The organism is Ruegeria sp. CH11 (assembly GCF_056537105.1).
Genome location: NZ_JBQFQX010000002.1, coordinates 55,722 through 109,712 on the forward strand (window position 1 = coordinate 55,722; position 53,991 = coordinate 109,712).

Here is a 53,991-nt window from a genome sequence, read left to right on the forward strand (position 1 = left end):
GCCCTTGCCTACCTCCCGATGTCGCCCCGTGCTGCCAGCAGTCTGCGCACGGCGCTAAAGACCGCTTCGGTCGCAGTGCTGGCCGCCGTCGCTGCGCTTGGCGGCGGCCCCACCTTGCTGGTTCTGGCCTTGTCGCTTTGCGCTCTTGGGGATGCCTTGCTGTCTCGTGAGACCGACCAGACTTTCATGGCGGGAATTGGAGCATTCGCCGCTGGCCATATCGCCTATATCGCCCTGTTTCTGTCCCACCCAACAAGCAATGTAGAACTCATCCTCGATCGCCCAGGCTATTTCTGGTCACTCATCCTGCTGGGCATAATCACCGCGACAGTGCTGGTGCCGCGCGTTGGCGACCTCAAGGGACCAGTGCTGGCCTATATCCCCATCATCTTGGGCATGGGAATTGCGGTACTTTCGCTTCCCGAGGCTGGTGCCTTGCGGTGGGCGTTACCCGCGGCAGCCGCATTCATTGCTTCGGACCTGATCCTGGCGACCGAGAAGTTTTTGCTGCCACCCAACCATCCGGCCCTGAAATTGACACCCTTTCTGGTCTGGATTCTCTACTGGGCTGCGCAGGCCGGATTGCTGATCGCATTCACGGGACCCTTTGCAACCGCCGCAATTCCGCATTAGGTGAAGACAACACCTGCGGAGACCAAAGATGGCTTTTTTATCCAAGCTGAAGGATCGGCTGTTCAAATCCTCGTCCCGACTCGAACAGGGGCTTGATGCCATCGTCGAAGACGGGGGCGAGGAAAGCACACCGGACCCGATCATCCCCGACCCGGAACCCGAACCTCAGCCGGTTGCAGAAACACCCCAACCAGACGTGCCGCGCCCGTCCGAACAGGCAGAGCCCGCGACAACATCGCCCGAACAGCGCAAAGGCGTTCTCGGGCGGATTTTTGGCCGCAGCGAGAACCGCACAGTTGTCCGTCGGGTGTTGGACGACGATATGCTGGAGCAGCTCGAAGAACTGCTGATCGCCTCGGACATGGGGGTTGATACCGCCCTGCGTGTTACTGCCAACATGGCCGAGGGGCGCTTTGGGCGGAAGCTTTCAACCGACGAGATCAAACAGTTGCTGGCCCAGGAAGTGGCCCGCGTGATGGAGCCGGTTGCCAAGCCCCTGCCGATCTATTCCAAACGTCCTCAGGTGGTTCTGGTTGTCGGCGTCAACGGTTCGGGCAAGACGACAACGATCGGCAAACTGGCCAGCCAGTTCAAAGAGGCCGGAAAGAAAGTCGTCATCGCCGCCGGTGACACCTTCCGCGCCGCCGCCGTCGAACAGCTGCAAGTCTGGGGCGACCGCGCAGGAGTACCCGTACTCACAGCGCCCGAGGGATCGGACCCCGCCAGCCTCGCCTTTGACGCGCTGACCAAAGCGCAGGAGGAAGGTGCCGACCTTCTGATGATCGACACAGCCGGACGCCTGCAGAACCGCGCAGACCTGATGGAAGAGCTTGCCAAGATCGTCCGCGTGATCCGCAAGAAGGACGAAACCGCGCCCCACAACACGCTGCTGGTCCTCGACGCCACGACGGGACAAAACGCACTCAGCCAGGTCGAAACCTTCCGCAATCTCGCAGATGTGTCCGGGCTGGTGATGACCAAGCTCGATGGGACAGCCAAAGGCGGCGTTCTGGTGGCGCTGGCGGACAAGTTCGGCTTGCCGATCCACGCCATCGGCGTGGGCGAGCAGATCGACGACCTCGCCCCATTCGACCCCGAAGAATTCGCCGCCGCCCTTACCGGCGTGACCCAGACCTGATCCGCCACTTCATCTGGCTTTGAAATCCTCGTGGAGGCCGGGGCTGACAGCCCCTTGACCTCTCCTACGGCGAAAGAACCGACACTTGAGCGACTGGCTGATCTCTCTTGAAGGCACCGACGCGGGTCACAGGCTGGCGCTTGCGCTCGCGTTGTCCGCCGCTTTTCTGCATGCGGTATTCGGCGCGCTGCAAAAGGGTCGCCATGATCCCTGGCTGTCACGCGGTGCCATCGATGCAAGCTATTGCCTGATGGCCGCACCTTTCGCGTTTTTCGTAGTTCCCTGGCCCGAGCCCTATATGTGGCCCATCTTCGGGATGGTCTGGTTGATCCACATTGCCTACAAAACGCTTCAGGCAATGGCCTATACCAAAGGGTCCTATACTGTAGTCTACCCGGTTGTTCGCGGGACCGGCCCATTATTCACCGTCATCGGCGCCTACCTGTTGTTCGGCGAGACGTTTTCAGGTACGCAATGGCTGGGCGTCGCTGTCCTGCTTGCCGGCATCTTCGGTCTCGCAGCCTATAATCTGCGCTATCTGGAAACAAACCGTGAAACACTTGGAATAGCGTTGGTTCTGGCGGTCATCACCGGACTGTTCGTGGCGCTTTACACCACCTACGACGCCTACGGCATTCGCGCCACCGCCGACCCGTTCACCTTTCTGGCCTGGTTCTTCATGATCGACGGTGCCGCGATGCCGGTCTATGCTTTTCTCAGATGGCGCGCCATGATCGACCGTCCGACCATCGGGCCGCTGATGCTGCGTGGATTGGCCGGGGGCATCATCGCCCCCCTCTCGTTTGGATCGATTATGCTGGCGACACGGTTGGACAAAGTGGGCGAGGCCGCCGTTCTGCGCGAAACATCCACCGTCTTTGCCGCCCTCATCGGCTGGCTGGTTCTGAAAGAAACCGTCGGACCAAGGCGAATTGCGCTGATGGCATTGATTGCACTCGGCGCGATAATAGTTGAAATGGGCGGGTAAGCAGCAGGACGCGCGAAATGACAGGCAAGAAAGATATCAATCCGTTTCTGAAACAGGTGCTGGAATTGGGCCCGCCTCTGGCGTTCTTCTTCATCTACCTGCGTCTGCGGGATGACAGTTTCCAATTCGGCGGCACGGAATACTCGGGCTTTATCGTTGCCACGATCATCTTCGTCCCCCTTATGCTGGCCGCCATGGGCATCCTGTGGTTTCTGACGGGGAAACTCAGCCGGATGCAGATTTTCACCGCTTTCATGGTGATCTTCTTCGGCGGTCTGACCGCCTGGTTCAATGACGAGCGGTTCTTCAAGATGAAGACCACGCTGGTCTATGGCTTCTTTTCGGCCATCCTCGGGATCGGGCTGTTGCAGGGAAAATCCTATCTGGCCTACGTGTTGGACGAGATGCTGCCGATGCGTGACGAAGGCTGGATGATTCTGACCCGACGCCTTTGTGCCTGTTTCGCCATTCTTGCCGTAGCAAACGAATTGGTCTGGCGCACCCTGTCCACCGACCTGTGGGTCAAGATCGAAACCTTCGGGTTTCCGATCGCCCTGATGGTGTTCCTGATGCTGCAAATCAGCATGTTGCAAAGCTATATGGACGACCCGGACAAGCAATAAACGGGTGTCAACCTGGTCGCGGTTTCTACGGTTATGTCTAAAAAACCTTGGCATACCGATGAAGCTGTGAAAAATTAAGGCACCACCCGTCCCACTCAGCAGAGAAGTACGCACCACATGACGGCATTTCCCAATAGCGGATTCCTTTCCGAAGCCTCGGAACGGCTTCGGGCAATGCTTGCCGCGCAGGCAACCGAAGTCTCTTTGGATCGGGGCGAGGTTCTGTTTGAACAAGGTGACGAAGGCGATGCGCTGTTTGCCATTCTCGATGGCTTGCTCGAGGTCTCGTTTCTGGCGATGAGCGGGCGCAAGCTGGCGCTCAATCTGTTGCGCCCGGGCGAGGTTTTTGGCGAGATTGCCCTGTTCGACGATGGCCCGCGTACGGCTACCGTGACCGCGGCCGAACCCTCGCGCGTGCTGAAAGTGCGACAAAGGGATGTAATGGGACAAATCCGTCAACACCCGGACCTTGCGGTCGATATGATCCGGCTGGCTGGTCTGCGGATGCGGATGATGGGCGTTCAGTTGAACGAGCAGGTCTTTTTGCCCATGCCCATTCGCTTGGCGCGCAAATTGCTGCATCTGGCGAACGAGCAGGACGACCCGTCGCAGCGCATCACGCTGTCGCAAAGCGAGCTGGCCGAATTTGTTGGTGCCACGCGCGAAGCGGTGTCAAAAACAATCTCGATCTGGAAGCGTAGCAACGTGGTCGAAGCGTCGCGCGGCGGCCTGCAAATCCACGATCTCGACGCGCTACAGCAATTGGCTGAATCCGATCTGATCTGAACCAAACACTGGCAGCCCTATTGTGACCGGGATCACATACGTTGAAACCGGATCGGTCTAAGGTGATTCCTGTTACCGTAGGAGGTCAGCTTATCATCCCCGATATCTGTCCACTGACCTCTCCCTGTACACGAGCCATATGCCTTGCCCGGCATATGGCTCATTTCTTTTCTGGGGCTGCTTTGCGAAAATGGAGCCAAGGCAATCGCTAACAGCGCTCGAGCAGAAGTGTCATTCAAACGCTCGCAACTATGCGATTGAAAGATCGTCAATGATCGGTTCGAGCCCAATGAGCGTGATGCTGCAAGCAGCGGCAATATCGGCTACGGCGCAAAATTCCCGTCAGATGATCGAAACCTCGGCATCGCTCGGCTCGCGCTCGGTTCCATTCGTGTCAGCCAAATCCTGAGGGCACGCAGACAAGCATATGATTAGATCGGCCAACGCCGTAAGCTCAATAAAATCGCCGGGTCGGCTCAGGGGCGGATGGATTGCGGTGTCTCCGTCAAGGAGCGGCGCGTTTTCAAACAGGTTCAGTGGGCAGGGCACATGATCAATTGGGTATCCAAGTCCTGCCATCGCCTGTCTGAGATTGTCGCTGCAATTCCTGTGCGCCCCTTGGAACCCCAGCATTTCATAGCGGGCCTGATCGCAAGCGGCGAAGAACCAATCATGGACACCAGGTGACGTGTCTTCGTTAAATTCCAGCATGGGACATCGACGATTAGATCGAAAAATCGTTCCCTTCACCGGCGTCGGAGTGTCGCAATGAACGCGGGTATGTTCCATCGACATGAACTCGGCGATGTCATCCGCCATGAACGCCCACGCGTCGATTACCTGAGACCCGAACGTATTGGTAACTCGCAATTGTGCGCCTTGCACAAGACGAAACGCGCGGCCCGTGCGGGCCTTCAGCACAAAGGTTTCTGCCATCAGAACAGCAAAGCGCCGGTTGTTGGCAAGAGGACCGCATATACGCTTGTGGAGGCGGTGATGAACAGGCGATTGCGTTTCGGCCCGCCAAAGCAAACATTCGAGACCTCTTCTGGGACGAAAATCTTGCCCAGCAGCGTGCCATCCGGGTGGTAACAATGAACGCCGTCCTTTGCGCTCGTCCAGATACGGCCTTGGGTATCGAGCCGAAATCCGTCAAAGACGCCTTCTTCGCATTCAACAAAGACATCCCCGCCTGAGAGCTTGCCGTCTGCACCAACAGAGAACGCGCGGATATGATGCTCTCCGCTTGCGTAACGCGTGCCACCACTGTCAGCTATATACAGCGTTTGCTCGTCCAGCGAAAACGCAAGTCCATTCGGACAGGCGAAGTCAGTAGTCACTTGTGTAACATCGCCAGTGGCCGGATCGAGACGATAGACATGTTCACCGTCAAGCTCTGGGTCTGCCTGAAACCCTTCGTAGTCAGACTCGATTCCGTAGGCTGGGTCACTGAACCAGATCGTGTCATCTGATCGCACCACAACATCGTTGGGGCTGTTGAACGGCTTTCCCTCGAAGTGACTGGCCAGAGTCGTAACCGACCCATCATGCTCAATCCGGGTGACACTGCGCGTCCCATGCTCGCAAGCCACGATCCGCCCTTGCCGGTCGAGCGTTGAGCCATTCGTATAGCATCCGAGGCCTGAGCGGATGTCTCCGACTGCTCCGGTCAGTTCGTCCCAGCGGAGCCGTCGATCATTGGGAATGTCGCTCCAGATCAGGCATCTGAACGTCGGAGAATACACCGGTCCTTCCGTCCATTTACCACCTGTCCAGATTTGGTCGATCGGCTCATCCAGTTTGATGCTGCGTCTGAACCGATCATCGCGGACTTCGTAAGTATCAGTCTTGGTCATTGGCAATACTGGCTCGGGTTGCTATAAATTACATAGCAATATAGGACGCTACAGAAAGTATAGCAAGTGACTAAGATACCGATACCAGGTCAGCCTGTCCGTGGTTCAAAAAGCGGCGCGCCAATAATGGCTCTGTTCGACCTGCTTGGACGGCACTGGGCTATGGGAGTCCTTTGGACGCTGAGCGAGACTGGCCCATGCACATTCCGAAAGCTGCAAGAAGAATGCGAAACAATCTCACCTGCGGCACTCAACACCCGACTGAAAGAGCTTCAAGCCGCGGGATTTGTTCATCGCGTTGCCGAAGGATATGCGTCGACTGATCTGGGACAACACCTCTATGATCATCTCTGCCCACTCGGCGACTTCAGTAAGGAATGGGCGAAACACTTACACGCTCAGGAATAGGAGAGCTGCCGCTTAGAAATACGCACCCCCGCTGACAATGCGAGGGCACTCGTGTTGATTGGGCGGGTTGCGCTAAGCGTTGTGTTGCTGCGGCACCTCTCATCGAGAGACGCGCGCAGCGCACTGCCCCTAGCCATTTTTCGTTGGGAACCCCCTACTCTTCCAAGCTAAGCGCTACGAACCGCGGTTCTCCGCCGCGACGGACCAGAAGCAACAGGGATTTGCGGCCAGCCTCACGGGCTTCTTCCATGCGCGCCTGAAGATCTTCGATCGTGGTGACCTTTTGTTGCCCGGCTTCCGTGATCAGATCCCCCGCGCGCAGGCCCTTGGCAAACGCCTCGGACGCCTCGTCGACGTTGGACACCACCAGACCTTCGGCATCTTCGTCCAAACCCATCTCTCCACGCATCGCGTCAGTCAGCGGTGAGATGGTCAGGCCCAGGATATCGGTGTTTTCGGCTTCCTGATCTTCGTCAGTGGGCTCTTCCTCGCCGGCTTCGGCGCGCTCTGCATCTTCGCGGCGCCCCAGCGTCACCAGAACGGTCTGGGTTCCACCGTCACGGTGGACGACAACGCGCACCGATTTGCCAACCGTGGTTTCGCCAACCTGACGCACCAGGCCACGCGTATCCTCGACCTCGACCCCGTCAAAGCTGAGGATCACATCACCGGCCAGCAGCCCGGCATCCTTGGCTGGGCCATCCGGTACATCGCTGATCAGCGCGCCGCCGGGCTTGTCCAGGCCCATCGCCTCTGCCATGTCCTCGGTCACATCCTGAATGCGTACACCCAGCCAGCCGCGGCGGGTTTCACCAAATTCACGCAGTTGATCGACCACCTTGGTGACCACGTTCGAGGCCATCGAAAATCCAATCCCGATCGAGCCGCCATTGGGGGACAGAATCGCGGTGTTCACCCCGATCACCTCGCCATTCATATTGAACAGCGGGCCGCCCGAGTTTCCACGGTTAATGGCGGCATCTGTCTGGATGTAGTCGTCGTAAGACCCGCTCAGCGCCCGGTTCCGCGCGGACACGATCCCGGCCGAAACCGAAAAGCCCTGCCCCAGCGGGTTGCCCATCGCGATGACCCAGTCACCCACCCGCGCGGTGTCGCTGTCGCCGAACTGGACGTATTTCAGCGGCCCTGTTGCTTCGACTTTGAGCAGAGCGATGTCGGTTTTTTCATCCGTGCCAATCACCTTGGCGGGCAATTCCTCGGCGGGTTGGCCGTCGCCCGGAAAAAACTCGACCAGAATTTCATCCGCCTCGGCAATCACGTGGTTGTTGGTGACGATATAGCCATCCTCGGAGATCACAAAACCCGAGCCCAGCGCATTGCTGCGGCGGGGTGGCCTGTTGTCGTCACCGTTACGGTCCTGAAACTCGCGAAAGAAATCCTCAAACGGCGAACCTTCGGGTACAATCCCCTGCGGACCGGTCTGGCCTTCGACCAAGGTCGACGTGGTGATGTTGACAACTGCGGGGCTGATCTGCTCGGCCAGCGGTGCAAGGCTTTCACTGCGCGCCTGCGCTGCCACGCTTTGCGCCAGCACCAGCAGCATTCCGACAAAGGCCAGCCACATCAATCGAACCATGACACTTACATCGTCCCGCCGGACGGAAATACTGCGCGCTTTTGCCTGCACCTGGGCTCTCCTTGTCGACATCTCTTTTGGCGGCGGCCCTCGGGCAGCCGGTCTTAGAAACCAATGTAGTCAGTTTGGCCAAGCTAGCAACTCAGGATCGCGGGGAAATCACCCGCGCGTGAAGCCCTTGCGGTCAAAATCCGAACTGATAGGCCAGCCAGACAAGGATCAGACCGCTGACCACACATAGCAACCCCGCAAGCTGTCTTGCCTGCACCGGCAACGACCGCAGCGCCTCGAGCATACGTTCGATAAGCGAAGGGGCCAGCGCATAGGCCAGCCCCTCGACGATCAAAACCAGCCCGATGGCCAGAAGGATCAGGCCCATTACTGACGGGCCTGTCCGGTTGGTGACTTGAGATAGTTGAAGAACTCGGAATCCGGGGTCAGAACCAGCGAGCTGTTTCCACCCTGCAAGGCGTTCTCATAGGCCGAAAGCGAGCGGTAGAATTCAAAGAATTCAGGATCGGCACCATAGGCTTCGGCAAAGATCGCGTTGCGTTCGGCGTCGGCCTCACCACGGATGATTTCTGCTTCGCGGTTGGCGTCGGAGACGAGTTCAACCACAGTACGGTCGGCTTGCGCACGGACACGCTGCGCAGCCTCGTTACCACGAGCACGCTCATCGGTTGCCTCACGTTCCCGCTCGGCCTTCATCCGGTCAAAGGTCGCTTCGAGGTTTGCCTGCGGTAGATCTGTCGCCTTTAGACGCACGTCGATGACGTTGACACCCAACGCGCGCGCCTCGGCAATCGCGCTGTTACGAATGCGTAGCATCAGTGCCGCCCGGTCAGAACTCAGGATGTCGCGGGACGATACCGAACCCAAGACTTCGCGGGTTTCGGCACGCAGAATGCGATCAAGACGATCTTCGGCCACAGGGATGCCGCCAACACCAACGGCCTGACGGAACTGCTCAAGATCGGAAATCCGATAACGGGCAAAGGCATCAACCACCAGACGGCGATCATCCAGAGGCGTCACCTCCAACGGCTGAACGTCGATCGACAAGATACGGTCGTCATAGCGGACAACTTCTTGAATCAGCGGAATTTTGAACGCCAGTCCCGGTTCTTCCTTAACCGCCACGACGCGGCCAAATTGCAGAACCAGAGCACGCTCACGCTCATCCACGATGAAGATCGAGGACAGAAGGCCGACTATCGCGACAAAAATGATCGGCAGGATAATTGTCGTTTTACGCATTAGTTGCCCTCCTGACCGGAATTGCGGCGCAGCTCGTTCAGCGGCAGATACGGCACAACACCCTGCCCCGATCCTGTCGAGTTCTCGTCCAGGATGATCTTGTCGACGTCACCCAGAACCTGCTCCATCCGTTCCAGATACAGACGCTTGCGGGTCACATCCGGCGCCTTGGAATACTCTTCCAGAACCGCGCTGAAACGGCTGGCTTCACCTTGTGCGCTGTTGATCTGCTGCGCGCGGTAAGCTTCGGCTTCTTCCAGAACCTGCGCTGCCTCACCTCGCGCTTCCGCCAATACGCGGTTGGCATAGGCATCGGCCACGTTTTGCAGGCGGTCACGTTCCTGCGCGGCAGCCTGAACGTCGCGGAACGCGGCAATCACGTCCTGCGGCGGGTCGGCCTTGTCAAAGTTAACGCGAACGATGTTCACGCCCGAATCGTAGCTGTCCATAGTCGCCTGAATCAGCTCCTGTAAGCGTTCGGCAATGATGCCGCGGTCTCGGTTCAGGATCGGTGCCAACTCACTCTGCGCGATAATCTCACGCATCGCTGATTCTGATACCGCTTGAATGGTCTGGCGCGGATCACGCAGGTTGAACAGAAATTTTGCTGGGTCGTTGATGTTCCAGACCACCTGATAGTCGATGTCGACGACGTTTTCGTCGCCGGTCAGCATCAGGCCGTCATCGCTGCCGCGCGCGCCGCCCATGTCCTCGTTCTGTTCGCGCGTGACCGGAATGACTTCGGCCGTCACGAATGGCCAAGGCGCAAAGTTCAGACCGGGATTTCCAACCGCCGAAAATTCACCCAGAAACAGCTCAACCGACTGCTCTTCGGGCTTTACGGTGTAAAAGCTTGCCAGCCCCCACAGCACCGCAGCCGCTGCCAGGCCAATCGCGATCGTCCCCTTGGTGAATGCCGGACCATTTCCGCCGCCCTTGCCATTGGTCCCACGGCCACCGCCGCCGCGACCGCCCATCAGGACGCGCAGCTGCTCCTGGCCCTTTTTCATCAGCTCGTCGATCTCGGGGATCTGCGGGCCGTCGCCTTCGGGGGGCTTGCGCCCGTCCCCGTTGTTACCCCGATTTCCTCCGCCTCCGGATGAGCCTCCGCCCCCCCAGGGGCCACCGCTGTTGCCCGCCATATTTTTCGATTCCTTCGTTTAGGCCCGTGTGATCACGGGGTCCCTTGTAACTTGTGTGCGCGCGGTTGCAAATCAAGCCGTGCGAACAGGTTGCCGCATTGTCACCAGTTCCTCGGCCATTACCGGGTGAACTGCAACCGTGCGGTCGAAATCCTCTTTGGTTGCGCCCATCTTGACGGCGATTCCGGCCAGCTGAATCATCTCGCCCGCGCCGGGGGCCACGATGTGGCAGCCCAGAACCTTGCGCGTCGCCTGGCTGACGATCAGTTTCATCAGCACCCGCTGGGTCCCGCCTGCAAACGCCTTTTGCATCGGTTTGAACGAGGTCGCGTACACTTCGACCGGTTCTTGCGCGGCAGCCTCCTCTTCGCTGAGGCCCACTGTGCCGAATTCCGGCTGGGTGAAGATCGCCGTTGGAATTAGCTCGTGATCCACCGGCGTTGGGTTGCCTTTGAAGACGGTTTCGACAAAGGCCATGCCTTCGCGGATCGCAACCGGCGTCAGGTTCACCCGATCCGTCACATCGCCGATCGCGTAGATCGAGGGCACCCCGGTCTGGCTGTATTCATCCACGACGATCTCGCCCTTGCGACCCCGCTCAACACCGACAGCCTCCAGTCCCAGATCATCTGCGTTTGGCGCGCGCCCGGTGGCATACATCACCACATCAAAGCAATCTTCGGTGCCGTCCGTGGCCTTGACGCGAATTTGGTCGCCATCTTTGGTCATCTCAAGGACATTTGTACCCAGCCGCACGTCGATACCGTTCTGGCGCATCTCTTCGCAGATCAGACCCCGCGCTTCTTCGTCAAAGCCGCGTAGGATCTGCGCGCCACGATAGAACTGAGTCGTCTTGACCCCCATCCCGTTCATGATCCCGGCAAACTCACTGGCGATATAGCCGCCACCCACGATCAGGATATTTTCAGGAAGTTTCTCCAGGTGGAAAATCTCGTTCGACGTGATCGCCAGATCCGAGCCCGGAAACTCGGGCACAACTGGGCGACCACCGGTGGCAATCAGGATATGCTTGGCGGTCTTGCGGGTGCCATCGGCCAACTCGACCGTATGCGGATCGACCACGCGTGCGCGCTGATCAAAGCTTTCGACGCCATTGTTCTTCAGGATATTGCGGTAGATGCCTTCCAGCCGGTCCAGTTCCGCCACCAGCTTGCCGTGGAAGGTACTCCAGTTCAACGCACCGGGCTGAATATCCCAGCCATATTGCTGCGCATCGCCGACCATCCCGGAAAACTCGCTGGCGAAGACCATCAGCTTTTTGGGAACACAGCCACGTATGACACAGGTCCCGCCGTAGCGATCCTCTTCCGCAAGCGCCACTTTGGCACCAGTTTCTCCTGCCGCCACGCGCGCGGCCCGAACCCCGCCCGAGCCGCCACCAATGACGAACAGATCATAGTCAAAGCTCATGCCGGTTTCCTTCGTTCAACCTGAAATTGCCCTGCATATCTACGTAAGAAAACCTGCCTGCCAACCCCCCGGGCTGGGAAAAAGCGTATTTCCTCTGCCCTTAGCAGCCGCGATTGGATCAGAACTTAATCGGCCAAGTCCGAGAATAGGTTTTCACCACTGCTGGCTTCACCCATTTCGACCGTGCCTTCGTTCAGGTCGCGCAGCTCTACGCGACCGTCGCCATGGCCGATGACCACCTTGTCGCAAATGTCGATAAACAGCCCGTTTTCAACGACGCCGGGGATCTGGTTCAGCACCAGCGCCAGCTGCCGCGCGTTGCCGATGCGTTTGAGATGCAGGTCCAGGATGTGATTGCCTTCGTCGGTCACCTTGGGCGCTTGACCATTCATGCGCAGCGTCACCGAAGTGCCCAGCACGTCCATGGTGTCCAGCGCCTCTTCGATCAGGGTGCGGGTGGTCTGCCAGCCAAAGGGAATGACCTCGACCGGAAGGGGAAATGCACCCAGCGTTTCCACCTCTTTCCCGGCGTCGGCGATGACGACCATCTGATCGCTGGCGGTGGCTACGATCTTTTCCTGCAACAAGGCGGCGCCGCCGCCCTTGATCAGGCTGAACTCTCGGTCGAACTCATCCGCGCCGTCGATGGTCAGGTCAAGCCACCCCGCTTGATCCAGCGAAACGACCTCGATCCCCATTTCGCGTGCCAGTTGCGCAGTTGCGGTCGAGGTTGGCACGCCTTTAATCTTCAGCCCTTCTTCCTGCACCCGCTCGCCCAGTCGGCGCACCAGCCACGCGGCGGTCGATCCCGTACCCAGCCCGACACGCATTCCGTCCTGCACCAATTCGGCGGCACGGTTGGCGGCAACGTATTTTGCCTTTTCTATCGGTGACATTTCCCCGGTCATGGCAGCATCCCCTTGGTCATTTGTCGGATATATACGGAAAGCAAGTCGCAACTGCGAGGCCCAATCGCGTCTCCACATGTGTTAACATGTCGCTGAAATACGCGTTTCCGATGGGAATCGTCGCAATCGAGTATTCGCCCAGCGTCCGGACCGCCTAGATAGATCGCATGGAAACGCCGTATCGCCTGCACTATGCCCCCGACAATGCCTCGCTGGTCATCCGACTGGTGCTGGAAGAGATGGGACTGCCGTATCAGACCGTTCTGGTCGACCGCAGCCGCAATGAGCAGGACAGCGCAGCGTATCGCGCGTTGAACCCAAACGGATTGATCCCGGTGCTGGAAACAGAACAGGGTCCGATTTTCGAAACCGCCGCGATACTGTTGTGGCTCGCCGATCGGCACGGCCAAATGGCACCGGCTGCAGACAGTCCGGACAGGGCGGCGTTTCTGAAATGGCTGTTCTTTGCATCCAACACCTTGCACGCTGATCTGCGCATCAATTTCTACGCCGAGAAGTACATTGAGGCCGCGCAGGCGGGAACGCTGCGCCTGGGCATCCAGCCGCGGTTGCGGCAACACTTGCAGAACCTGGATGCCGTCGCGCGTGCAAAGCCCGCTTGGCTTGACGCCGATCAGCCCTCGGTTCTGGGCTATTATATCGCGTGCATGATGCGCTGGATGGCGCTTTACCCTGCGCGCACGGATCGCAGCTGGTATCAGCTGGCTGATACACCTTATTTGCAGGACCTTTTGATGCAGCTTGAAATGCGACCTGCCACCCGCACCGCCACCGCCGCCGAGGGGCTGGGGGTTACGCCCTTTACCTCTCCGACTTATGCCAATCCTCCAGAAGGGTCAGCGATCTGACATGTTTCTTTCAGTCTTCGATATGTTCAAAGTGGGCATCGGCCCGTCCTCGTCTCACACCATGGGCCCAATGGTGGCCGCCGCGCGATTTCTGGACCTGATGCGCGCTTCGCCGTTCGAGTTTTCGGGATTGCGCGGGTCGCTGCACGGGTCGCTGGCGTTCACCGGCGTTGGTCACGCGACGGACCGGGCAACCATTCTGGGACTGGCAGGGTTTGTGCCTGACACATATGACAATGAAAGGGCCGAGGCCGCATTGGCCACAATAGCGGAGACACACACTGTCTCGCCGGAAGGGTTGCCGACGCTTGGCTTTGATCCCAAGACCGATCTGATCTTTGATTTTGACAACAACCTGCCCGGTCACGCCAACGGGATGATCCTGATGGCCACCGATGCGCAGGGCGATGTGATCTTGCGGCAGGTCTATTATTCGATCGGCGGCGGCTTTGTCCTGACCGAAGAAGAACTGGCCGAGGGCAAGGCGACCGACGAAGGCGCGCCAGTCCCGTTCCCGTTCAAATCCGCAGTCGAGATGCTTGATATGGCCCGCGCCAGCGGCAAGAATATCGCCCAGATGAAGCGCGAGAACGAGATCGCGCGGGGTTGCGCCGACAGTTTCGCCAAAGGAACGGCGCGCCTGTGGCAGGTGATGAATGATTGTATCGAACGCGGTCTGACGACCGACGGAATACTGCCCGGCGGCCTGCATGTGCGCCGCCGCGCCAAGGGCATCCACGACGCCCTGCAGGCCGAGCGCGGCATGAACCTGAACGCCCCGCACACGATCAACGACTGGATGAGCGTCTATGCGATGGCGGTGAACGAGGAAAACGCTGCCGGCGGTCAGGTCGTCACTGCCCCGACCAATGGGGCGGCAGGTGTGTTGCCGGCGGTATTGCGCTATTACCTCGATCACGTTCCAGGCGCTTCGGAAAGCCGGATCGAAGACTTCCTGCTGACTGCTGCCGCCATCGGTGGGCTGGTCAAGTATAACGCCTCGATCTCAGGCGCCGAAGCGGGATGTCAGGCCGAGGTCGGCAGCGCCTCGGCCATGGCGGCTGCGGGTCTGTGCGCAGTAATGGGCGGCACGCCCGAGCAGGTCGAAAACGCCGCCGAAATCGCGCTGGAGCATCATCTTGGCATGACCTGCGATCCGGTTGCGGGACTGGTGCAGGTTCCCTGCATCGAACGCAACGGTCTGGGGGCGATCAAGGCGGTCTCGGCCGCGTCGCTAGCCCTGCGCGGCGACGGACAGCATTTCGTGCCGCTGGACGCTGTGATCGAAACCATGCGCCAGACCGGGCATGATATGCATGAAAAGTACAAGGAAACCTCTTTGGGCGGATTGGCGGTGAACATTCCCAACTGCTGACCCGACCAAAGGTGAGCTGCGCGAAAGGAACGACATGCAGGGACATTGCCTATGCGGCGCCATCCGATACGAGGTGGACCCGCCCGTTCTGTCCTGCGTCAATTGCCACTGCGACAGTTGCCGCCGTCAATGCGCGGCCCCGATGACGACCTATTTCGGTGTCCGGGACGGCCAATGGCGATGGACCGGGGAAGAGCCAAAGCGGTTCAAGTCCTCGCCCGGGGTCGAGCGCAGCTTCTGCCCGCATTGCGGGACGCCAATCTCGTTCCGCTCGACCGCGATGTCGGATGTGCTGCACCTTTACGTGGCGACGCTGGAAAACCCCGAAGCGCTGGAGCCAACGCTGAATGTGGCGCATGAGGAAAAGCTGCGCTGGCTGAATCTGGATGACGGGCTGCCCCATTGCATCGGACCGGATTATACCAAGGTCCAACCCATCGATTGATTTTGGGACACAGACGGCTTTCCAGTGCCGTCGCGACCCGTTAGCGTCGCGATCATGACCCATGACCGTCCCGTTCTAGGTATCTCGCTGATGCTTGGCTTTTGTCTGCTCGCCCCGCTAGGCGATGCGATGGCCAAGCTGTTGGGCGAGACCACGCCGCTGGGGATGCTGGTGTTTGTGCGGTTTGGTATCCAGTCCGTAATCTTGATTCCGCTGATCGCCGCTACGGGCCGACCCTGGCGCTTGCGGGGACGGGTTCTGCGATTAACCATCATTCGCACCGCCTTGCATATCGTCGGTATCGCCGCGATGTTCAGCGCGCTGCAATATCTTCCGCTGGCCGATGCCGTTGCAATTGCATTTGTCATGCCGTTCATCATGCTGCTTTTGGGGCGCTATGTGCTTGGCGAAGTCGTTGGCGTGCGCAGGCTGATGGCTTGTATCGTCGGGTTCATCGGTACGCTTTTGGTGATCCAGCCCAGTTTCGCGACAGTTGGTGCCCCGGCGCTGCTGCCGTTGATCGTCGCGGTGGTCTTTGCACTGTTCATGTTGGTGACACGACAGATCGCAAAGGAGACCGACCCGATTGCGTTGCAGGCCGTATCCGGTGCGATGGCAACGGCCTTTCTGTTTCCGCTTTTGCTGCTGGGAACGTATTTCTCGATTTGGGAGGTCTCTCTGATTGTCCCTCCGCAGCAGTCCCATTGGCTGCTGTTGGCGATCGGTGTCTTGGGAACGGTCGCACATCTGTTCATGACTTGGTCACTACGTTACGCGCCATCGGCCACACTTGCCCCGATGCAGTATCTCGAAATCCCCGTGGCCACCGTGGTCGGATGGTTGATCTTTCACGACCTGCCCAACGGGTTGGCGGCGGTTGGGATCCTCATCACCATTGCCGCTGGCCTCTATGTCATTCTGCGCGAGCGGGCCACTGCCCGGTCTGGCCCGACAGAAACGCCTGCATGACCTGATCCAATGCGTCGCGTGGCAGCATCACCACAAGACCGGGGCCGTCCAGCTTCAGCTCGATCGCGCCTAGCGCTCGGTTCGACGTCCCCACCTGACCACCGGGTTCCAGAACCAGCCCATCGATTGGCCATTCCAGGCCCCGGCTGCGCCCGCACACGCGCCGAAACGGGAACAGCGACACGGTCTGGCCCGATTCCATGAGCAGGGCGATCTGCGGTGGTGCATGGAAGATCACCTCACGCTCTCCCAGCAGAAGGCAGGGCCGGTCCTGCATCCGGACCAGCGTATTGAGAACGGCCAATTGATGGTCGACCCGACCGCCAAGGAACCCGACCCCCAGGACCAGCGGAGCCTGAATATGGCGCAGCGCCTTGTCGAAATCGGTGCTGTCCTGTTCGCGAATCCGAAATTGCCGGTCGTCGGGTATGCGGTCGCGGTAAATCTGCCCAAGTGAGTCGAAATCACCGATTACGGCGTCGGGAAGGTGCCCCGAATCGACCAGAATCGCCGCACCTCCGTCTGCCGCGACAATGCCATTGACGCGGTTTAGCGCCAGATTCAGGTCGTCAGAACCGATTTGACCGCCCCCAAACAGCGCAATTGGCCCTTCTGAACGTACAATTGGCTCATTTTTCACAAGATTGACCATATTTCCCGGTTTTGGACATAATGAGACCACAAAATGATAGACTCATGGACAAAGTTCAGAGTCGATTGTGGGTGGGCTGCGCCCGCAATGTGACTTGGTAGTTTGTAGAGGACGTGTGTCTGATGGTACAGAACAACAAGGTATTGACCGTTTCCTACGGTACATTCTCCTGCACATTGGAAGGTTTTGACGACTCCTTCGAGACGATGAAGGCGATCGCCGAATATTTTCGTGATCTTGCAGCGGATGACCGGTATTTCGGGTCGGAACCCCCCCAGCCAGACGCAGAAATGTTGACCCGTATTGCACAGCGCGATCAGGCGCAGCGGGTCGAAGCCAGCCGAAATGACAGCGGCTTGCTGCTGCGCGCAACGGATGAGGTACCGACCCCCGCCTCGCCCGCTGCGCCTGCAGTGCCAGCGGACGCGCCCATGGCCGCTCCGACGGACAGCGCGGCAGAGTTCTTTGCCAAATCCGAAACCGCCGAGCCCGCAGCCGCGGACAGCATCGCAGCCAAATTGCAGCGCATTCGCGCGGTGGTGTCACACTCGGACGAAGCTCCCGCGCGCTATAGCGAGGATGAGGACGAAAGCGGTGGATTCGTCGCCCCTGCTCAGCCCAAAGTCGATGCCATCTCGGCCGCGTTCGAAGCCGGTGCGCTGAAACCTGAAGATCTGCAGCCGCAAGCAGATGAGGCTGAGGAAGAGGAACAGCCGACCGCTGAGTTGCCGACGCCCATCCCGGCGGTTCAGGCCGAATCTGCCGAAGAACTGGCCGAAGTGGAAGAAACCGAAGAGGTATCTTCGGAAGTTGAAGAAGCATCGGTCGAACCCGAAGACGTAACGACCGAAGAAGACGTAACGACCGAAGTGGAAGAGGCTGAAGTCTCGACCGACGACGTCCTGTTTACCGATATCGAGGACGAAGCCGAAGCCGACGCCGAACCTGATGAGATCGTCAATATCCTAAACGATCAGACGGAAGAGACCGAAACAGCGGAAGAAGCCGAAGAAGACCTTCAGATTCTCAGCGCTGCCGACGAAGCAAAGCTGCTGGATGAAATTACCTTGGTGGAATCCGAGCTGGCCAAACGGACCTCGCAACACCTGCCTGAGACGAATGACCTCGAAGAAGACGTCTCGCGCCTGATGGAATCGGCGGGTGAACGTATGGACGACCCGGAAACCTCGGGCCAGCGTGAAACCTACTCGCATCTGCGCACTGCCGTGGCAGCCGCCGAAGCAGAGCGGTCCGAATCGCGGGACGAAGCAAAATCACGCGATCAGGACTATCGTGGCGATCTGCAATCCGTTGTCAGCCCGCGCCGCCCCGAAGTCCAGGTCACCAGCGCCCGTCCCGGAGCGGAAACTGCACCGCTGAAACTGGTGGCGGAACAGCGTATCGACACCGACGACTCAGACGTCGGTCCTGTTACACCTCGCCGTGTGACTGCGGATCAGGATGATGCAGAAGACGAAGAAGGTGGCTTTGCCCGCTTTGCGCAGGAACAGGGCGCACAGTCGCTGCCGGATCTGCTTGAGGCCGCCGCCGCCTATTTGGCCTTCATCGAAGGTCAGGAGCAATTTTCGCGCCCGCAACTGATGAACAAGGTTCGCTCGCTCAAGCAGGATGCGTTCAACCGCGAGGAAAGCCTGCGCACCTTCGGGCAACTGTTGCGCGACGGCAAGATCGAGAAGGCCGGAGGCGGTCGTTTTGCTGCCTCGAACCAGATCGGTTTCCGCCCCGACGACAAGCGCGCCGCCGGATAATCAACACCAAAAAGAACATTTCCCCCTCACACCTTGGGCCAGAGCTGTCTCTGGCCCTTTTTTCGTTGTGAGTCACGCGTATTCGCATGCCGCGAAGCACAGAATGCCCGGCGGCGGCGGCTCGCTAATGCAAGTGCCGCTTAGCGATGGGAATACTGACAGCCCCCAAAAGGGCAAAACGGCGTTTGGATCAGTCTGCGTTCTGATCCGGGTCTTCTTTGCCGACCCCACGGAATACGAACTTGAATGGCAGCGCCCACACGATGCCGAGACCGACATAGATCAGCAACTCGACCCAAATTGGCGGGCGGTTCAACAGGTTCACCACGGTCACGACCGCCACGATATACAGCGGCAGGCCGATCACGAGAATGATCAGAGACCAGCGCCGCCGCGCCTTGTAGCTGAGTCCGGGCTTGCGCTCCTCAGTCATCAGTCGGCAAACGGGTCGGTCACCAGGATGGTGTCGTCCCGCTCCGGGCTGGTGGACAGCAGGGCCACCGGGCATTCGATCAACTCCTCCACCCGGCGCACATATTTGATCGCATTCGCCGGAAGGTCCGCCCAGCTGCGCGCACCTTCGGTGGATTCGCTCCAACCAGGCATTTCTTCATAGATCGGAGTGCAACGTGCCTGTTGATCGGCCGCCGTAGGCAGATAGTCCAGACGTTCGCCGTCTAGCTCATAGCCGGTACATATCTTCAGCGTCTCGAACCCATCCAGAACGTCCAGTTTGGTCAGAGAAATGCCGTTCACGCCGCTGGTGGCGCAGGTTTGGCGCACAAGGCAGGCATCGAACCAGCCGCAACGGCGTTTGCGGCCCGTGGTTGTCCCGAATTCGTGGCCGCGCTCACCCAGGCGCTGGCCGTCAGCGTCATCCAGTTCGGTTGGGAACGGCCCCTCTCCGACACGGGTGGTGTAGGCTTTGACGATGCCCAGGACAAAATCAACCGACCCAGGACCAATACCAACGCCCGTCGCCGCCTGACCCGCGATCACATTGGACGAGGTCACAAATGGATAGGTACCGAAATCGATGTCCAGCAGTGCCCCTTGCGCACCTTCGAACAGGATGCGTTTACCAGCCTTGCGCTTTTCGTTCAGCACTTTCCAGACCGGCGCGGCAAAGGGCAAGATCTGGGGCGCAATCTCTTTTAACTGAGCGACCAGCGCATCCCGGTCAACGGGCTCGATCCCCAGGCCTTTGCGCAGCGGATCATGATGTTGCAAGGCACGGTCGACGCGCGCCTCAAGGGTCGCGTCATCCGCCAGATCCGCCACACGGACCGAACGGCGGCCAACTTTGTCCTCATAGGCCGGTCCGATACCGCGCCCGGTGGTTCCGATCTTGGTGCCTTTGCTGGCGGCCTCTTCGCGCGCCCGGTCCAACTCACCATGGATCGGCAGGATCAGGGGCGTATTCTCGGCTATCATCAGTGTTTCGGGAGAGATATCGACACCCTGCGCCCGAATGGTCTCAATCTCTTTGATCAAGTGCCACGGGTCGAGAACAACACCATTGCCGATCACACTCAGCTTCCCGCCACGCACAACGCCCGATGGCAGTGCATGCAGCTTGTAGACCGCGCCGTCGATGACCAGAGTGTGTCCGGCATTGTGACCGCCCTGAAAGCGCGCGATCACGTCTGCCCTTTCGCTCAGCCAGTCGACAATTTTGCCTTTCCCCTCGTCGCCCCACTGGGCGCCGACAACAACCACGTTGGCCATATCCGGTCCTTTTCGTGCTGAGTGATCAAACCCGGCTCGTATAGCGACGTAGAAACGACAGGGAAACCGCTATTTCGCCGCATCTGAAAATCGCGCGTTCGGGGCAATGCCACCGGCGGGGATATTTTTGGCCAGATGAAGAGCGGAACCCCTGGCTTCATCGGGCCGAAAATATCCTGCGGGGAGTCTCCCGAAACGGGCGGCGGGGGTTGGCCCTTCTACCCTTGCGGCAAGCGAACAGGCTTGCCGTGCGGAGTGGTCAGATATGCCTGTTCCCAAGCCGCGCGCAGGGCGCGAATATCACGCGGATCGGCGGCACCCTGCTCGGCCATAAGCGCCTCCAGCGTTTCCAGCCATGCATAGAAATAGTCGTCGCCGCCATCCAGATCGCGGTCCAGGCCGTGACGCTTCAATGTTGCAGAAAACCGTGCTGCCCAGTCTGGCCAGCTAAACTGCCCGGTTTCATGCAGCGCGACGGTGACGGCGAACAGTTGCGCGTGCCAAGGGTCGGCGAAAGCAGGTTCCGGGGCAGAATGGAATTCACAGTTGCTCATGCCGGTGCCAGATAACTTTGCCAAAGGTCCAGCACGACCTCGTCGTCAGGATGCTCGGGCGCGGCCCAGAGCTCTGAGGCCGGAAATGCGACCGCGTAAAGGGGTTCTGGCGCTTCACCCAGCCCGTGCGCATTTGAGTCCGGCAAGACATGGGTCCCGTGCAGGCGCAGGATTCGACCTCTGGCGCCAGCGGCATAGGCAGGAAGGCGCGTGTGGCCGCCATCGACAAGACGGTTCGCCGCTGAACGGCTCGTGACAACCGCCTGCCCGGCCGTGAACCGCGCTGCAACGTCCGAAGGCCGGTCCGCCGGCCCACCCTTTGCCAACGCGGCGGCTACGGCGTCTGCCTTTAGCATTCTTCCGGCAAGGGCGTGCGCGCCTCGGCCTCCTTCACCCCGCAAATCATCCAAGGTGAGGACGTCGTTTTCGACCAAAAGATCGGCCAGACCGGAGATCCATTTTTCGTAGTAGGAAAATCGGGTGTAATCCTTGGGCGACAACCTCTCACGGGCGTGGCGAGAGACATCGATGTTCCACTGCCCGAGAAACCCCGAAGCGAGCGTGACCGCCAGCGCGCGAGCGTGCCAGTCCTGATCAAAGACCGTGGCATCTTCAGATTCGGGATTAACCGCGCCATCCCCGAAACGACCACCCATGTCATGCACGCGGGTCATGAGGGCACCTTTGGCAGACCCGTACCAATCATGCTGTCACGGGTTACCAGCGCGGCCAGTTGATCTTCTGACAAACCTTCGGTGTTTTGGGGTCGCATGGGCAGGACGAGGTAGCGAATCTCGGCCGTTGAGTCCCAGACGCGAACCGATGTTTCTGTGGGCAAAGTAATGCCAAATTCGGCCAGAACCTTGCGCGGCTCGCGCACGGCGCGGGCGCGGTAGGCGTCGGATTTGTACCATCCCGGCGGAATTCCCAGAAGCGGCCACGGATAGCAGCTGCACAGCGTACAAACGACCATGTTGTGCCGTTCGGGCGTGTTTTCGACGACGACCATATGCTCGCCCTGTCGGCCGTAGTAACCCAGATCGGCAACGACCGGTGTCGCATCTTGTAGCAGAGCGGACTTGAAATCCGGATCGCTCCACGCCTTGGCGACAACGCGCGCACCATTTTGCGGGCCGATCTTGTTCTGATAGGTGTCGATGATCTCTTCCAGAGCCGCCGGATCAACCAAACCTTTGCGGACAAGAATCGTTTCAATCGCCTTGACGCGCAATGCAGGTTCAGGTGGCAACAAGGCGTGCGGATGGTCGGGATCGTCATGTGGCATAGCCCGCAGACTGCGACATTCACGGCCACCGAGTCCACTCTCATTGACGTGATGGGATACATCAGCAGAGTTGATGGCAACTCCTCCCTTGCCCCCGCTGGCAAACTTGCATAAGTACCACGCGATACACGCCACGCCCTACAGGAACACCATGGAAAACGTCGTTCTCATTATCCACCTTCTTTTGGCTCTGGGCCTGATTGCCGTTGTCCTGATGCAGCGGTCCGAAGGCGGTGGCCTTGGTATGGGCGGCGGTGGCGGTGGCGCCATGACTGGCCGTGCAGCAGCGACCGCATTGGGCAAGCTGACCTGGATCCTGGCGGCATGTTTCATCGTGACGTCGATCACGTTGACCATTCTGGCGGCGCAGAAATCCTCGGGCAGCTCGGTCATTGACCGTCTGGGCGTTCCGGCACCGGCTGCAACCGAAGACGCGAATCCGGCGGTTCCTTCGGCAGATGACCTGTTGCCACCCGCACAGGGCGACAACGCGCCACTGATCCCGCAGGCCGACTAAGCCACAAAACCTAGAAACCTGAAAGAGAGCTGCAACAGCATCTTGCGGTTCTCTTGCGCTGTTGGCGCGAATCCTTTATATATGAAGTCCCGTGGTGCTGCGGTTTTTTCAAGCCGCCGGGCAGCAGATAATGACGTCTCACGGGAGCAGCCGAAAAACATGGCGCGTTTTATTTTCATCACTGGTGGTGTGGTTTCGTCCTTGGGCAAAGGACTGGCTTCTGCGGCGTTAGGGTCGCTGCTGCAGGCCCGGGGATATTCGGTGCGTCTGCGCAAGCTTGACCCCTACCTGAACGTCGATCCTGGCACCATGTCGCCGTTTGAACATGGCGAAGTGTTCGTGACCGATGACGGGGCCGAAACCGATCTGGACCTTGGTCACTATGAACGTTTTACCGGCGTGGCCGCGCGCAAGACCGACTCGGTCAGCTCTGGCCGGATCTACTCCAACGTGCTGGAAAAAGAGCGCCGTGGCGACTATCTCGGCAAAACCATTCAGGTGATCCCGCACGTCACCAACGAGATCAAGGATTTCATCGCCATTGGTGAGGATGAGGTTGATTTCATGCTCTGCGAAATCGGCGGCACCGTGGGCGACATCGAAGGCCTGCCCTTCTTTGAAGCGATCCGCCAGTTCAGCCAGGACAAGCCGCGCGGACAGTGCCTGTTCATGCATCTGACGCTGTTGCCCTATATCAAAGCCTCCGGCGAGTTGAAGACGAAGCCAACCCAGCACTCGGTCAAGGAACTGCGCTCGATTGGTCTGGCCCCCGACATTCTGGTCTGCCGGTCCGAAGGCCCGATTCCGACCAAGGAACGCGAGAAACTGGCGCTGTTCTGTAACGTCCGCCCCGACAGCGTGATCGCTGCGCAGGATCTTAGCACCATCTATGATGCGCCGCTCGCCTATCACCGAGAAGGTTTGGATCAGGCGGTTCTGGACGCATTCCAAATCAGCCCTGCCCCCAAGCCTGACCTGGCGAAATGGGAAGACGTCAGCGACCGCATCCACAATGCCGAAGGCGAGGTGAAGGTCGCCATTGTCGGCAAATACACCCAGCTGGAAGACGCCTATAAATCGATTGCCGAGGCGCTGACCCATGGCGGCATGGCCAACCGCGTCCGCGTCAAGATCGAATGGGTCGATGCCGAGGTCTTCGACACCGAAGACGCTGCGCCTCATCTGGAAGGATTCCATGCGATCCTTGTTCCCGGCGGGTTCGGCGAACGCGGCACCGAAGGTAAGATCAAGGCGGCGCAATACGCGCGCGAGCACAAAGTGCCCTATCTGGGCATCTGTCTGGGCATGCAAATGGCCGTCATCGAAGCCGCCCGCAACGCCGCAGGCATCACCGAGGCGGGTTCGGAAGAGTTCGACCACGAAGCCGGAAAAAAGCGTTTTGAGCCCGTGGTTTACCACCTCAAGGAATGGGTGCAGGGCAACCACAAGGTTGAACGCAAAGTCGGCGACGACAAGGGCGGCACCATGCGTCTGGGCGCTTATGATGCGGTTCTGGCGGATGGATCGAAAGTGGCCGAGGTCTATGGCGGCACCGCGATTGAAGAGCGCCACCGTCACCGGTACGAGGTCGACATCAAATACCGTGACAAACTGGAAAAGGCTGGCCTCAACTTCTCGGGCATGTCCCCCGATGGTCGCCTGCCCGAGATTGTCGAATGGTCCGACCACCCGTGGTTCATCGGCGTTCAGTACCACCCGGAACTGAAATCCAAACCCTTTGAGCCGCACCCCCTGTTCCGCGAGTTTGTGCGCGCTGCGAAAGACACCTCGCGGCTGGTCTGATCTCGGGCCACGTACAGGATTGTACCAGTCGGTGCGAAATGTCTTTACGCACCGACAGTTTGCACGGTTAACTGCCGCCATATCAGCGACAGGAGACCGGCCATGACCGATCAAACCACCCGCGCAGAAGCCTTTGCTGCCCTTCATAAAAGGGGCGACCCGGTCATCCTTTACAACATCTGGGACGCCGGCAGTGCCGCTGCTGTGCGCGACGCCGGCGCCAAGGCGCTTGCGACGGGCAGTGCTCCGATTGCGATGGCGCAGGGTTACTCAGACGGACAAAATATCCCCTTTGACCTGGCGCTGGACAACGTCCACCGCATCGTCGATGCGGTGGACCTGCCCGTCTCTATGGACCTTGAAGGAGCGTATGCCGAGGACGCATTCGGTATCGCGGCCAATGTGCGTCGCGCGTTAGGTACCGGCGTCATCGGCTTTAACTTCGAAGATCAGATCGTTGGAACAAAAGACCTTTATGACATCGAAACGCAGACTGCTCGGATCGCCGCGATGCGCGAAGGGTGTGACGCAGCTGGTGTTCCGGCCTTTATCAACGCCCGAACGGATATTTTTCTGAAAGCCGCCCCGGAAACACATGACACAGCGATGCTGGATGAGGCCATGGCCCGCGCCAAAGCCTATGCCGACGCCGGTGCCAGCGGTTTTTTCGCCCCGGGCCTTAAGGATGAGGCAATGATCGGCCGCTTGTGCGAAGCGACCGAATTGCCGGTCAACATCATTGCTCTGCCAGGGACGCCCGACACCACGACTCTGGCCGCGCTTGGGGTCGCACGTATCAGCTATGGGCCGGTCCCATATCGGCAGATGATTGCGTGGTTGCAGGATAAAGCGCGCGAAGCGTTGCAAACCGGAGCATGATCCACTTTTAGGGGATTGCATTCTGTCCTGTTCCTCCGCACCTTGCAGCTGATTGCGCAGGAGGAGAGCCAATGCCCAAAGGATATTGGGTTGCCCATGTCGATGTAGACGATCTTGAAACCTACAAAGACTATATCGCCGCCAATGCCGCCCCATTTGCAGCTTATGGTGCGCGATTTCTTGTGCGTGGCGGTGGACGCGAGGTAAAAGAGGGCAAAGCCCGAGCCCGCACCGTCGTAATCGAGTTTCCGAGCTATGAGCAAGCGCTGGATTGCTATGAAAGCGCCGAGTATCAGCAAGCCAAAGCCCTGCGCGATCCGGTTGCGACCGGCGATCTTGTGATCATACAGGGCTATGACGGGTAGACCTGGCTTGGCGGACCACAAAATATGGAATAACCTGACCCCATGTTGAAAAAGCTCTTTCAGGCATTTCGCCCACCGCAGCACGACAATCTGCCAGACCCGGACGCTGAATTGGCCCTGGGGGCATTGATGGTGCGCGTTGCGCAGGCAGATCGCGACTACAAGCTGGAAGAAATCAGCCTGATCGACCGTATCCTCGCCCGGCTCTACGAGCACAACGCGATCGAGGCCGCAAAGGTCCGCGCGACCTGTGAGAAGTTGCATGCGGCAGCCCCCGAAACCGATACGTTCGGCAAGCTTATCCGCGAAACGACCGGCGAAAAGGAACGGCTGGCCGCTTTGGACGCGCTGTGGGAGGTTGTTCTTGCCGATGGCAACACCGATGAAGGCGAAGTCAAGATCGTCGAAGAGGCCCGTATTGCCATGGGGCTGAGCTTTAATGACAGCAAAGCCGCGCGCGAGCGCGTGCAATCGCGCTTGGAAGCCGGCTAAGCCGGGCTTATATCTTACGCATGTTCAGTGATTTCCTGTCCCGGCTCACGCAGCCGCAGCCCGATCCGCTTGTCGAAGACGACGCCCGTTTGGCCCTGACCGCCCTGCTGGTTCGAATAGCCCGATCCGACAACGACTATGCCGATACCGAGATGGCGCGGATCGACCGTATTTCGGCCGAACGCTATGGCCTGTCCCCGTTCGAGGCCGCCGCTTTGCGCGCCCGTGCCGAAGACCTCGAATCCGAGGCCCCCGACACCGTCCGCTTTACCCGTGCCATAAAAGAGGCCGTGGCCTATGACGACCGTCTGGCCGTGGTTCAGGCCATGTGGTCAGTGGCTCTCGCTGATGGACACCGGTCCGAGGAAGAGGATTCGCTGCTGAGGCTGGTCGTCAGTCTGCTGGGTGTCAGTGATGTGGATTCGGCTCTGGCCCGGCAAAAGGCCGCCAAACCGTGATCGCCGCATTGGGCATGTACGATATGCCCGCGACGCAGGAGGTCAATGATCGTTTCTGGTCACTGATCCGCGACGCGCTGGGGTTCGGCCCCGATCATTTGACCCGCGACCGCGATGTTTGGGACATTTGGCAAGACCCGTCGCTGGTCTTTGCGCAGACCTGCGGAATGCCCTACCGAACGCGGCTGCACGGGCATGTCCAACTGGTTGGGACGCCCGATTACGGCCTGCCCGGATGCCCGCCGGGCCACTACCGCTCGGTCTTTGTGGCCCGCCAAGACGATGCCCGCGAACTGCAATGCCTGATCTCGGGTGTTTTTGCCTATAATGAAGGCATGTCCCAGTCCGGATGGGCTGCGCCGATCACGCATCTTGCTGAACTGGGACTTAGGCCCAACCGGCTGCTGGAAACCGGCGGACACGCGCTTTCGGCGCAAGCCGTGGCAGACGGGCGCGCTGACGTCGCGTCGCTGGACGCGCTGACCTGGGCATTGCTTTGTGAACACACACGGTTGGGTGAAAAACTGCGCGAAGTCGAAAGCACCACGCCCACACCCGCCCTGCCCTATATCACAGGTTTGGGTCAGGATGCGGTGCAGGTTGCGCACGCCGTTGACACCGCGATAGACGGTTTGTCGCCAGCCGACCGGCGGGTGCTGCACCTTAGAGGGTTGGTGGAGATAGCGCCGGAAAAATACCTCTGCATCCCCAATCCGCCCGATCCAAAGGCAATTACGTCGCCAAACTGACGGTTTTGATTAGACGGTTTGACCAATTCGGAGGATTCGACCCTTGATCTTGTCATTTGCGCATTGCATTGGTCCGTTTTTTCAGCCCTAGTACCGCACCAATACCAACCAGCCCGAGACTGCCCGTGACAGAAACCGCTCCCGTCATCGAGATCAAAAACCTACACAAAAGCTTTGGACATCTCGAAGTCCTCAAGGGCGTGGATATCACGGCACATCGCGGCGACGTGGTCTCGTTGATCGGATCATCCGGTTCCGGAAAATCGACGCTGCTGCGTTGCTGCAACCTTCTGGAGGACAGTCAACAGGGCGAGATTCTGTTCAAGGGCGAGCCGGTGCAATGGACCGGCAGTCATCTCAACCGTCGTCCCGCTGATCCCAAGCAGGTGCTGCGCATCCGCACCAACCTGTCGATGGTGTTTCAGCAGTTCAATCTGTGGGCGCATATGACCATCCTACAAAACGTGATGGAGGCCCCCGTGACAGTCCTTGGCCGCGACAAGGCAGAAGTCGAGGACAGTGCCCGCAAGTATCTGGAAAAAGTTGGCATAGGCGACAAATGCGATGTCTACCCAGCGCAGTTGTCTGGTGGCCAACAACAGCGCGCCGCTATCGCGCGCGGTCTGTGCATGGAACCCGAGGCACTGCTGTTTGACGAACCCACCTCAGCGCTTGATCCCGAACTTGAACAGGAAGTGATCAAGGTAATCAAAGATCTGGCTGCTGAAGGGCGCACCATGATCATCGTGACCCATGACATGAAAATGGCCGCCGATATTTCCAGCCACGTTGTCTTTCTTCACCAGGGCCTCATTGAAGAAGAAGGCCTGCCGGAAGACATCTTTACCACCCCTGAATCCGAGCGGCTTCAGGGTTTTCTCTCCGCCACTCAGGCGGCATAACATCAGGACAGAACCAAACTGGGGAGTAACCAATGAAAAACCTGATTCTGACCACCGCAGCATTTGCGCTGACCGCTGGCATGGCCATGGCCGATACCGTCCGCATGGGCACCGAGGGTGCCTACCCTCCGTACAACTTCATCAATGACGCCGGTGAAATCGACGGATTCGAGCGTGAAGTGGGTGATGAGCTGTGCAAACGCGCCAGTCTGGACTGCGAATGGGTCAAGAACGACTGGGATTCGATCATTCCGAACCTGGTCTCGGGAAACTACGACACCATCATCGCAGGCATGTCGATCACCGATGAGCGTGATGAGGTCATCGACTTCACCCAGAACTACTTCCCGCCCGCAGCATCGGCCTATGTCGGCGCATCGGATGGTGTAGACCTGAGCGGCGGTATCATCGCAGCGCAGACCGCTACCATTCAGGCCGGTCACGTTGCTGAATCGGGCGCAACTCTGGTTGAGTTCGCGACCCCAGAAGAAACCATCGCTGCTGTGCGCAACGGCGAAGCAGACGCTGTGTTTGCGGACAAGGACTTCCTGGTTCCGATCGTCGAGGAATCGAGCGGCGAACTGGTCTTTGTTGGCGATGACGTACCGCTGGGCGGTGGCATAGGCCTTGGCATCCGCGAATCCGACGCAGAACTGCGCGGTAAATTTGACGAGGCCATCACCTCGATGAAAGCGGACGGCACGCTGAACGAATTGATCGTCAAGTGGTTCGGCGAAGGCGTTCCGACATATAACAGCGACGGCTCGGTCGTTACCAACTAAGCCTTCCGACCAATGGTCCGGCGCGTCATCGCGCCGGACATGCCGGGCCTGAGGCCGGGCCAGACGTTCGAAAGACGCCTAATGTTCTCATACTGCGCTGATCCCGACACGCTGGGCACGTTCCGCTGGTTCTCGTGCTATCTGACCAATGGCGTCCACTGGTCATTCTATCTGTCTTTCCTCAAGGTTCTGGGCCTCCTGGCCGTCACCGCGCCAGTGGCGCTCGGCTTTGGGTTTGCAGGGGCAATGGCTGCCCGGTCGCATTTCCCGCCGCTTAGCTGGCTGGGCAAAACCTATATTGCAATCGTGCGCGGCGTGCCCGATATCGCCTTTTTCCTGTTCTTCGTGATTGCCCTTGATCAGGGCTTTGAATGGCTGCGCCATAAGGTGCTCTGCCCTGACTGGACCGATCCTGTCCGTCAAGGCAATGATTTCATCGTCTGTCAGGCGGCCAAGCTGCCATTGGGAACCTCGCCGGAATGGGTGCATGAAACCTATGGCTTCTTCCTTGCGGTTATCACCTTCTCGATCGTCTTTGGGGCTTTTGCCGCCAACGTCCTGTTCGGCGGCATGCGCGCGGTTCCCCATGCGCAGCTGGAAACGGCCGAGGCCTACGGCATGACCCGCCGCCAGACCTTCTGGCGTATTCTTGTGCCGCAGATGTGGGTCTATGCTCTGCCCGGCCTGTCAAACCTTTGGATGGTGCTTATCAAGGCCACGCCGCTGCTGTTCCTATTGGGGATCGAAGACATCGTCTATTGGGCGCGCGAACTGGGCGGCACCAAAACCTCGCGCTTCACCGACTATCCCCATGGCGACTGGCGTATGTGGTATTTCCTGGCTTTGCTGATCTTCTACCTCGGCATGACCCGCGTGTCCGAGATCGGTCTTGAGAAACTGATGCGCCGCCTGTCCCACGGTCAGGCCACTTCGGGCGGAGAGCTTTTGCGCAAGGAGACCACCGCATGAGCTGCCTCCAGACGATTCAGGATTACGGCCTACGGTCGCTTGGCTATGGCGAACGCCTGCTGCCGAAAACTGACTTTACCCTGTGCGAGCATTTCACGCTGATCGGCTCGGGCATGATCTGGAATATCTATTTCGGCATCATGGCAATGGTCACCGGCTTCTTTCTGGCCACCGCGCTGGCAGTCGGAAAGGCGTCGACGAACAAATGGCTGCGCAAACCGTCCGAGTGGTTCATCTTCCTGTTCCGCGGGTCGCCGCTCTTTATCCAGTTCTTCTTCGCCTATTTCTTCTTCCTGTCGTTGAAGAAACCCTATCCGATGTTCGACGCCTTCACCTCGGCCTGGCTGGGGGCGCTGATCGTTCTGTTCCTGAACACCTCGGCCTATTCGGGCGAGATCTTCTATGGCGCGCTGCGGTCCATCCCCAAAGGCGATATCGAGGCAGCCGATGCCTATGGCATGACCGGCTGGTCGCGGTTCCGTCGGATCGTCTGGCCAACGATGCTGCGCCTGGCCTGGCCCGCCTACACGAATGAGGCGATCTTTGTTTTCCAGTCGACGACTCTGGTGTTTTTCTCGGCCTTTCCGGCCTGGCAGCAACGGGGCGACGCGCTGTACTATGCCAGCTATTTCGCTGACAAGACGTTCAACCCATTTGTTCCCTACCCGATTCTGGCGTTCTACTTCATCCTGCTGACGCTGGTGATTGTCTGGGGCTTCGGTATGATCAACAAACGCCTGAACCGTCACTTGCCCGCTGAACGCAAAGCAAAAATGCGGTTCCGGCTAAATCTGGCGCGCTAAGTCCAGTCGACCGGGTTCAGACGGAACAGTTTCGAAAGCTGGTCATAAACTTCGGGCACCTCGTGTTTCAACGCCCGAGGACGTTCAAAGAACACCTCGACCGAAACCGCAAAGAACTCTTCGTGTCCGGTCGCGCCGTAGGGGTCGATGACTGTATGCCTGCCATGTTCAACAGCCTGAACATGCGCGTCATAGGCTGTTAGAAACACCCGCTCCCACTCGGCAAAACTCTGCCCTTCGCTTAGGATCGGTACTCCGTTCGTGCCACCGGACAGGTCGTCAATCTGATGTGCGAATTCGTGGAACACCACGTTCTGGCCGTCGTGATCGTTCAAGGCCCCCTGTTCGCTGTGCGCCCATGACAGTATGACGGGCCCCCGATCCCAGCTTTCGCCCGTGCGCACGATTTCTTTTTCGGTCACCACATAGCCCGAGCGCCTTTGCTGCCGGGATTTGAACGCGTTCGGGTAGATCAGCACGGTCGTCAGATTGTCATACCAGAGGTCGCTGTTGACGATCAGCAAGCAAGCCTGTGCAGCAATGGAAAGCTGCATCTCTTCAGTGACTTCCAAACCGTCGCAGCCGTAAAACTCGACCTGATCGAGAAACAGGTTCACCTTGCCGTCCAGTTTGGCTCTCAGGTCGGCAGGCAGCTTGCGCAGGATTGGCACACTTGTTTCGATGATCCCGCGCTCCCGGTCCGTCAAAGGCGTTGACAGCAGGCGCGACCGGGTTTGCGATCTGGACCAAAACCGGTAACCCAGATACCCGGCGCCCAGCAAAATGATGGCAATTAGAATGTACATGCTGAGACCCTAGGCGAACCCCGCCCGGCATGGAATTCAATAGTCGGAATTTCTTGTTCATAGAAACATCGCGCGTTCGGGTCAGACAGATTTCCGAATTTGCGACAGTTTGGTGAAATTTCGCCCAGGTGCTGAAACAGGGCTTGGCTTGTTTGGCGGCTGGCTTTATATATTCCAAATATAAAATTCGGGAAAACCAAATATGACGCTTCCTCCAAACGTTCATGACGCCGAACCCATCCCCGCAGCAGCCCGTGACGCCATTGATGCCCTGATGCAGTCAGGTGACCTGTTTCGCTACACCGCGCCGCAGGATGCACCGGTCGCCTTGCTCGAGGCAGAATTTGCCGAGCTGTTGGGCTCAAAATACGCGCTGGCGGTTTCATCCTGCTCGGCGGCTTTGTTCCTGTCGCTCAAAGCACTTGGTCTGCCGCGCGACGCCCGTGTTCTGATCCCCGGCTTTACCTTTGCTGCGGTGCCGTCCTCGATCGTGCACGCCGACTGCATTCCGGTGCTGTGCGAGGTCGGATCGAACTATCGCATCGACATGGCAGATTTTGAGGCCAAGCTGGACGGTGTTCAGGCCGTGATCATCAGCCACATGCGCGGCCATACGTCTGACATGGACGCGATCATGGAACTGTGCGACGGACGCAATATCCCGGTGATCGAAGACGCGGCTCATTCGCTGGGCACCACATGGCATGGTCGCAATATCGGTACCATCGGCAAAGTGGGCTGCTTCTCGTTCCAGTCCTACAAGATGATCAATGCCGGCGAAGGCGGCATCATGATCACCGACGACGCCGATCTGATCGCGCGTGCCGTGATCATGTCTGGCGCGTATGAGCACAACTGGAAGAAACACAAAGGACCGCATGGTGACAATTCGCCAGAGTTGGAGCGGGCATTCGGAAAGTGGCAAAACCAGTTGCCTCTGTACAATCTGCGCATGAGCAATCTGAGCGCAGCTGTCATCCGCCCTCAGATCCCCGAACTTGCCCGCCGGGTGCGGGACGGATTGGCCAATCACGACTATGTTGCGGATCGCCTGAACGGATCGCCTCATATCGATGTCCCGGACCCGCTTGCCCCCGAGCAGCGCGCGCCCGATTCGATCCAGTTCAATCTGGTCGGTATGGATGAGGCCGATATCCGGTCCTTCGCTGCTGCCGCCGAAGGGCGTGGGGTCAAGGTACAGGTCTTTGGTCTGAGCGAGGACAATGCCCGTGCGTTTTGGAACTGGCAGTTCCTGCCAGAGCAGGTCGAGCTGCCGAACACCCGGGCGATGCTGATGAACGCTTGCGATGTACGCTTACCCGTGCGTCTGACCCGCGAAGAACTGGACGTGATCGCGGATATTCTGCTGGCCTCGGTTGCCGAAGTGACCGGCCCCTTGCCGGTTTACGGCACCTGAAAACTACCGTTCACTTAGATCGAATAGTTCCGTCGAAAGAAACATCGCGTTGATCCCCTCAGGGGTCGGCGCGATGCGTGACAGAATAGCCGCCACCGCCGGTCCAGTTCCCGTCTGAACCAAAAGCGGAGCGCCGGAATCGCCCATCATAACCGGGCAAATAGCGCTGATCAGGTCGGTCGACAGGGGTTCGGGCATGCAGGGCGGCGTGCGGCTTAACACATGCGATCGCAAACCCGGATAGCCCGCAACAAATGCCGGTTCGCCATCTGGCCGTAATATCGGCAGATACCCGACCTCCTGCCCAATCGGCTCCTGCAGTTCGAGAACTGCCCAGTCTCTGCTCGCCCGATTGTCAAACCGATTGCCCTGCCCCTGATCCGCAGCCACCCGGTAGGATTGGACCGCCGAGAACGCAGCGTATTCACCGCGCTGATACCCGGCGGCAAAGCGCAGGCTCGTAGGTGGAACCCATCGTTTGCGCGCATCGTTGTACAAGCAGTGTGCTGCGGTCAGAACAAGCCTGTCCGATACCAGAACACCAGTGCAATGAGATCGTCGGCTGTGACCGGCAAAATTCACCCGGCCAATGGCCCGCCAGGGTGCTGCTGACGCGTCAAGGATGTCGCGAGCCCTTATGTCTTCGCATCCCGCCGCCGCGTTACTGCCCATCGTACAAACGGGTTCCCAAACCGTCGAGAACTGACCCTGTGCTGACGCTGTCGCCGACCAAAGCGACGCGGCAATCAGGGCCAGGACCCGCATGGTATTCTTCAGCTCAGCTTGGACAGCTTCTGCTGCAACTCGGCCAGTTGTTTCTTGATGTCGTCCAGGTCTTCCTTGGGCTCAGCCTTTTCTTCGGCCTCGTCGTCCGGGCCGGACCAGTTGCCGGATAAGCCGCCTGTCATGGCCTTCAAAAATGCCCGCTGCTGCGCCTGCATCGCATCAAACCCCGGCATCTGAGACATCGGGTTAATCGCATTCATGTTTTCCATCATCTTGTTCTGGCTTTCCCGCAGCATCTCGAACGAGCTTTGCAGGAACTGCGGCATCATCCCACCGCCGGGCACCATATAGCTGCGCACCAGATCATTCAGCACGTTGACCGGCAGTACGTTTTCGCCCCGGCTTTCGTGCTCGGCGATGATTTGCAGCAGGTATTGCCGTGTCAGGTCGTCGCCCGATTTCAGGTCGATGATCTGAACCTCGCGCCCGTCACGGATGAACCGGGCGATGTCTTCAAGCGTGACATAGTCGCTGGTTTCGGTGTTATACAGCCTGCGGCTGGCATACCGTTTTATCAACAGCGGTTTTTCGTCTTCTGCCACCGTTTACCCTCCCCAAGGATGATGCATTGCGGCAGAGATTATGCGAGTGCAGAACAAAAAGAAAGGGCAGGTCAAAAGACCTGCCCAATGCGATGGCACCCGGTGGGAGGAACAGGTGCGGATCGCGGACTTACCTTATTTGGCAGTTGCTGCTTTCTTGGCGGCAGCAGTCACGTCGTTGGTGGCTTTTTTGACGGCTGCGGTTGCGTCTTCTGCAGCGTCTTTGCCAGCCGCCATCAGCAGCTCAACGGTTTCGGTCTGAACTTTTTTCGCGATTTCAGCGAAAGCAGCCAGGTTTTCAGCAGCAACTTCGGCCGACGCGCTTGCGAAGTCGGTTGCGGCTTTTGCATAGTCGGCAGGCTCTGCCTTTGCTTTCGAGATTTCGTTCAGCTTGGCCAGGGTTTCCTTGGTCCATTTGTTCGAGATCTCAGCCGATTTCTCAGCTGCGTCCAGAGCAACGCCCGACAGCTTTTCGTTCAGCGAAGCGGTCGATTTGAATGCGTCTTCCAGAGCGGTCGTGTCAACCGGGAACGCGCCCATCATGTCTTTCAGGGTCGCGGTGAAGTCTTGGGTCTTTGCCATTGTTCTAATCCTCTTAGCTGGTCCGGGCCCACCCCGGGTTTCTTCAGCTTGAGGGCAATATGATTGCTGCGTCGCAGCATTACAAGTTTTTTCTTGCTGCACCGCAGAATAATTTTAGTTTCATTTTGAAATCAATCGGTTGCCTTGACCTGAACATAGGTTCCTGGTGCTGGTGCCAGCCGGGGATGGTCCGAATCGCCCGTATCACGTGCAGGTATTTGTTTGCCGGACCGCTTTTTTAACCAGGCTTCCCACATCGGCCACCATGACCCGTCGTGGAAATCAGCGGCCTTTAGCCAGCCATCTGCGTCCGACTTCATGTCTGGGTTGGTATAGTGGCCGTATTTCTTCTTGCTCGGCGGATTCACGATGCCGGCAATATGGCCTGATTCCGACACGACGAACGTTTTGGACTTTGCCCCCATCTGTTGCACGCCGCGGTAGCAATCTTTCCAGCGGGCGATGTGATCCGTCTCGCAGGTGATTGCCATTACCGGAACATCCACATCTTTGATGTGCAGCTTGTGCCCCAGCAGATCAAACCCGCCGCCGACAAAATCGTTGTTTTGACACAGGCCGCGCAGATATTGGATTGCCATTTTGCCCGGCAAGTTGGCTCCGTCACCGTTCCAGAACAACAGGTCGAACGCCGGCGGGGTTTCCCCCATCATGTAGCTGCGGATTGCGGGTGTATAAATCAGGTCACGTGAGCGCAGGAACGACATGGTCCGCCCCAGAATCCAAGCTTGCAGAATTCCGTCTTTGGCAATCTGCTGTTCGATGCCGTCGACAAAATCGTTCTGCAGGAAAGGTGTGAATTCGCCTTGCTCGCCAAAATCCGTCAGGGTCGTGAAAAAGGTTGCGGATTTGACCGACTTGTCACCCCTCTGTTTCAGCAACGACAACGTCAGGCTCAGAGTCGTGCCTGCGATGCAGTACCCGACCGCATTGACCTGCTTGACCTTGCAGATTTTCTTGGCCTCTTCGATTGCGGTTAGGAAACCTTCCTGAATATAGTCTTCCATCCCGACATCAGCGAAAGACGCATTGGGGTTGACCCAACTGACGACAAACAGGGTATAGCCCTGCTCGGTCACCCATTTGATCAGGCTGTTTTGCGCCTTGAGGTCCAGAATATAGAACTTGTTGATCCAGGGCGGGAACAAGACGATCGGTGCTTCGTGAACCGTTTCGGTCACCGGCTTGTATTGGATCAGTTCCATCATCCGGTTGCGGTACACGACATCGCCGGGCGTCGTGGCGATGTTACCGCCGATCTCAAAGGCTGAGTCATCTGCAAGTTTGACCACCAACTCGCCATCGTTGGCCTCAAGATCCGACACCAGGTTTTCAAGACCCCGGATCAGCGACTGGCCCTCGGTCTCGACCGCCTTTTCCAGCGCGTCGGGATTGGTCGCCAGGAAATTCGTCGGTGCCATCATGTCGACGATCTGCTGCGAGAAATACTTGAGCCGCTGCATATCTTTCTGATCCAGATCATCGACCGAGGCGACAGCCTGCTCGATTGCCTGCGCATTGGTCTGGTACTGCTGGCGGATAAAGCGAAAGTAGGGATTGGATTCCCACAGCGGATTGGCAAAGCGACGGTCGCGGGGGGCAGTATCGGCCTCGTCAACCTCGCCCTTGGTCAACGCTTGCTGCGCTTCGGCGAAGTTCATGACCGACTTTCCCCAGAACTCGATTTGCTGTTCCAGAAGTTTGGCGGGATTCTGCAAAGCTTCGGACCAATACGCCGTCGCTGCCTTTGCAAAAAGCTCTTGATTCGGGCCGTCCAACGCGGGGGTATGCGTCTTTTTTCCGGCCATAACCTCGATCAGGCGCTTCGACAGCACCTCGACCTTCTCCATATTTTCTTTAAGTCGTTCAATATGTTCGTCGGTCATTTCGGGCGTCTGGCCTTCACTAGTTGTCATTTTAACAATTCCCGCTTAACTTCGCTGCCATGCAGAATAACGTCGTGGGCGTCGGGGGGCAAAGCGACGAATGGTCCGAACTCTCAGGCTGACACTTAGGAGGCCCCTTTCATGCGCTACATGATGACCTACGACCTGATGGAAACCATTCGAAACACCAACCAATGGCTTGGTGCTACGGCTGGTGCCATCGCGTCCTACCCGCAGTTTTCGATGGTTCCGAACCCGGCCTTCAACTGGATGGCGGCCTGGGGCGAGGTAACCGAACGCACCTTTCAGCGCATGATCGTCAAGCCCGATTGGGGCATCCGCACCTTCACCTGCGAAGACGGCAAAGACCATCTTGTCGACATCACCACCGTGATCGAACGCCCGTTTGGCGATTTGGTGCATTTCCGCGTCAACGGACGCGAGGAACAGCCCCGCAAAGTGCTGCTTGTGGCGCCGATGTCCGGGCACTATGCGACCTTGTTGCGTTCGACCGTCAAAAGCCTGCTGGTCAATTGCGAGGTTTACATCACCGATTGGCATAACGCGCGTGACATCCCTGTGTCCGAGGGTAAGTTCGATGTCGAGGACTATACCCTATACCTTGTAGATTTCATGAAAGAATTGGGCCCTGATACACATGTTGTCGCCGTGTGCCAGCCGGTTCCGCTGACATTGGCCGCCACAGCCTATCTGGCCGAGGTTGAACCAAAGGCGCAACCCAGCACGCTGACATTGATTGGTGGACCTGTCGATCCGGACGCCACCCCGACCGAGGTTACCGATTTCGGCCGCCGCGTCACCATGGGGCAGTTGGAAGAAACCATGATCCAACGGGTCGGCTTCAAGTACAAAGGCGTCGGGCGCATGGTATATCCCGGTCTTCTGCAACTGGCCTCGTTCATGTCGATGAATGCAGAGCGCCACAGCAGTGCATTCTCGAACCAGATCCACCGCGTCATTCAGGGTGAAGCCTCGGACCATGACGCGCACAACCGGTTCTACGACGAATACCTCGCCGTGATGGACATGACTGCCGAATTCTACCTGTCGACGGTCGAGCGCATCTTCAAGAACCGCGAAATCGCCCGGAATGAGTTCGTTGTCGCCGGTCACAAGGTCGATATCGGCAAGATCACCGATGTTGCCGTCAAGACCGTCGAGGGGGCGAACGACGACATCTCGGCACCCGGTCAATGCATCGCAGCGCTGGATCTGTGCACCGGTCTGCCAGACAGCAAGAAGGCCAGCCATGTTGAACCCGGTGCCGGGCATTACGGCATCTTCGCAGGCCGCAGCTGGCGCGACAACATCCGTCCGCTTGTCATTGATTTCATGAACGAAAACAGCCGCAAACCGCGCCGCCGCGCGGCCAATAACAACAAGGTTGCCTGACGGGTATGGGCAAGGATCAGACAACTGACCTTGCCTTTTCCTGCACCTGCGGCGCAATTCAGGGTCGCATCACTGCAGCGGGCGTAAAATCAGGCACTCATGTGGAGTGTTATTGCCACGATTGCCGCGCTGCGCAGATTTACTTTCAACAACCCGATCCGGCCCCTGGCCCGGTCGACATTCTACAGACCACACCTGAAGATATCGTGTTCGACTCAGGGGGCGAGCATTTGGGGCTCATGCAGCTCAGCCCCAAGGGCATGCTGCGCTGGTATGCGACATGCTGCAACGCGCCGCTGGGCACAAGCACGCGGAGCCCGAAATTTCCCTTTATCGGTTTCATCACCAAACGCATGCGCAACCCCGAAAAACTCGGGCCGGTGCTGGTCCGTGGGTTTGTTCCCGGGCCAGAGGGCAAGCAATCCCATCACGGTCTGCGGCACGGCATTGTTGGACTGTTCTCGCGCGTCGCCAAGTCGCGCGTCTCTGGGCGCTGGAAGCAAACACCGTTTTTCGACCATGAAACCGGCGCGCCCGTTGCAACCCCCGTCATTCTGACCAAAGAACAGCGCGCAGCGCTCTACGACTAGCGAAAGCGCACCGGTATCTGCAACCAACCTTCGATCGCGTCGCACACGGCCTCGGGGGTTTCCAACGTTGGCAAATGCCCAGCATCGTCGAGCACGACCAGACTGGCGCCGGGGATCAACTCAGCCATGAACGCATGTTTTTTTGGCGGCGTCAGCGTGTCATGAGCGCCGCACAGGATCAGGGTGGGCGCGTTGATTCGGCGCAGAGTTCCCTGTTGATCCGGCCGTTTTTGTAGTACGCGCATCTGACGCACAAAGTGATCGGCGCCGAACTCTTTGGCCATGCGCAACACGTCGTTTAGAATTGGAATACGTTGGGGACCCGGTGCCAGAGTGTCCGACCCAACAGCCTTGCGCATTACGTCTTCAAGCCGCCCCGCCAATGCACCAATGATCAGGTCCTCTCGTCCAGCAGCCATATGGGGCGTATCCGCCTGCCCGTCAGTCGCAATCAGACCCAAACGCGTGATCCTGTCCGGTGCCCGCCGGATCAGTTCCAGAGCCACCATCCCGCCCAGCCCTTGGCCAGCCAAGGCAAAACGATGCGGCAGAACATCCAAAAGGCCCGAGGCGATCTCTTCCACCCGATCGCCTTCCAGCAAAGGTGCGATCATGACAGACCGGCTGCGCGACAAACGCTCGATCTGCGGGCGAAACAGCCGCGCGTCGCTCATGAGTCCGGGCAGCAGAACCAGCGGCTCGATCACGCTGAACCTCCGAAATCTGACGTCTCTTGCGTCCTTGTTACCTAGCAGGATGAGAGTTTTGCGCCCGATGGGCAAGGGAAAGTTCAGGGGTATTCAAGCCCTCGAAACTCCGGGAAATCCGCGTATCGGGCTTGCCGCAATTCCACCGCTTCGTCGGGCTCATCGCCCGGGCGCAGCAAACATCCGCGTGGTGCAATATAGCTGTCGATCCGGCGCAGAGGATTTGGCCGCCAAACAAGATTGAACGCACAGAGCTTGGGGAAAAACCAGATCTCGGAATAGTCCAGATGGTCGTGCATCCACCAGGCCAAATCCCGCCAGTCGCGCCCCTGTTCATACCTGTCTGCAAACCAGGGTACGACGATCGACGCGCCGGCGATCCTTGCATCACCCACACCCCGGTCCCAGATGTGGCATTCCAGCGGATTATCATTTCGCGCGCAGTTCAGCTTGTTTTCATTCCCGAACCGGTTCAGCGACGGCGAGCGATAGCCCGAGCGCACAGCGATGCGACCAAAGGTTTCTTCGAGCGGGTCCAGCAAGGTTTCGCAAAACACCCGGCCAGTCTCGATCGCGAGGTTCGGATTGTCGGGAATATTCTGCACCTGGTGGAAATTGCCGATCTCGGAATACAGAAAATCCCGCATGTAAAAGTGCCGGGACAGACGCACCCGTCCCAGGGTTTCAAGGCTCCACATGCTGGCCGGTTTACGCATCAGATCGCTACTCTATTCCTTGTTCAGCCAGCCATTCGAGTATTCCGGCAACCGTCGCATCGGTTTGCCCCGGCGACATCAATCGCCCGGCTACCACATGCGACGACGGATCGTCCCCCGGCCCCATCGTTACCAGATGAACCTCGGACGGCGCACCCCATGCTGCGGCGATCTCATGAGTCCGTTCGGGGCGCACAACTTGATCCTGATCGGAAAACCAGAACAGCGTCGGCACCCGCGCCTGCGAAAAGTCCAGTCCCAGCACCGCGTAGACCAGCGAGGACATCGGCACCACGGCTTCCCACGGATAGGTCAGGGTCCAGAACCTGCCCTGTTCCGGATTTGTGGCCGAGGCAGTCCGCTCCTGCCCCATCAGCATCGGCAACCAGATCCGGGCCCATGGCAATGTCGGCAGCCATTCTCCAGCGGTGTTCACGCCGAAATTCGGAGAGATCATGACCATCGCCGCAACCCCGTCACTCAGGTCAGGGTCGACAGCGGCGGCAGCAGCCAATGTTCCACCGGTCGAGGTTGATATGACGATCACACGATCCCCCACTGCGCGCGCCGCCGCCAGAGCCTCGGCCATATCACGCATCCACCCCGAAGCTGTCGCCTCGGCCATGGCTGCTCCGGTCCGGCCGTGACCCTGCAACCGGGTGTAGACCAGATTGGCCCCCAGCGCCTCGGCGATCCTGTCAGGTACGGGGCGGATTTCTTCTGAAGTGGCTGAAAACCCATGCACATACAGAACCGAGTACGGCGTCCGGCGCTCTTTGAAATCCGCCTGCCAGATCACTCGCTTCTGCACGCCGGGCCTAATATCGTCATAGGCGGATTCGACTGACTCGAAATAGACCTGCACGCCTTCGCCGAATTTACGAGGTTCGAAGGTCGGCTTCAGATCGACCTGCTCACGCGGGCCGAACAGGTAAACCAATGCCGCAAGCAATAGCACGGCCAGAATGATCCATCCCAGCACCCGCATCATTCAGTCCCGATGACGTCCAAAATCGCATCCTCGATCATCTCAAGACAGCACTCGTCTGAAAAGCGGTGATCGGCATCTTTGACCAGCAGCAGCCGCATATCGGGCCCGGCCGCGTGATCCAGCAGCCGTACCGCCGTTTCGGTCGACACCGCCGTATCGGCCGTGCCTTGCAGAAACCGAACCGGAAACGGCAGGTTCAGCGCGTCCCGCAACACCAGTTGCTGTCGCCCGTCTTCGATCAGATGCTTGGTGATGACATAGGGCTCCATATAGTCCGAAGGCAGCTCGACCGACTCAACAGTTTCCAGCGTTTCCTTCTGCTCATCACTGAACGACGCCCAGTACCCGTCTTCAGTAAAGTCCGGTGCGGCCGCGATCGTGACCATGCCCGCAATTCGTTCAGGAAGTGCCTTAGCCAACAACAGCGCTTGCCACCCCCCCATGGACGAGCCGACAACCACCAGTGGCCCGTCCGTCAGGTCAGAAACAGCCGCAATCGTGTCCTGATGCCAGTCGCCGATACTGCCTTCCTCGAATGTTCCTGAACTTTCCCCATGACCTGAGTAATCAAACCGCAGAAACGCCTGCCCGCGCGCCTGCGCCCAGGCCTCAAGATGAACTGCCTTGGTGCCTTCCATATCCGACTTCAGCCCACCCAGAAACACGATGGTCGGCGCCGCCCCCTTGCTTTTGTGATAAGCCAGCCGCCGCCCTTGTGGTGTTTCCAGAAAATCCGCCTCTGCCATGATCCCTCTCCGATTTTTTCCTACATCATGCACGACTGCCCAGCACTCGCAATTCCAACTTCATCTTTTCCGAAATACTCCCGGGAGCGCGAGGGGCAGCGCCCCTCGCTCCGACCCTTGACACAGACACCTCCACCTGCCACATGAGCCGAACACACATAACCCGCAACCGGGCGTTCAGTGGGCGCCAAACCGACGAGGAGAGCCAACCATGGCTTTGGACGCACAGTCAGTCTCCCTTACTTTTCCCGATGGCAATTCCCGATCCTACGACGCAGGCGTGACGCCCGCGCAGGTGGCTGCCGATATCTCGACCTCGCTCGCCAAAAAGGCGATCTCGGCCACTGTGAATGGCCAGCATTGGGACCTGCAATGGCCCATCGAGGCCGATGCGCAGATCGCGCTTCACACCATGAAGGACGAAGAGCAGGCGAACGAGTTGATCCGCCACGATCTGGCGCATGTGATGGCACGTGCGGTGCAGGAAATCTGGCCCGACACCAAGGTCACCATTGGCCCGGTGATCGAAAACGGCTGGTACTATGACTTTGACCGCGCCGAGCCCTTCACGCCCGAAGATCTGGGCAAGATCGAAAAAAAGATGAAGGAAATCATCAACAAACGCGATCCCGTGACCACCGAGGTCTGGGACCGTCAGCGCGCGATCGATTTCTATACCCGAAACAACGAGCCCTATAAGGTCGAGCTGATCGAGGCCATCCCCGGGGATGAACCGTTGCGCATGTATTGGCATGGCGACTGGCAGGATCTGTGCCGGGGACCTCATTTGCAGCATACCGGCCAATTGCCTGGTGACGCGTTCAAACTGATGTCCATCGCCGGTGCCTATTGGCGCGGCGACAGTGACCGCGCCATGCTACAACGCATCTACGGCGTGGCGTTTACCGGCAAGGAAAAACTCAAAGCGCACCTGCATATGCTGGAAGAAGCTGCCAAGCGCGACCACCGAAAACTGGGCCGTGAGATGGACCTGTTCCACATGCAAGAAGAGGCCCCCGGGCAGATCTTCTGGCATCCGAATGGATGGACTGTCTACACGCAGCTACAGGACTATATGCGTCGTCAGCAGCGCAAGGGCGGGTACGTTGAAGTCAACACGCCTCAGGTCGTAGACCGCAAGCTCTGGGAAGCCTCTGGGCACTGGGACAAGTATCAAGAAAACATGTTTATCGTCGAAGTTGACGAAGAACATGCGCGGGAAAAGGCAGTCAACGCCTTGAAACCGATGAACTGCCCCTGTCATGTGCAGATTTTCAACCAGGGTCTGAAATCTTATCGCGATCTGCCTCTGCGCATGGCCGAATTCGGGTCATGCAACCGGTACGAACCTTCGGGCGCGCTGCACGGCATCATGCGCGTACGCGGGTTTACCCAGGATGATGGCCATATCTTCTGCACCGAAGATCAAATCGAATCTGAAACTGCCGCGTTCATTCTGTTCCTGTCCGAGATTTACAAAGATCTCGGGTTCGAAAACTTCTCTGTCAAGTTCTCGGATCGCCCAGAAAAACGCTCGGGATCGGATGAGGTTTGGGACAAGGCCGAAGCTGCCTTGCTCAGCGCGACGCGTGCGGCTGGCATCGAGCCGGAACTCAATCCCGGTGAAGGGGCGTTCTACGGTCCGAAGCTTGAGTTTGTGCTGACCGACGCCATTGGCCGGGATTGGCAATGTGGTACGCATCAGGTGGACTTTGTCCTGCCCGAACGTCTGGACGCCTCGTACATTGGTGCTGATGGTGGCAAACACCGCCCGGTCATGCTGCATCGTGCAACGCTGGGTTCGTTTGAACGTTTCATCGGCATTCTGATCGAGGAACACGCTGGCAAACTGCCTTTCTGGCTGGCACCGCGCCAGGTCGTCGTCGCGTCGATCACGTCCGAGGCCGACGAGTACGTCGCCGAGGTCGTCGAAACGCTGCGCGCCGCAGGTGTCAGGGCCGAAGCTGATATTCGCAACGAGAAAATCAACTACAAGGTTCGCGAACATTCAGTTGGCAAAGTGCCGATCATTCTGGCCGTTGGTCATCGCGAAGTTGACGAGCGAACGGTCAGCGTTCGGCGACTGGGTGAGAAACAGACGCAGGTTCAATCGCTTGAGGCTGTAACAAATGAGCTGTCGCAGGCGGCGACCCCGCCCGACCTGTTGTAACATTCGGCAGCATATTGCCTGCGATCCGGCCCCGAGAAAGGGGCCGGATTGAAACATTTTCTAATTTTCAATTCAAAAACAGTTTGTTACCCTTCAAGGGGCCATGACGGTCTTTGACGGGGTTGTGAGACACGGGCTCGTGAATTCACCTGCCCGGGTTAAGCAACTACCTTGTCAATGTCACAAGCAGACATACGCAGTCATCAAAAGGGATTACCGAGATGTCGAACACCGCAAAAACCCTGGTTATCGCAAGCGCTGTCGCAGCAGCCGTATCGGGCGCCGCCACAACCGCCTCTGCACAAGCCAAAGAGAAATGCTATGGCGTTTCGCTGGCCGGTCAGAACGACTGTGCCGCAGGCCCCGGCACAACCTGCGCGGGCACATCGACCGTTGATTATCAGGGCAACGCCTGGACCCTGGTCGACGCAGGCACCTGTGCCGATATCGAACTGCCGGACAACCGCAAAGGCTCGCTCGAGCCGCTGGACCGCGACCTGCCGGCATAAGGTCGACCCAAAGAACTCATGGGGCGGGCATGATCGCCCGCCCCTTTTCTTCGTGATCAAGGAACTGCCAGATGTTGGATGATGCTCTGAGGTCGAACCGTTTGCCCGCCGCGCCCGGTGTCGGATACAAACCGCAGCATTTCACGCAGATTCTTGAGCACGCAAAACCTGTTGCATGGCTGGAAATTCACGCCGAGAACTACATGGGCGATGGCGGCAGGCCTTTGGCGCAGCTGCGCCACCTTTCCGAAAAATTCCCGATTTCCGTCCACGGTGTTGGCCTCTCGATTGGTGGCGAAACGCCGTTGGACCCCGATCACCTGGCCCGCCTGAAACATCTGGTGGGCTGGTTGAACCCTGCCAGTTTTTCCGAACATCTGGCTTGGTCGACCCATGACAGCCACTTTCTGAACGACTTGCTGCCCCTGGCCTATACCGACACCACACTGGCGCGGGTCTGTGATCATGTCGATCAGGTGCAAGAGGTGGTCGGGCGGCAAATGCTGCTGGAGAACCCATCCAGCTATCTGGCGTTCGAGGAAAGCACGTGGTCCGAACCTGATTTTCTGCGCGAAGTTGCGCGTCGCACTGGCTGTGGCCTGTTGCTGGATGTGAACAACGTCTTCGTCTCGGCCACCAATCTGCACTATGCGCCGCAAGGCTATATCGACGACTACCCGCTGGAACTGGTTAAGGAAATCCACCTTGGCGGACATGACGAAGACGAAGACGATCATGGCCAACCCTTGCTGATCGACAGCCACGGGCGTGAAGTTGTCGACCCGGTCTGGAGCCTACTGGACTACGTGCTGGCAAAGTCCGGTCCCAAACCCGTCCTGATCGAATGGGACACGGATGTCCCTGAATGGCCGACCCTGCGGGCCGAGGCTGACCGCGCACAAGCAGCGTTGGACAGGGTCCCAGCATGAGCGTTTCGCAGACCGATTTCCACGCGGCCTTGCTGGATGCCAGCCGCCCTGCCCCTGACGGGTTGCTGGATGCCGCGGACCAGCCTGCCGGGCGACGTTTCAGCGTCTACCGTAACAATGTGGCCGTTTCGCTGACGGAAGCGCTGCATCAGGCATTCCCGGTCATTGCCAAGCTTTTAGGACCGCAGAACATGGACGGTTTGGCCGGGATTTTTCTGCGTCAACATCCACCGTCCTCACCCCTGATGATGTTTTACGGGGAAGAATTCCCTGCGTTTTTGGCCGGTATGGAGCAGCTGTCTCATTTGGGTTATCTGCCGGATGTCGCACGGCTGGAGCTGGTGCTGCGTCGCGCCTACCACGCTGCTGATGAGACCCCGATCAGCCCCGATCAACTGGCCATCGCGCCCGAGGACCTGATGCAGGCGAAACTGACGCTTGCGCCTGCGGTCCAAATCATCTCTTCGGACTGGCCGATCCACTCGATCTGGCAATTCAACACGCAACCCGACGCCCCCAAACCGCAGGCCGGTGCGCAGGATGTTCTGGTCACGCGGCCCGAATTCGATCCGGCGGCCGATCTTCTACCTGCCGGAGGTGCTGTCTGGATCGGGTTGATCCAGCAGGGGCACACCATCGGGGCCGCGTTCGAAGCCACCTTGACCGATTCACCCGAATTTGACCTTGGACCCACTCTGGCGCTGCTTTTGCAAGGCAGTGCAATAACTTCCGTGACTATCGAAAGGCAGGAGACATGACCGCTCTGATCTCTTTACACAACAACACTCTGGGAAAACTAGAACTAACCTCGGGGTGGCTTACACCGACACTGGCCCGTCTGGTCTTTGCGGCAACCCTGCTGATCTATTATTGGAATTCCGCCACTACAAAGCTCGGCAGCGGGATCTTTGGCTTCCTGTTTCCTTCGGATGGCGCCTATGTACAGATTTTCCCCAAGGCGATGGAGGCTGTCAGCTATGACAGCTCGCAGCTTGGTGTATTTCACTGGGCCATCGCGGTTGCGGGAACATGGGCAGAGTTTTTGCTTCCCGCGCTGCTGCTTGTTGGGCTGTTCTCACGCCTTGCTGCACTGGGCATGATCGGCTTTATCTGGGTGCAGACGATTGTCGACGTCGCCGGCCATGGCGCGCAGTTGGGCAATTTTTTCACCGCCGCGCCCAATATTCTGGATCAGCGGACGATGTGGACATTCCTCATGCTTGTCATTGTGATCAATGGTGCAGGTCCGCTTTCACTTGACCGCATCCTGCGCGTGAAATGACCTAGAAATGTGCCTTGGGCTCGTCCGGTTTTCCAGCGGCCAGCCCAAGCACCCCAGCCACACCGGCGAAGGCGATCGGGAACATGGTAAAGACACCAAAGCCGAAGGCATAATACATGCCCGCCGCCGAGATGAGCAGCAGCACCCCGGCAACCAGAGCGCGCGCATGCGCCATCGCCCCACCAACAAGCGCCAGCAAGGGGGCCAGAATTGATGCAGTTTGAACCAGTTCAGGGTTGGTAACCTGTTCGGCAATGCCATCGATTTCACCGAAACGATCGATGAACTCGACAAAACCATAGCCGAAAAAACCGACGATCATTCCGACCAGCCCGGCGATGACGCCCAATATCATGGCTGCGTTACGCATTCATTCTTCTCCGAAGTTGCGGGCGTTACATATGTAGTCCGTCAGGCAACGCCAAGGCTCTTGCGTGTTTCTTCCGTCCAACCCAGATGCAACTGACCTTCCGTTTCGATCAACGGGCGCTTCATCAGAGTCGGATGATTGGCCAACAACTCGGGAACCGGGCGCGCACGCGTCTGCTCATCCAATCCTCGCCAGGTCGTTGAACGGGTATTGAGCAAAGCCTTGCCGAAATCGTCGAGCGCCCGCGTCATCACTTCGGCGGGTACGCCCTGCGCCCGGACGTCGACGAATTCAGCATTCGGAAGGCTTTTCAATGCCTTGCGGCAAGTGTCGCAAGTTTTCAACCCGTAAAGGCGCATGGTGGCGAAGCTCCTATAGTTTCTAAAAATTGGGCAAAAACTTTATCTTAGCCCGGTTGTTCTTGATTTTTTACTTCACCGTGCAATGTTGAAAAAGGTGAAACACGCAATTCGGGCCGTCTCGTTTGGGCGAAACAGTGATGTGTTGCGGTCGCGCCAACCACAGCCCCGCCAATTTGCGGGCGAACGTGAAAGAAGAAGGAGACACGGGAAATGCCAACTGGCACCGTGAAATGGTTTAATACCACCAAAGGCTATGGGTTTATCGCCCCCGATGAAGGCGGCAAAGACGTGTTTGTTCATATCTCAGCCGTTGAACGCTCGGGCCTGACCGGGCTCGCAGACAACCAGAAAGTCTCGTACGAATTGCAGGACGGACGCGACGGACGTCAAATGGCAGCTGATTTGAAGCCATTGTAACTGCTTATCCGTCATTGGCGGAGTATTTCAACGAAGGTTAACGGCCAGATTTCGGCCGTTGGCCATCGCCGTATCGCTATCCCCGTGCGGGATCTTTGGGGGTATGGGTAGACCAGTCTTCCCCCATCGCTACGATGCAGGATGTGCCTGTTGCATAGGTCACAACCATGGTCCAGCCCCCGGATCGGTTGGTCCAGACCTCCATGATCTGTTCCGGACCACGTACGCCCGTAGCAGAGCGTTGCGATCCGAACTGGCGCGTTAACTTGTCATGCAAAGCCTCCGTCGGCTCGCAAATCACCTCGGCAATCGGCGACTTTGCCTGCGCTGGCTGGGCCAGTGTCACGGCTAGGCCAATTGCAAGGGTACGCAAAGGGTCGGTCATGACCCTGTTGTAACAGACTCATGACAAAGCGTATAGACAAATGATATGCGCGATCAGGTCTCGCGGATCACCGCTTCAAACTCGCGCCACTCGCGCGCGGTCATCCCAGAGTTTTCCTGCGTGACGTTTTCTCCGACCAGCATCCGCCGCAAACAGCTCACCATCTGCGCAGACAGATTCACCGCGCCAAGTCGGTAGTCTTCGAAGGCGCGGTAGGCAAATGGCACCCAGTCGGCCGCAATTTTACACATGGTGTCGGCGTAAACGCGGATTTCATACTGCGCATGCGGGTCCGCGCGCAAACGCAGGAAGTGGAACAGATTGTGCAGGTCGACCTTCCAATACCACTGCGTGTAGATATTTGCCGGCAAGTTCATCCGCGCCAGTTCACGCGCCAAACCTTGCTGTCCGTCCTGCCCGATCATGGCCTCGTAATTGTCATAACACCGCGCGCTGTCCGCCTTGAGGATTTCCAGAACGCGCGCGGCCTCTTCCCCTTGCAAGGCATCCCCGCGCCCCTGATTGTTCACCTCGGATTGCGCGGCGACGTGTTCGGGGGCCGGGATATAGAATTCGCGGTCGAGTATGGAATACCGCGCGGAATATTCGTTCACATTGGCGGTGCGGTGGCGAATCCACTGCCGCGCCACGAAAACCGGCAGTTTGACGTGCAGTTTGATTTCGCACATTTCGAACGGCGTCGAATGCCAGTGCCGCATGAGGTAACGGATCAGACCCTCGTCATTCTGGACCGATTTCGTACCCTTACCATAGGACACCCGCGCCGCCTGACAGATTGCTGCGTCGTCGCCCATGTAGTCGATCACACGGACAAACCCGTGATCCAGAACCTGGTGCGCGGTGTACAGGTGGTCTTCCATACCTTGGGCGACAACCCGGCGCGTCGGAGTTGTCGACGTGCGTTGTTCTTCGATTTCGGCCAGTTGGTCGGACGACAGCGGCATGAAATGGTCCTTTCCAGAAATGAGTCGCCGACCACTATATATCGGCAACTTGCTCATCGGAACCGCAGGATGTGCTGTGATTTGCGTTATTTCGGATTTGTGTCTACCCGACCTCTCGACAGTTCGAGACTGCGCGCTAAGCTGCAGGAAATAACAATCAGCATAAGGAAAGCCACAATGGGGCTGAGATATCTTCACACCATGGTCCGCGTGAAGGACCTGGAAAAGTCGATGGCGTTCTACAAGCTACTCGGGCTTGAGGAAACGCGCCGTTACGAGAGCGAATCCGGCCGGTTCACATTGGTCTTCTTGACCCCGCCCGGGCAAAAGGACGCACCGATCGAATTGACGTATAATTGGGATGGCGATGACGCGCTGCCCAGTGACAGCCGCCATTTCGGACATCTGGCGTATGGCGTCGACGACATTTATGAAGTGTGCCAGTACCTTCAGGACAATGGCGTCGTGATCAATCGCCCCCCACGGGACGGGCGCATGGCCTTTGTCCGCTCACCCGACAATGTATCAATCGAACTGCTGCAAAATGGTGACGCGTTGGAACCGGCGGAGCCTTGGGCCAGTATGGGCAACACCGGCACCTGGTAAGCGATCCTGTTTGGGGTTGGCCGGTTCGGCCAATCCCGCCTCAGTAGATATATCGGATTTGGTCGGTCCAATACCGTTCGACGCGCCGCAGTGAACTTGTGATATCCTCGATCCCTTCGGGACCCAGCACACCTCGGCTTTGCAGTCCATCTGCGTGGCGCACGAACAAATCGGCGACGATATCACGGATTTCCCGGCCTCTCGGCGTCAGGCGTACACGGACCGAGCGTCTGTCGATCTCGCACCTCTGGTGGTGCATATAGCCCATTTCGACCAGTTTCTTGAGGTTATAGCTGACATTGCTGCCCTGATAGTATCCACGGCTTTTAAGTTCACCAGCGGTTACCTCGTGATCGCCGATATTGAACAAAAGCAGCGCCTGAACGGCGTTGATCTCAAGAACGCCGACCCGTTCGAACTCATCCTTGATGACGTCCAGAAGCAGCCGGTGCAAGCGCTCGACCAGGGCGAGCGCCTCAAGATAGCTGCCCATGAAACCCTTATTGCCCGGCGCCGAGACCTGCATTTCCATACTCATCCGACCCTCCGATTCAGTCGTCCTGTTTCAGGCAGGATGAGTGGAATTCCCCAAAATTCGGTTAAGCGAATTTTTCGTTATTTTTGAAAGGTCTGCGCGATATCTGCAATTAGGTCGGCAAATGGACCCGGTACAGCAACCTGCCCCGTCACCCATTGATAGAGGTCCTGATCGTTTTCGTGTAACAGCGCGTCAAAGACATCCAGCCCACTCGCATCCATCGCGTCCAGATTGCGATCTGCATAAGCCGACAGGATCAGGTCCATTTCTTTGATGCCGCGTCGCATCGCACGCATTTTCATACGTTTGATGCGAATATCTCTGGGTTCTGTCACGCGGATTGGTCCAGCATCAGGCGCAGCTTTTTCTCAAGGCGGGCAGCGCGTTCGGCGGTCGAGCGCATCTCGCCGCGGATCGAACGCAGTTCCGCTGCAAGGCTGGCCAGTTCCGGGGCTTCCTCGGCCCCATCAAAGGGGCCTTCCATCCCCTCGCCTTCACCCGTCAACAGCCACATGATCGAGACATTGACCATGCCGGCCAGCATCGACAGACGGTTCGCGCGTGGTTCGGACAGGTCGTTTTCCCAGCCGGCAATTGTGGATTTCTTGACGCCAAGACGCCGCGCCAGGTCGGATTGGGTCATTCCAGCCGCCTCGCGCGCACCGGCTAGCCGGTCTCCGAAGGTTGCTGCATCAGGTCCGAACCAGTCGTTCTCGTCGCTCATCAAAGTCTCCGAATCCATTCTCTCTTTGGCTTGATCGTCATTCGGGCGCACCCTATGACAGTCAGGCTGAACATACAAACCGAGGCCACCCATGAGTTTCCTGTCTGCGACATTGTCACGCGTAAAACCCTCGCCCACGATTGCGATGACGGCAAAGGCGGCTGAATTGAAGGCCGCCGGGCGCGATGTGATCGGCCTCAGCGCGGGTGAACCGGATTTTGATACACCGCAGAACATCAAGGATGCGGCGGTTGCCGCGATTGCCGCTGGCAAGACCAAATATACCGCACCCGATGGCATCCCCGAGTTGAAACAAGCCGCCTGCGCCAAGATGAAGCGCGATCATGGGCTGGACTATACGCCCGCTCAGATTTCGGTGGGCACCGGTGGCAAGCAGACGCTGTATAACGCGCTGATGGCCACCATGAACGACGGCGACGAGGTGGTAATCCCCGCGCCCTATTGGGTGAGCTATCCGGATATGGTTCTGCTGGCTGGCGGCACCCCGGTGGTGGTCGAAACCAAGCTGGAGAACAGCTTTAAACTGACCCCGGAACAGCTCGAAGCGGCGATTACGCCAAAGACGAAATGGTTCATCTTCAACTCGCCCTCGAACCCCACCGGAGCGGGGTACAGCCGCGCGGAGCTCAAGGCGCTGACCGACGTTCTGATGCGCCACCCCCAAGTCTGGATCATGTCGGACGACATGTACGAACATCTGGCCTATGACGGGTTCGAGTTCTGCACCCCGGCCGAGGTTGAACCAGGCCTTTATGACCGCACGCTGACCTGCAACGGCGTCTCCAAGGCCTATGCCATGACCGGCTGGCGGATCGGATACGCGGCGGGACCGGTTGAGATCATTGCTGCCATGCGTAAGATCCAGTCGCAGTCGACCTCGAACCCCTGTTCGGTCAGCCAATGGGCGGCGGTCGAAGCGCTGAACGGAACCCAGGCGTTTCTGGCGCCGAATAATGAGACGTTCAAACGGCGGCGCGACCTTGTGGTCGAAATGCTGAATGCCATCGATGGCATCACCTGCCCAACACCCGAAGGCGCGTTTTACGTCTACCCCTCGATCGCCGGTCTGATTGGCAAGACCACGCCTGCGGGTACTGTCATCGAAAACGACGAAGCTTTTGCCACCGCGTTGCTGGAAGAGGCCGACGTCGCCGTAGTCTTTGGCGCTGCTTTCGGGTTGTCACCGAATTTCCGCGTCAGCTATGCAACCTCGGACGAGGCGTTGACCGAGGCCTGCACCCGCATACAGCGTTTCTGCGCGGCGTTAACCTGATCGGAAGGAAGGGACAATGTCGGCAGAGTTGCCCGAGTATTATTTCCGTGTGCGCGAAAACGGTGCGGTCGTGTTCAGGATCGACACCGAAAACCGCCACCGGCGGATCGAAATGGATCAGATCGCGGTCATCAACATTCGCAATGGCGAAGTCAAACCGCACGGTCAACGCACGCTGTCAGACGCGGACAAGGCCGAGATCAATCGCTGGATAGACGAGCGCAAGACATTGCTGGCGCAGCGTGACATCGACGACATCCACCGCGCCGTCGATTATCTGAACCTGACAACGCAATGGGCGCAATCGAAGGCCACACCGGAACAGCTGGAAGACGTTACCGACCGCCTGCTGATGGCGATGCATGATCTAAGGTCGGTTCTGGTTCGAAAGAAAGCGGACCGCATGCGCGAGGGCTGACCGGGCTCACTCGGCCGGCACACCTACTGTGCGCACGGATCGCATCCAGAACCGTGCCATCAGCATCACTGAGGCACAGGCCAACCCAAGCACAAGCCCCAGCCAGATTCCGATCCCCTCCATGCCCTGCACGAAGCCAAAGTAGTACGAGGCCGGAATCCCGATCGCCCAGTAACTGAGGGCCGCCATGATCATCGGAATCTTGGCGTCCTGGAGCCCGCGTAACAGACCCAGTGCAATGACCTGCGCGCCATCAACCAACTGGAACAGCGCCGCCATCGCCAGCAACCCGGACCCGATGGCCAGAATCTGCGCTCGCTGCGGGTTGTCAGATTGCATGAACAGGGAAATCAAAGGCTCGGGGAAGACCAAAAACAGGGTGATCGTCACGAAGGAAATGATCAGTGACATGGCGGTCACCGCGATCGCACCTTTTTCGAGATGCGCCCGATCCCGCCGACCCAGCGCGTTGCCCGCCCGGATCGTCGCCGCGTTTGACAGGCCCAGATGCACCATGAATGCGGCCGAAGCGAGGTTCAGCGCGATGCCGTGCGCCGCCAAGGGCTCTTTCCCGATCCAGCCCATCATGAACGCCGAGGTCGCAAACAAGGAAACTTCGGCCAACAAGGTCAGACCGATGGGAACGCCAAGCTTCAGAACGCTGCTGAACATCTCCCAATCGGGACGCCA

The 53,991-nt window shown here is 58.5% G+C and carries 65 protein-coding genes (2 of these 65 running past the window's edge); 34 read left to right on the top strand and 31 right to left on the bottom strand.

Annotated features, from left to right (window positions below; all coding sequences use genetic code 11):
- From ACR0LX_RS04115 to ACR0LX_RS04135, 5 genes are all read left to right on the top strand, one after another.
- Window positions 1-633: the 3' portion of a lysoplasmalogenase family protein gene (locus ACR0LX_RS04115; protein WP_480782679.1), read on the top strand. The gene continues 36 nt to the left of window position 1, outside the view; only the last 633 of its 669 coding nucleotides appear in the window; the start codon falls outside the window, past its left edge; its stop codon occupies window positions 631-633.
- A gap of 28 nt (window positions 634-661) precedes the next feature.
- Window positions 662-1,771, top strand: a complete 1,110-nt coding sequence (gene ftsY / locus ACR0LX_RS04120; protein ID WP_480782680.1) for a signal recognition particle-docking protein FtsY — start codon at window positions 662-664, stop codon at window positions 1,769-1,771.
- An 85-nt stretch (window positions 1,772-1,856) separates the two neighbouring features.
- Entirely contained in the window at window positions 1,857-2,759 is a 903-nt protein-coding gene (locus tag ACR0LX_RS04125) for an EamA family transporter (RefSeq protein ID WP_480782681.1), read from the top strand.
- A gap of 17 nt (window positions 2,760-2,776) precedes the next feature.
- Entirely contained in the window at window positions 2,777-3,382 is a 606-nt protein-coding gene (locus ACR0LX_RS04130; protein ID WP_480782682.1) for an inner membrane-spanning protein YciB, read from the top strand.
- Between the two features lie 117 nt (window positions 3,383-3,499).
- The gene (locus tag ACR0LX_RS04135) at window positions 3,500-4,168 is read left to right on the top strand and encodes a Crp/Fnr family transcriptional regulator (protein ID WP_039531374.1); all 669 of its coding nucleotides are present in this window, start codon (window positions 3,500-3,502) and stop codon (window positions 4,166-4,168) included.
- Between the two features lie 342 nt (window positions 4,169-4,510).
- Here ACR0LX_RS04135 and ACR0LX_RS04140 read toward each other — a convergent pair whose 3' ends face one another.
- Together ACR0LX_RS04140 and ACR0LX_RS04145 are read right to left on the bottom strand one after the other, a co-directional pair.
- On the bottom strand, window positions 4,511-5,104 hold the full coding sequence (locus tag ACR0LX_RS04140; RefSeq protein ID WP_480782683.1) for a DUF1989 domain-containing protein: 594 nt from the start codon (window positions 5,102-5,104) through the stop codon (window positions 4,511-4,513).
- Complete coding sequence (locus tag ACR0LX_RS04145) at window positions 5,104-6,024, bottom strand: SMP-30/gluconolactonase/LRE family protein (protein ID WP_480782684.1); 921 nt, start codon at window positions 6,022-6,024, stop codon at window positions 5,104-5,106. Before ACR0LX_RS04145 ends, ACR0LX_RS04140 begins: the two co-directional genes overlap by 1 nt.
- Window positions 6,025-6,150: 126 nt before the next feature.
- Between ACR0LX_RS04145 and ACR0LX_RS04150 the strand changes: the two genes are divergently transcribed.
- Entirely contained in the window at window positions 6,151-6,432 is a 282-nt protein-coding gene (locus tag ACR0LX_RS04150) for a winged helix-turn-helix transcriptional regulator (RefSeq protein WP_480782685.1), read from the top strand.
- A 154-nt stretch (window positions 6,433-6,586) separates the two neighbouring features.
- On the opposite strand, the gene ACR0LX_RS04155 is transcribed toward ACR0LX_RS04150, so the two are convergent.
- The 6 genes from ACR0LX_RS04155 to rpiA form a co-directional block, all read right to left on the bottom strand.
- Window positions 6,587-8,029, bottom strand: a complete 1,443-nt coding sequence (locus ACR0LX_RS04155) for a Do family serine endopeptidase (RefSeq protein ID WP_480782900.1) — start codon at window positions 8,027-8,029, stop codon at window positions 6,587-6,589.
- A 184-nt stretch (window positions 8,030-8,213) separates the two neighbouring features.
- Window positions 8,214-8,408 (bottom strand): DUF2065 domain-containing protein, encoded by a 195-nt coding sequence (locus ACR0LX_RS04160; RefSeq protein WP_480570590.1) that lies wholly within the window; start codon window positions 8,406-8,408, stop codon window positions 8,214-8,216.
- Complete coding sequence (gene hflC, locus ACR0LX_RS04165; protein ID WP_480570594.1) at window positions 8,408-9,286, bottom strand: protease modulator HflC; 879 nt, start codon at window positions 9,284-9,286, stop codon at window positions 8,408-8,410. Before hflC ends, ACR0LX_RS04160 begins: the two co-directional genes overlap by 1 nt.
- Window positions 9,286-10,428, bottom strand: coding sequence for an FtsH protease activity modulator HflK (hflK, locus tag ACR0LX_RS04170; RefSeq protein ID WP_480570597.1), 1,143 nt, complete (start codon window positions 10,426-10,428; stop codon window positions 9,286-9,288). The genes hflC and hflK overlap by 1 nt, the downstream gene beginning before the upstream one ends.
- A 72-nt stretch (window positions 10,429-10,500) precedes the next feature.
- Entirely contained in the window at window positions 10,501-11,859 is a 1,359-nt protein-coding gene (gene gor / locus ACR0LX_RS04175; protein WP_480782686.1) for a glutathione-disulfide reductase, read from the bottom strand.
- 125 nt (window positions 11,860-11,984) lie between these two features.
- Window positions 11,985-12,767 carry a ribose-5-phosphate isomerase RpiA gene (gene rpiA / locus ACR0LX_RS04180; RefSeq protein WP_480570603.1) on the bottom strand — a complete coding sequence of 261 codons (783 nt, stop codon included), beginning with the start codon at window positions 12,765-12,767 and terminating at the stop codon, window positions 11,985-11,987.
- Between the two features lie 167 nt (window positions 12,768-12,934).
- Here rpiA and ACR0LX_RS04185 point away from each other — a divergent pair, with 167 nt between their 5' ends.
- Genes ACR0LX_RS04185 through ACR0LX_RS04200 form a run of 4 tightly spaced genes read left to right on the top strand, consistent with a single transcriptional unit; the run spans window position 12,935 to window position 16,425 of the window.
- A complete protein-coding gene (locus ACR0LX_RS04185) occupies window positions 12,935-13,636 on the top strand; it encodes a glutathione S-transferase family protein (protein WP_480782687.1) in 702 nt (233 codons plus the stop codon).
- Window position 13,637: 1 nt separating this feature from the next.
- Window positions 13,638-15,011, top strand: a complete 1,374-nt coding sequence (locus ACR0LX_RS04190; RefSeq protein ID WP_480782688.1) for an L-serine ammonia-lyase — start codon at window positions 13,638-13,640, stop codon at window positions 15,009-15,011.
- A 34-nt stretch (window positions 15,012-15,045) separates the two neighbouring features.
- Window positions 15,046-15,456 (top strand): GFA family protein, encoded by a 411-nt coding sequence (locus ACR0LX_RS04195; RefSeq protein ID WP_480782689.1) that lies wholly within the window; start codon window positions 15,046-15,048, stop codon window positions 15,454-15,456.
- A 54-nt stretch (window positions 15,457-15,510) separates the two neighbouring features.
- On the top strand, window positions 15,511-16,425 hold the full coding sequence (locus ACR0LX_RS04200; RefSeq protein WP_480782690.1) for a DMT family transporter: 915 nt from the start codon (window positions 15,511-15,513) through the stop codon (window positions 16,423-16,425).
- Here ACR0LX_RS04200 and ACR0LX_RS04205 read toward each other — a convergent pair.
- The gene (locus ACR0LX_RS04205) at window positions 16,370-17,065 is read right to left on the bottom strand and encodes a thiamine diphosphokinase (RefSeq protein WP_480782691.1); all 696 of its coding nucleotides are present in this window, start codon (window positions 17,063-17,065) and stop codon (window positions 16,370-16,372) included. The two genes, ACR0LX_RS04200 and ACR0LX_RS04205, sit on opposite strands and share 56 nt — an antisense overlap.
- Before the next feature lie 134 nt (window positions 17,066-17,199).
- Here ACR0LX_RS04205 and ACR0LX_RS04210 point away from each other — a divergent pair, with 134 nt between their 5' ends.
- Complete coding sequence (locus ACR0LX_RS04210; protein ID WP_480782692.1) at window positions 17,200-18,846, top strand: hypothetical protein; 1,647 nt, start codon at window positions 17,200-17,202, stop codon at window positions 18,844-18,846.
- Window positions 18,847-19,036: 190 nt separating this feature from the next.
- Here ACR0LX_RS04210 and ACR0LX_RS04215 read toward each other — a convergent pair whose 3' ends face one another.
- From ACR0LX_RS04215 to nthA, 5 genes are all read right to left on the bottom strand, one after another.
- Window positions 19,037-19,279, bottom strand: coding sequence for a DUF2842 domain-containing protein (locus tag ACR0LX_RS04215; protein WP_480570619.1), 243 nt, complete (start codon window positions 19,277-19,279; stop codon window positions 19,037-19,039).
- Entirely contained in the window at window positions 19,279-20,574 is a 1,296-nt protein-coding gene (locus tag ACR0LX_RS04220; RefSeq protein WP_480782693.1) for an adenylosuccinate synthase, read from the bottom strand. Before ACR0LX_RS04220 ends, ACR0LX_RS04215 begins: the two co-directional genes overlap by 1 nt.
- 218 nt (window positions 20,575-20,792) lie before the next feature.
- Window positions 20,793-21,128, bottom strand: coding sequence for a nitrile hydratase accessory protein (locus ACR0LX_RS04225; protein ID WP_480782694.1), 336 nt, complete (start codon window positions 21,126-21,128; stop codon window positions 20,793-20,795).
- The gene (nthB, locus tag ACR0LX_RS04230; protein ID WP_480782695.1) at window positions 21,125-21,802 is read right to left on the bottom strand and encodes a nitrile hydratase subunit beta; all 678 of its coding nucleotides are present in this window, start codon (window positions 21,800-21,802) and stop codon (window positions 21,125-21,127) included. The genes ACR0LX_RS04225 and nthB overlap by 4 nt, the downstream gene beginning before the upstream one ends.
- Window positions 21,799-22,413, bottom strand: a complete 615-nt coding sequence (gene nthA / locus ACR0LX_RS04235) for a nitrile hydratase subunit alpha (protein WP_480782696.1) — start codon at window positions 22,411-22,413, stop codon at window positions 21,799-21,801. The genes nthB and nthA overlap by 4 nt, the downstream gene beginning before the upstream one ends.
- 151 nt (window positions 22,414-22,564) lie before the next feature.
- Here nthA and secG point away from each other — a divergent pair, with 151 nt between their 5' ends.
- The 11 genes from secG to ACR0LX_RS04290 all read left to right on the top strand — a co-directional run bounded on the left by secG (window position 22,565) and on the right by ACR0LX_RS04290 (window position 31,132).
- The gene (gene secG, locus ACR0LX_RS04240; protein ID WP_480571154.1) at window positions 22,565-22,930 is read left to right on the top strand and encodes a preprotein translocase subunit SecG; all 366 of its coding nucleotides are present in this window, start codon (window positions 22,565-22,567) and stop codon (window positions 22,928-22,930) included.
- Window positions 22,931-23,089: 159 nt separating this feature from the next.
- A complete protein-coding gene (locus ACR0LX_RS04245; RefSeq protein WP_480570629.1) occupies window positions 23,090-24,733 on the top strand; it encodes a CTP synthase in 1,644 nt (547 codons plus the stop codon).
- Between the two features lie 102 nt (window positions 24,734-24,835).
- Entirely contained in the window at window positions 24,836-25,612 is a 777-nt protein-coding gene (locus ACR0LX_RS04250; RefSeq protein WP_480782697.1) for an isocitrate lyase/PEP mutase family protein, read from the top strand.
- 71 nt (window positions 25,613-25,683) lie between these two features.
- A complete protein-coding gene (locus ACR0LX_RS04255; protein WP_480570634.1) occupies window positions 25,684-25,977 on the top strand; it encodes a DUF1330 domain-containing protein in 294 nt (97 codons plus the stop codon).
- A 42-nt stretch (window positions 25,978-26,019) separates the two neighbouring features.
- Window positions 26,020-26,469, top strand: a complete 450-nt coding sequence (locus tag ACR0LX_RS04260; protein ID WP_480782698.1) for a tellurite resistance TerB family protein — start codon at window positions 26,020-26,022, stop codon at window positions 26,467-26,469.
- Window positions 26,470-26,489: 20 nt separating this feature from the next.
- Window positions 26,490-26,927: a tellurite resistance TerB family protein gene (locus tag ACR0LX_RS04265; RefSeq protein WP_480570640.1), complete on the top strand. Its 438-nt coding sequence runs from the start codon at window positions 26,490-26,492 to the stop codon at window positions 26,925-26,927.
- Window positions 26,924-27,676 carry a phosphate/phosphite/phosphonate ABC transporter substrate-binding protein gene (locus tag ACR0LX_RS04270; protein WP_480782699.1) on the top strand — a complete coding sequence of 251 codons (753 nt, stop codon included), beginning with the start codon at window positions 26,924-26,926 and terminating at the stop codon, window positions 27,674-27,676. The genes ACR0LX_RS04265 and ACR0LX_RS04270 overlap by 4 nt, the downstream gene beginning before the upstream one ends.
- Before the next feature lie 125 nt (window positions 27,677-27,801).
- Window positions 27,802-28,578: an ABC transporter ATP-binding protein gene (locus ACR0LX_RS04275; RefSeq protein ID WP_480570646.1), complete on the top strand. Its 777-nt coding sequence runs from the start codon at window positions 27,802-27,804 to the stop codon at window positions 28,576-28,578.
- Window positions 28,579-28,610: 32 nt separating this feature from the next.
- Window positions 28,611-29,360 (top strand): transporter substrate-binding domain-containing protein, encoded by a 750-nt coding sequence (locus ACR0LX_RS04280; protein ID WP_480570649.1) that lies wholly within the window; start codon window positions 28,611-28,613, stop codon window positions 29,358-29,360.
- An 81-nt stretch (window positions 29,361-29,441) separates the two neighbouring features.
- Entirely contained in the window at window positions 29,442-30,329 is an 888-nt protein-coding gene (locus ACR0LX_RS04285) for an ABC transporter permease (protein ID WP_480570652.1), read from the top strand.
- A complete protein-coding gene (locus ACR0LX_RS04290; protein ID WP_480782700.1) occupies window positions 30,326-31,132 on the top strand; it encodes an ABC transporter permease in 807 nt (268 codons plus the stop codon). Before ACR0LX_RS04285 ends, ACR0LX_RS04290 begins: the two co-directional genes overlap by 4 nt.
- On the opposite strand, the gene ACR0LX_RS04295 is transcribed toward ACR0LX_RS04290, so the two are convergent.
- The gene (locus ACR0LX_RS04295) at window positions 31,129-31,938 is read right to left on the bottom strand and encodes a M90 family metallopeptidase (RefSeq protein WP_480782701.1); all 810 of its coding nucleotides are present in this window, start codon (window positions 31,936-31,938) and stop codon (window positions 31,129-31,131) included. The genes ACR0LX_RS04290 and ACR0LX_RS04295 overlap by 4 nt on opposite strands.
- 202 nt (window positions 31,939-32,140) lie before the next feature.
- Here ACR0LX_RS04295 and ACR0LX_RS04300 point away from each other — a divergent pair, with 202 nt between their 5' ends.
- Entirely contained in the window at window positions 32,141-33,355 is a 1,215-nt protein-coding gene (locus ACR0LX_RS04300; protein WP_480782702.1) for a DegT/DnrJ/EryC1/StrS family aminotransferase, read from the top strand.
- 3 nt (window positions 33,356-33,358) lie between these two features.
- On the opposite strand, the gene ACR0LX_RS04305 is transcribed toward ACR0LX_RS04300, so the two are convergent.
- The 4 genes from ACR0LX_RS04305 to ACR0LX_RS04320 form a co-directional block, all read right to left on the bottom strand.
- A complete protein-coding gene (locus tag ACR0LX_RS04305) occupies window positions 33,359-34,120 on the bottom strand; it encodes a trypsin-like serine peptidase (RefSeq protein WP_480782703.1) in 762 nt (253 codons plus the stop codon).
- An 8-nt stretch (window positions 34,121-34,128) separates the two neighbouring features.
- Window positions 34,129-34,683 (bottom strand): polyhydroxyalkanoate synthesis repressor PhaR, encoded by a 555-nt coding sequence (gene phaR, locus ACR0LX_RS04310; protein ID WP_480782704.1) that lies wholly within the window; start codon window positions 34,681-34,683, stop codon window positions 34,129-34,131.
- A 135-nt stretch (window positions 34,684-34,818) separates the two neighbouring features.
- Window positions 34,819-35,265, bottom strand: coding sequence for a phasin family protein (locus ACR0LX_RS04315; protein WP_480570670.1), 447 nt, complete (start codon window positions 35,263-35,265; stop codon window positions 34,819-34,821).
- A 131-nt stretch (window positions 35,266-35,396) separates the two neighbouring features.
- Window positions 35,397-37,199: a PHA/PHB synthase family protein gene (locus ACR0LX_RS04320; RefSeq protein ID WP_480782705.1), complete on the bottom strand. Its 1,803-nt coding sequence runs from the start codon at window positions 37,197-37,199 to the stop codon at window positions 35,397-35,399.
- A gap of 111 nt (window positions 37,200-37,310) precedes the next feature.
- On the opposite strand from ACR0LX_RS04320, the gene phaZ reads away from it, so the two are divergent.
- Entirely contained in the window at window positions 37,311-38,582 is a 1,272-nt protein-coding gene (gene phaZ / locus ACR0LX_RS04325; protein WP_480782706.1) for a polyhydroxyalkanoate depolymerase, read from the top strand.
- A gap of 5 nt (window positions 38,583-38,587) precedes the next feature.
- On the top strand, window positions 38,588-39,172 hold the full coding sequence (locus ACR0LX_RS04330; protein ID WP_480782707.1) for a DUF6151 family protein: 585 nt from the start codon (window positions 38,588-38,590) through the stop codon (window positions 39,170-39,172).
- Here the strand turns inward: ACR0LX_RS04330 and ACR0LX_RS04335 are convergent.
- The 4 genes from ACR0LX_RS04335 to ACR0LX_RS04350 all read right to left on the bottom strand — a co-directional run bounded on the left by ACR0LX_RS04335 (window position 39,169) and on the right by ACR0LX_RS04350 (window position 42,332).
- Window positions 39,169-39,879, bottom strand: coding sequence for an alpha/beta fold hydrolase (locus tag ACR0LX_RS04335; RefSeq protein WP_480782708.1), 711 nt, complete (start codon window positions 39,877-39,879; stop codon window positions 39,169-39,171). The two genes, ACR0LX_RS04330 and ACR0LX_RS04335, sit on opposite strands and share 4 nt — an antisense overlap.
- Window positions 39,880-39,962: 83 nt before the next feature.
- Entirely contained in the window at window positions 39,963-40,577 is a 615-nt protein-coding gene (locus tag ACR0LX_RS04340) for a hypothetical protein (protein WP_480782901.1), read from the bottom strand.
- 25 nt (window positions 40,578-40,602) lie between these two features.
- Window positions 40,603-41,583, bottom strand: coding sequence for an alpha/beta hydrolase (locus ACR0LX_RS04345; RefSeq protein ID WP_480782709.1), 981 nt, complete (start codon window positions 41,581-41,583; stop codon window positions 40,603-40,605).
- A complete protein-coding gene (locus tag ACR0LX_RS04350; RefSeq protein WP_480782710.1) occupies window positions 41,583-42,332 on the bottom strand; it encodes an alpha/beta hydrolase in 750 nt (249 codons plus the stop codon). Before ACR0LX_RS04350 ends, ACR0LX_RS04345 begins: the two co-directional genes overlap by 1 nt.
- 211 nt (window positions 42,333-42,543) lie before the next feature.
- Between ACR0LX_RS04350 and thrS the strand changes: the two genes are divergently transcribed.
- The 5 genes from thrS to ACR0LX_RS04375 all read left to right on the top strand — a co-directional run bounded on the left by thrS (window position 42,544) and on the right by ACR0LX_RS04375 (window position 47,222).
- Window positions 42,544-44,502 (top strand): threonine--tRNA ligase, encoded by a 1,959-nt coding sequence (thrS, locus tag ACR0LX_RS04355; RefSeq protein ID WP_480782711.1) that lies wholly within the window; start codon window positions 42,544-42,546, stop codon window positions 44,500-44,502.
- A 221-nt stretch (window positions 44,503-44,723) separates the two neighbouring features.
- Window positions 44,724-45,011, top strand: coding sequence for a BufA1 family periplasmic bufferin-type metallophore (locus ACR0LX_RS04360; RefSeq protein WP_039531480.1), 288 nt, complete (start codon window positions 44,724-44,726; stop codon window positions 45,009-45,011).
- 71 nt (window positions 45,012-45,082) lie between these two features.
- Window positions 45,083-45,940, top strand: a complete 858-nt coding sequence (gene bufB, locus ACR0LX_RS04365) for an MNIO family bufferin maturase (RefSeq protein ID WP_480782712.1) — start codon at window positions 45,083-45,085, stop codon at window positions 45,938-45,940.
- Entirely contained in the window at window positions 45,937-46,698 is a 762-nt protein-coding gene (locus tag ACR0LX_RS04370) for an HvfC/BufC N-terminal domain-containing protein (protein WP_480782713.1), read from the top strand. Before bufB ends, ACR0LX_RS04370 begins: the two co-directional genes overlap by 4 nt.
- Window positions 46,695-47,222: a hypothetical protein gene (locus tag ACR0LX_RS04375; protein ID WP_480570699.1), complete on the top strand. Its 528-nt coding sequence runs from the start codon at window positions 46,695-46,697 to the stop codon at window positions 47,220-47,222. Before ACR0LX_RS04370 ends, ACR0LX_RS04375 begins: the two co-directional genes overlap by 4 nt.
- A gap of 1 nt (window position 47,223) precedes the next feature.
- Here ACR0LX_RS04375 and ACR0LX_RS04380 read toward each other — a convergent pair whose 3' ends face one another.
- Window positions 47,224-47,592 (bottom strand): hypothetical protein, encoded by a 369-nt coding sequence (locus ACR0LX_RS04380; RefSeq protein WP_480570702.1) that lies wholly within the window; start codon window positions 47,590-47,592, stop codon window positions 47,224-47,226.
- Between the two features lie 41 nt (window positions 47,593-47,633).
- A complete protein-coding gene (locus tag ACR0LX_RS04385; RefSeq protein ID WP_480782714.1) occupies window positions 47,634-47,951 on the bottom strand; it encodes an ArsC/Spx/MgsR family protein in 318 nt (105 codons plus the stop codon).
- A 213-nt stretch (window positions 47,952-48,164) separates the two neighbouring features.
- Here ACR0LX_RS04385 and ACR0LX_RS04390 point away from each other — a divergent pair, with 213 nt between their 5' ends.
- Complete coding sequence (locus ACR0LX_RS04390) at window positions 48,165-48,371, top strand: cold-shock protein (RefSeq protein WP_008758035.1); 207 nt, start codon at window positions 48,165-48,167, stop codon at window positions 48,369-48,371.
- Between the two features lie 76 nt (window positions 48,372-48,447).
- Here ACR0LX_RS04390 and ACR0LX_RS04395 read toward each other — a convergent pair whose 3' ends face one another.
- Complete coding sequence (locus tag ACR0LX_RS04395) at window positions 48,448-48,756, bottom strand: hypothetical protein (protein WP_480782715.1); 309 nt, start codon at window positions 48,754-48,756, stop codon at window positions 48,448-48,450.
- 53 nt (window positions 48,757-48,809) lie between these two features.
- Complete coding sequence (thyX, locus tag ACR0LX_RS04400) at window positions 48,810-49,721, bottom strand: FAD-dependent thymidylate synthase (protein WP_480782716.1); 912 nt, start codon at window positions 49,719-49,721, stop codon at window positions 48,810-48,812.
- 177 nt (window positions 49,722-49,898) lie between these two features.
- Here thyX and ACR0LX_RS04405 point away from each other — a divergent pair, with 177 nt between their 5' ends.
- Window positions 49,899-50,327 carry a VOC family protein gene (locus ACR0LX_RS04405; protein ID WP_480782717.1) on the top strand — a complete coding sequence of 143 codons (429 nt, stop codon included), beginning with the start codon at window positions 49,899-49,901 and terminating at the stop codon, window positions 50,325-50,327.
- Window positions 50,328-50,367: 40 nt separating this feature from the next.
- Here the strand turns inward: ACR0LX_RS04405 and ACR0LX_RS04410 are convergent, their stop codons facing one another.
- The 3 genes from ACR0LX_RS04410 to ACR0LX_RS04420 form a co-directional block, all read right to left on the bottom strand.
- The gene (locus tag ACR0LX_RS04410) at window positions 50,368-50,865 is read right to left on the bottom strand and encodes a MarR family winged helix-turn-helix transcriptional regulator (RefSeq protein WP_480782718.1); all 498 of its coding nucleotides are present in this window, start codon (window positions 50,863-50,865) and stop codon (window positions 50,368-50,370) included.
- 77 nt (window positions 50,866-50,942) lie between these two features.
- Entirely contained in the window at window positions 50,943-51,200 is a 258-nt protein-coding gene (locus ACR0LX_RS04415) for an FAD assembly factor SdhE (RefSeq protein ID WP_480782719.1), read from the bottom strand.
- Entirely contained in the window at window positions 51,197-51,589 is a 393-nt protein-coding gene (locus ACR0LX_RS04420; protein WP_480570722.1) for a helix-turn-helix domain-containing protein, read from the bottom strand. The genes ACR0LX_RS04415 and ACR0LX_RS04420 overlap by 4 nt, the downstream gene beginning before the upstream one ends.
- Window positions 51,590-51,680: 91 nt before the next feature.
- On the opposite strand from ACR0LX_RS04420, the gene ACR0LX_RS04425 reads away from it, so the two are divergent.
- Both ACR0LX_RS04425 and ACR0LX_RS04430 read left to right on the top strand, forming a co-directional pair.
- Entirely contained in the window at window positions 51,681-52,883 is a 1,203-nt protein-coding gene (locus ACR0LX_RS04425) for a pyridoxal phosphate-dependent aminotransferase (protein WP_480782720.1), read from the top strand.
- 16 nt (window positions 52,884-52,899) lie between these two features.
- A complete protein-coding gene (locus ACR0LX_RS04430; protein WP_480782721.1) occupies window positions 52,900-53,301 on the top strand; it encodes a hypothetical protein in 402 nt (133 codons plus the stop codon).
- A 6-nt stretch (window positions 53,302-53,307) separates the two neighbouring features.
- Here ACR0LX_RS04430 and ACR0LX_RS04435 read toward each other — a convergent pair whose 3' ends face one another.
- Window positions 53,308-53,991: the 3' portion of an MATE family efflux transporter gene (locus ACR0LX_RS04435; RefSeq protein WP_480782722.1), read on the bottom strand. It continues 669 nt past the right edge of the window; only the last 684 of its 1,353 coding nucleotides appear in the window; the start codon falls outside the window, past its right edge; it ends in the stop codon at window positions 53,308-53,310.

Excerpts from the sequence above, each read along its gene's own strand:
- ftsY (WP_480782680.1), top strand. The coding sequence starts at position 662 with ATGGCTTTTTTATCCAAGCTGAAGGATCGGCTGTTCAAATCCTCGTCC.
- ACR0LX_RS04130 (WP_480782682.1), top strand. The coding sequence starts at position 2,777 with ATGACAGGCAAGAAAGATATCAATCCGTTTCTGAAACAGGTGCTGGAA.
- ACR0LX_RS04135 (WP_039531374.1), top strand. The coding sequence starts at position 3,500 with ATGACGGCATTTCCCAATAGCGGATTCCTTTCCGAAGCCTCGGAACGG.
- ACR0LX_RS04140 (WP_480782683.1), bottom strand. The coding sequence starts at position 5,104 with ATGGCAGAAACCTTTGTGCTGAAGGCCCGCACGGGCCGCGCGTTTCGT.
- ACR0LX_RS04145 (WP_480782684.1), bottom strand. The coding sequence starts at position 6,024 with ATGACCAAGACTGATACTTACGAAGTCCGCGATGATCGGTTCAGACGC.
- ACR0LX_RS04150 (WP_480782685.1), top strand. The coding sequence starts at position 6,151 with ATGGCTCTGTTCGACCTGCTTGGACGGCACTGGGCTATGGGAGTCCTT.
- ACR0LX_RS04155 (WP_480782900.1), bottom strand. The coding sequence starts at position 8,029 with ATGGTTCGATTGATGTGGCTGGCCTTTGTCGGAATGCTGCTGGTGCTG.
- ACR0LX_RS04160 (WP_480570590.1), bottom strand. The coding sequence starts at position 8,408 with ATGGGCCTGATCCTTCTGGCCATCGGGCTGGTTTTGATCGTCGAGGGG.
- hflC (WP_480570594.1), bottom strand. The coding sequence starts at position 9,286 with ATGCGTAAAACGACAATTATCCTGCCGATCATTTTTGTCGCGATAGTC.
- hflK (WP_480570597.1), bottom strand. The coding sequence starts at position 10,428 with ATGGCGGGCAACAGCGGTGGCCCCTGGGGGGGCGGAGGCTCATCCGGA.
- gor (WP_480782686.1), bottom strand. The coding sequence starts at position 11,859 with ATGAGCTTTGACTATGATCTGTTCGTCATTGGTGGCGGCTCGGGCGGG.
- rpiA (WP_480570603.1), bottom strand. The coding sequence starts at position 12,767 with ATGACCGGGGAAATGTCACCGATAGAAAAGGCAAAATACGTTGCCGCC.
- ACR0LX_RS04185 (WP_480782687.1), top strand. The coding sequence starts at position 12,935 with ATGGAAACGCCGTATCGCCTGCACTATGCCCCCGACAATGCCTCGCTG.
- ACR0LX_RS04190 (WP_480782688.1), top strand. The coding sequence starts at position 13,638 with ATGTTTCTTTCAGTCTTCGATATGTTCAAAGTGGGCATCGGCCCGTCC.
- ACR0LX_RS04195 (WP_480782689.1), top strand. The coding sequence starts at position 15,046 with ATGCAGGGACATTGCCTATGCGGCGCCATCCGATACGAGGTGGACCCG.
- ACR0LX_RS04200 (WP_480782690.1), top strand. The coding sequence starts at position 15,511 with ATGACCCATGACCGTCCCGTTCTAGGTATCTCGCTGATGCTTGGCTTT.
- ACR0LX_RS04210 (WP_480782692.1), top strand. The coding sequence starts at position 17,200 with ATGGTACAGAACAACAAGGTATTGACCGTTTCCTACGGTACATTCTCC.
- ACR0LX_RS04215 (WP_480570619.1), bottom strand. The coding sequence starts at position 19,279 with ATGACTGAGGAGCGCAAGCCCGGACTCAGCTACAAGGCGCGGCGGCGC.
- ACR0LX_RS04220 (WP_480782693.1), bottom strand. The coding sequence starts at position 20,574 with ATGGCCAACGTGGTTGTTGTCGGCGCCCAGTGGGGCGACGAGGGGAAA.
- ACR0LX_RS04225 (WP_480782694.1), bottom strand. The coding sequence starts at position 21,128 with ATGAGCAACTGTGAATTCCATTCTGCCCCGGAACCTGCTTTCGCCGAC.
- nthB (WP_480782695.1), bottom strand. The coding sequence starts at position 21,802 with ATGACCCGCGTGCATGACATGGGTGGTCGTTTCGGGGATGGCGCGGTT.
- nthA (WP_480782696.1), bottom strand. The coding sequence starts at position 22,413 with ATGCCACATGACGATCCCGACCATCCGCACGCCTTGTTGCCACCTGAA.
- secG (WP_480571154.1), top strand. The coding sequence starts at position 22,565 with ATGGAAAACGTCGTTCTCATTATCCACCTTCTTTTGGCTCTGGGCCTG.
- ACR0LX_RS04245 (WP_480570629.1), top strand. The coding sequence starts at position 23,090 with ATGGCGCGTTTTATTTTCATCACTGGTGGTGTGGTTTCGTCCTTGGGC.
- ACR0LX_RS04250 (WP_480782697.1), top strand. The coding sequence starts at position 24,836 with ATGACCGATCAAACCACCCGCGCAGAAGCCTTTGCTGCCCTTCATAAA.
- ACR0LX_RS04255 (WP_480570634.1), top strand. The coding sequence starts at position 25,684 with ATGCCCAAAGGATATTGGGTTGCCCATGTCGATGTAGACGATCTTGAA.
- ACR0LX_RS04260 (WP_480782698.1), top strand. The coding sequence starts at position 26,020 with ATGTTGAAAAAGCTCTTTCAGGCATTTCGCCCACCGCAGCACGACAAT.
- ACR0LX_RS04265 (WP_480570640.1), top strand. The coding sequence starts at position 26,490 with ATGTTCAGTGATTTCCTGTCCCGGCTCACGCAGCCGCAGCCCGATCCG.
- ACR0LX_RS04280 (WP_480570649.1), top strand. The coding sequence starts at position 28,611 with ATGAAAAACCTGATTCTGACCACCGCAGCATTTGCGCTGACCGCTGGC.
- ACR0LX_RS04285 (WP_480570652.1), top strand. The coding sequence starts at position 29,442 with ATGTTCTCATACTGCGCTGATCCCGACACGCTGGGCACGTTCCGCTGG.
- ACR0LX_RS04290 (WP_480782700.1), top strand. The coding sequence starts at position 30,326 with ATGAGCTGCCTCCAGACGATTCAGGATTACGGCCTACGGTCGCTTGGC.
- ACR0LX_RS04295 (WP_480782701.1), bottom strand. The coding sequence starts at position 31,938 with ATGTACATTCTAATTGCCATCATTTTGCTGGGCGCCGGGTATCTGGGT.
- ACR0LX_RS04300 (WP_480782702.1), top strand. The coding sequence starts at position 32,141 with ATGACGCTTCCTCCAAACGTTCATGACGCCGAACCCATCCCCGCAGCA.
- ACR0LX_RS04305 (WP_480782703.1), bottom strand. The coding sequence starts at position 34,120 with ATGCGGGTCCTGGCCCTGATTGCCGCGTCGCTTTGGTCGGCGACAGCG.
- ACR0LX_RS04315 (WP_480570670.1), bottom strand. The coding sequence starts at position 35,265 with ATGGCAAAGACCCAAGACTTCACCGCGACCCTGAAAGACATGATGGGC.
- ACR0LX_RS04320 (WP_480782705.1), bottom strand. The coding sequence starts at position 37,199 with ATGACAACTAGTGAAGGCCAGACGCCCGAAATGACCGACGAACATATT.
- phaZ (WP_480782706.1), top strand. The coding sequence starts at position 37,311 with ATGCGCTACATGATGACCTACGACCTGATGGAAACCATTCGAAACACC.
- ACR0LX_RS04330 (WP_480782707.1), top strand. The coding sequence starts at position 38,588 with ATGGGCAAGGATCAGACAACTGACCTTGCCTTTTCCTGCACCTGCGGC.
- ACR0LX_RS04340 (WP_480782901.1), bottom strand. The coding sequence starts at position 40,577 with ATGTGGAGCCTTGAAACCCTGGGACGGGTGCGTCTGTCCCGGCACTTT.
- ACR0LX_RS04345 (WP_480782709.1), bottom strand. The coding sequence starts at position 41,583 with ATGCGGGTGCTGGGATGGATCATTCTGGCCGTGCTATTGCTTGCGGCA.
- ACR0LX_RS04350 (WP_480782710.1), bottom strand. The coding sequence starts at position 42,332 with ATGGCAGAGGCGGATTTTCTGGAAACACCACAAGGGCGGCGGCTGGCT.
- thrS (WP_480782711.1), top strand. The coding sequence starts at position 42,544 with ATGGCTTTGGACGCACAGTCAGTCTCCCTTACTTTTCCCGATGGCAAT.
- ACR0LX_RS04360 (WP_039531480.1), top strand. The coding sequence starts at position 44,724 with ATGTCGAACACCGCAAAAACCCTGGTTATCGCAAGCGCTGTCGCAGCA.
- bufB (WP_480782712.1), top strand. The coding sequence starts at position 45,083 with ATGTTGGATGATGCTCTGAGGTCGAACCGTTTGCCCGCCGCGCCCGGT.
- ACR0LX_RS04370 (WP_480782713.1), top strand. The coding sequence starts at position 45,937 with ATGAGCGTTTCGCAGACCGATTTCCACGCGGCCTTGCTGGATGCCAGC.
- ACR0LX_RS04375 (WP_480570699.1), top strand. The coding sequence starts at position 46,695 with ATGACCGCTCTGATCTCTTTACACAACAACACTCTGGGAAAACTAGAA.
- ACR0LX_RS04380 (WP_480570702.1), bottom strand. The coding sequence starts at position 47,592 with ATGCGTAACGCAGCCATGATATTGGGCGTCATCGCCGGGCTGGTCGGA.
- ACR0LX_RS04385 (WP_480782714.1), bottom strand. The coding sequence starts at position 47,951 with ATGCGCCTTTACGGGTTGAAAACTTGCGACACTTGCCGCAAGGCATTG.
- ACR0LX_RS04390 (WP_008758035.1), top strand. The coding sequence starts at position 48,165 with ATGCCAACTGGCACCGTGAAATGGTTTAATACCACCAAAGGCTATGGG.
- ACR0LX_RS04395 (WP_480782715.1), bottom strand. The coding sequence starts at position 48,756 with ATGACCGACCCTTTGCGTACCCTTGCAATTGGCCTAGCCGTGACACTG.
- thyX (WP_480782716.1), bottom strand. The coding sequence starts at position 49,721 with ATGCCGCTGTCGTCCGACCAACTGGCCGAAATCGAAGAACAACGCACG.
- ACR0LX_RS04405 (WP_480782717.1), top strand. The coding sequence starts at position 49,899 with ATGGGGCTGAGATATCTTCACACCATGGTCCGCGTGAAGGACCTGGAA.
- ACR0LX_RS04410 (WP_480782718.1), bottom strand. The coding sequence starts at position 50,865 with ATGAGTATGGAAATGCAGGTCTCGGCGCCGGGCAATAAGGGTTTCATG.
- ACR0LX_RS04420 (WP_480570722.1), bottom strand. The coding sequence starts at position 51,589 with ATGAGCGACGAGAACGACTGGTTCGGACCTGATGCAGCAACCTTCGGA.
- ACR0LX_RS04425 (WP_480782720.1), top strand. The coding sequence starts at position 51,681 with ATGAGTTTCCTGTCTGCGACATTGTCACGCGTAAAACCCTCGCCCACG.
- ACR0LX_RS04430 (WP_480782721.1), top strand. The coding sequence starts at position 52,900 with ATGTCGGCAGAGTTGCCCGAGTATTATTTCCGTGTGCGCGAAAACGGT.